Origin of the sequence: Ralstonia mannitolilytica, from assembly GCF_905397375.1 — a bacterium.
GTDB lineage: Bacteria > Pseudomonadota > Gammaproteobacteria > Burkholderiales > Burkholderiaceae > Ralstonia > Ralstonia mannitolilytica.
In genome coordinates this window covers 56,312-112,409 of sequence record NZ_CAJPVG010000010.1, presented here as the reverse complement: position 1 = coordinate 112,409, position 56,098 = coordinate 56,312, and the positions used below count along the sequence as shown (strand labels likewise).

Sequence of the window (56,098 nt, the reverse complement as noted above, 5' to 3'; positions counted from 1 at the left end):
AACATTTGCTCGAGCAAAGCACCAAGAAAAACGCCGACCCCTTTCGGGGTCGGCGTTTAACCGTTTAATTCGATGCGCCCTGACGAGCGCGTCAAATTAGAACTTGTGGCGGATACCAACGGTAGCGCCGAACTGGTTGGCGTTGCCAGCAGCCGGGCTCGAGAACACTTGAGCGCCGCCGCTGTTCAGCGTCGTGTTGGCGTAAGCATCGGTGTTGTTCAGACCCAGCACGCCCAGGCCCGAGCCGCTGCTGTTCTTAGCATAGGCCAGGTTCAGGTAAGCGTCGGTGCGCTTCGACAGAGCGTAGTCGGTGCCGATCACGAACAGCCACGGGTTGCCGGTGTTGCTGTTCTTGAACTGTTGGTAGTAAGCCGTACCCGTCAGCGACAGGGCCGGGGTAGCTTGGTAACCCAGGCCAGCCCAGTACAGGTTCGAACGCAGGTTGCCATTGCCAGCAACGGTTGCGTAGTTAGCCTTGTACCAACGGTAGCCAGCGTACAGCTTGGCCGGGCCGAAGGCGTACGTGCCGCCGATCGTGGCGCGCTGTTCCTTGTTGTCAGCCGTAGCGATGGTCGTGCTGTTCGATTGGTCGTACACCACGCCCACGCCGAACGGGCCACCAGCGTAGTTCACGCCCAGGCTCCACTCGCGGCCCAGCTTGTTCAGGCCGGCTTGCTCGTTGCCGTCACGGTTGAACGAGTACAGAGCCGAGACGCCCAGACCGCCGAACGTACCAACGTACTTGACGGAGTTGTCAGCACGGCCCCAGAAGAAGGCGTCTTGGCCGGCCAGCGAGTAACGCGTGGCGATTGCCATCGGGTCATAGATCAGCGAGAAGTCGTACAGCAGGTTTTGCTGGCGACCCAGGGTCAGTTGACCCCACTGGCCTTGCAGACCGACGTAAGCGTTACGACCGAACAGACGGCCGCCTTGAGCCGACGTGCCGTTGTCGATGTTGAAGCCGCTTTCCAGGTTGAAGATACCCTTCAGGCCACCGCCCAGGTCTTCAACACCACGCAGGCCCCAACGCGAGCCCGACAGGCCACCCGAATCCAGGCCGAAACGCGAGCTACCGCCACCGTTGCCGTTCGGCACCTTGTTTGCGTACGTCAGACCAGCGTCGACCACGCCGTACAGGGTCACGGAGGATTGTGCATAGGCGCCACCGGCGGCCAGAGCTGCAACAGCAGCTGCAAACAGTTTCATCTTCATATCGACACTTTCCTTGTCAACTGATTGGGAAATCTTGACTGTCCTTATGGACGACGCAGAAACCTCACGTCTGACCGCATTATGGGCCAGCGATGACGGATTCTGGAAACCCTTTCTGGCTCTGGGACGCGATTTGCGGCCAAGTTGTTGCTCATGGGCAACACGCGGGCAGCCCATCGAAAAGAGGGGCAACGGGCCGTTTTCTCCCGCCGGGACGGGGGTTGGCGGACGAATCTCGGGCGGGTGGGCGCAACGAATTTGTCCTTCCGTGACAGTTTTGGATTGTCGCCTTCTCGCCACGCACCTTCCGGAAAGTGGCGCTCAAATCTCTTCTATTTGCCTAGGGCGGCGTGCCATCGCTTAAGGAAATCGGCACGGCGGAGCTGATCTTGATGGGCGAGCAAACCGGGCCCGACGGAAATCGGCCGGTGCGTGTTGCCGAGTTCGGCGAGGAGACGCTTGGCGGTCAGCCCCGTCTCCACGTCCTGACGCAGCGAGAAGAGGAACGCACGGTCGGCCATGACGCTCTGGCCGTCGCGGGAGAGCATGAAATCGAGCCACAGCCGCGCGGCATTGGGCCGGGCCGCCCGGCGCGCGATAAAGGCGACGCGCGTGGCGACGAGCGTGTAGTCGGTCGGCATCTTGATGGCGAGCGCCGGGTTGCGGTCGGCATAGCGGGCGGCGTACGACCCGATCACGTTGTAGGCAAGCAGGCTTTCGCCGGAAGCCACGCGCTCGAGCATGGCGGCCGTGGTGATGTACAGGTTCACGTTGACGCCACCCAGCGCCTTAGCCACATCCCAGAACACCGGCGTGGTGCGGGCATCTTCCGCGGCAAAAAGGAAGGCGGAGCCCGAGTGCTCGATGTCGTACGACGCGACGCGGCCGCGCAGCAGATCGTGATGGCTGTTCAAGATGCGTGCGAAGTCAGCATGCGTCGACGGAATCAGGTCGGCCGGCAACTGGCGCGCGTTGTAGACGAAGACCACCGGCTCGTAGCTCGTGCCGTAGGCCTCGTTCTTCCAGATGGCCCATGAGGGCAGATACGGCCGCTCGGGCGACGCATATGGCAGCGCGTGACCGTCGTTGACCAGCTTGAACTGCTCCGGCATGGCCGAGCTCCAGACGACGTCGGCGCCAGGCGATCTGGTGGAAAACTCCGCAAGGAAGCGGCGGTAGATGTCGTCGCTGTTCTGCTCGCGATAATCGACCGTGATACCCGGGTAGCGTGCCTCGAAGGCGCGGATGAGCGGATAGGCCGCGGAGAAATCCGTGGTCGAGTACACCGTGACGCGGCCCTCACGGCGCGCGGCATCGATCATCCTGCCGTAATCGTGCGGGTAGTACGACGGCAACTCGGGGGCAGGACGGGCCAGCCACTGCGCGCCCGCCTCGCGGGGAGCGGCGCTGCCCGCGGTCAGCAGCGCGGCGGCCTGACACAACCAGCGGCGGCGAGAATTCGGGATGGACGACATTCAGATAGACCGCATCGGTTGGACAGGTGATCGGGATGCGGGCGCCACGCATTATCATGAAAAAGCACACAGAACGATATTGAGAGACACCCGATGCGGATCTTGCTGGTGGAGGATGAGGACGAACTGGCTGCGTGGCTTGCCCGCGCGCTGGCGCAAAGCGGCTTCGTGGTCGAGCGTGCCGCCGACGGCGTCGTGGCTGAAGCGTTCCTCGGCTCGGGCGAGTTCGATGCGGTCGTGCTCGACCTGCGGCTGCCGCGCAAGGACGGCTTTGCCGTGCTGGCCGACATGCGCGCGCGCGATGACCGCACGCCGGTGCTGATCCTCACCGCCCAGGGGGCGCTGGATGAGCGCGTGCGCGGCCTGAACGCCGGGGCCGACGATTTCCTCACCAAACCGTTCGCGCTGTCCGAACTCGAAGCGCGGCTGATGGCGCTGATCCGCCGCAGCCGCGGCCGGGCGTTTCCGCGTCTGCGCTGCGGGCCGCTGGAGTTCGACACCGGGCGCAAGGCCTTTCTGCTGTCGGGCGAGCCACTCTCGCTCACGCCACGCGAACATGCGGCGCTGTCGGCCCTGCTGCACAAGACCGGCCAGCCCATCAGCAAGGTGCATCTGTTCGACAAGGTGTTCAATCTGGACAGCGATTCGAGCCCCGACGCGGTGGAAGTCGTTGTCCACCGCCTGCGCAAGAAGCTGGCTGGCACGGGCGTGCAGATCGTCACCGTGCGCGGCCTGGGTTACCTGCTCGAAGCCGGCGCGGATGACCCGGGCGCTGCGGGTAACAGCCCGGCATGATGCGGACGCGCACCTGGCTGCGGCTGCCGCGCAGCCTGAAGCTCACGCTGCTCTGGCTGCTGCTTCCGGGGCTGGTGGGCGTGTTGGCCATCGACATTGTGTCTGCGTACCAGGCGCTGCGCGGCGCCACCGACCGCGCCTATGACCGCGCCCTGCTCGGCTCGGTGCGCGCGATCGAGAACGGCGTGACGATCGAGCGCGGGCAGGTGCAGGTCAACGTGCCCTATGTGGCGTTGTCGATGTTCGAATCGACGGCGCAGAGCAACGTCTATTACCGCGTCGCATTCGAGAGCCCGCCGGGCAAGCCCCCGGAGGCCGCCCTGACCGGCTACGAGGACCTGCCCCTGCCCAAATCCGGGCTGGAGAACGACACCCCGCTCTTCTACGACGCCACGTATCACGGCGAGCCGGTGCGCGTGGCCGCGGTCGCCAAGCCGCTGTACCAACCGGGGCTGCCGGCGCGCATCGTGATCCAGGTGGCCGAAACCATTGAAACGCGACGCGCGCTGCAGCAGGCAGTCTGGCGCGGTACGCTGCTGCGCGATGCCGCGCTCGTGGCCGTGAGCGCGGCACTGCTGTGGCTCGGCGTGACCGTGGCGCTGCGGCCGCTCAATCGGCTTGCACGCAGCATCGCCGTGCGCGCGTCCGACGACCTGCGCCCGCTCGACACCACCGACGTGCCGGCCGAAGTGCGCCCGCTGGTGAATGCCATCAACCACCACATCCACCGCTACGCAGAACTTGCCGAGGCGCAGAGCCAGTTTCTCGCCGATGCGTCGCATCAATTGCGCACGCCGCTGGCGGTGCTGCTCACGCAAGCCGAATACGCGCTGCGCGAAACGGACCCGACGCGCGTGCGCGAAAGCCTGTCCGCCATCATCGCCCGGCTGCAGTCGACGAACCGGCTGACCACGCAGTTGCTGGCGCTCGCACGCGCACGCCATGCGGGGCAGGACGCGCCGGCCGAGACTTTCGATCTCGGCGAGCTGGCACGCGACGTCGTCGTCGATGCACTTCCGCTCGCGCGTGAAAAACAGCAGGACCTCGGCTGGGACGAGGGCGGCGCGGCGGTGCCGCTGCCCGTGATCGGCTATCCGGCTTTCCTGCGCGAGGCGCTCTCGAACCTCGTGCACAACGCGCTGCGCTATACGCCGGCCGGCGGTCGCATCACCGTGCGGGCGATGGCCGATGGCGACCACGCGCTCGTCTGCGTGGACGATACCGGCCCCGGCATGACCCCCGATGAACGTGCGCATGCGTTCCAGCGCTTCCGGCGCGCGCATGAAGGCGGACATCGCGCCGGGCAGCCGAAGGACACCCGCTACGCCGCGGAAGGCTCCGGCCTGGGTCTGGCGATCGCGCGCGCGTATGCCGCTCGCAGCGGGGGTCACATCGAGCTGGCCGATGGCGAGCCGAACCGGCACGGCGGCGTCGGCCTGTCTGCGCGGATTCGCGTGCCGCTGGCGGCGTCGGCCGCACCCTCGGAGCATGCTGCAACGCAGCAGCCGCAATGAAAGCGTGGCGAAAGCGCGCGACTTCTATACTCCGCCGCACCTGGGGCCATCCGTCTGAGCTACGCGCAGCAAGCCATAAGTAGCCGGCCCCACACCATCACAAGCAAACAGGAGACAAACCCATGCTTCGTGGCCCGTTCGTGCCCGCGCACGCCGCTCTCGCTTCGATTGCCGCTGCCGCACTGACTCTCAGCACCGCTGCCTTCGCGCAAGTCCCGGCCGGCTACCCGGCCAGCTACGCTGACACCATCGCCGCCGCCAAGAAGGAAGGCAAGGTCGTGGTCTACGCGACGACGGACACCAAGGCTGCCGACCCGCTGATCAAGGATTTCGAGTCGCTCTACCCCGGCGTGAAGGTCGAGTACAACGACATGAACAGCAGCGAGCTGTACAACCGCTTCATCAGCGAGCAAGCCGCCGGCGGCGCCTCGGCCGACATGATGTGGAACTCGTCGATGGACTCGCAGCTCAAGCTCGCGCAGACGTACGCCCTGAAGTACGACTCGCCCGAAGTCCCGAACCTGCCGAAGTGGTCCGTCTACAAGGGCCTGGCCTACGGCACGACGTATGAGCCGGCCGTGTTCCTGTACAACAAGCGCCTGGTGAAGGACAACGAGGTGCCGCAGACGCACGCCGACTTCGCCAAGCTCATCGCCAGCCAGCCCGAACGCTTCAAGAACAAGGTCACGACGTACGACATCGAGAAGTCCGCCGTGGGCTTCATGATGGCCGCGCAGGACAACGTCGACTCGCCGCAGTACTTTGATTTCGTCAAGGCGGTCGGGCCGAACCTGGTGCTGCAGTCCTCCACGGGCACGATGATGGAGCGCGTGGCCTCGGGCGAAAACCTGGTGGCGTACAACATCCTCGGTTCGTACGCGATTGCGCGCGCCAAGAAGGATCCGTCGATCGGCATCGTCTATCCGAAGGACTACACGCTCGTGGTGTCGCGCGTGGCGATGATCGCCAAGAAGGCCAGGAACCCGAACGCGGCCAAGCTGTGGCTCGATTACATCCTGTCCAAGCGCGGCCAGGAGATCCTCGCCAACAAGTCGGATCTGCACTCGCTGCGCGAAGACGTGACGGGCGAAGCCACCGCCGCCGGCCTGAAGAAGATTCTGGGCAACACGATCAAGCCGATCCCGGTGGACGAATCGATCCTGGCGTTCCTGGAGCCGAAGAAGCGTCTGGAGTTCATCAAGCAATGGCGCACCGCCGCCGGCCGCTGATCTGCTGAACTGCTGATCGCGACACCCTTTCTCTGACCGACCTTCCGGCGCCATCCGTTTCTGGCGCCGGCCCCTCCTGGAGGCACCATGCGTTCTCTAGCGCAAGACCGTGCCGCCGTCGCCGAAGTCTCCCTCAAGCGCTCGCCCTGGACGCGTGTGGGACAGGCTTTGCCGCGCGGCGTGGTCATTCTGCTTACCGCGCTGGCGATTTTCACGCCGCTGGCGCTGATCTTCTACCAGAGCTTTCTGTCCGCGCCGTTCTTCATGCCCGACGCGCTGGCGGGGCTGGATGCGTATCGCTTCATCTTTACCGATTCGGATTTCTGGCACGCCTTCGAGAAATCCGCCGCGCTGGCGTTCGGCCTGGCGGTGATCTCAGTGCCGCTGGGCGGCATCCTGGCATTCCTGATGGTGCGTTCGGACCTGCCCGGCCGCCGCATCCTCGAACCGCTGCTGATGATTCCGGTGTTCGTCTCGCCGATGGTGCTGGCGTTCGGCTACGTGGTGTCGGCCGGCCCCGTGGGCTTCTACACGGTGTGGTTCAAGAGCCTGTTTGGCGGTGCGCCGTGGAACGTGTATTCGTTCACGAGCATCATCATCATTGCCGGCCTGACGCACGTGCCTCACGTGTATCTGTACGTCTCGTCGGCGCTGCGCAGCCTCGGTTCGGACGTGGAAGAAGCCGCCCGTATCGCGGGGGCATCGCCGCTGTCGGTGGCGCTGAACGTGAGCCTGCCGATGGTGCGCCCCGCCCTGCTGTACGCCGCCGTGCTGGTGACGTTCCTGGGCTTCGAGGTGTTCGGCCTGGTGCTCGTGCTGGGCGATCCGGAAGGTCACCTTGTGCTGGCAACGTATCTGTACAAGCTGACCAACAAGCTCGGCACCCCAGCGTATCACCTGATGGCCGCCGTGGCGGTCTGCCTGGTGATGGTGACGTTCCCGCTGGTGCTGCTGCAACGCTACATGCTGAAGTCGGCCAACCGCTTCGTCACCGTCAAGGGCAAGGTCACGCGCAGCCGTCCGCTACCGCTGGGCAGCTGGCGCTGGCCGGCGTGGGCGGTGGTGGTGCTGTGGTTCTTTGTGACGGTGGTGGTGCCGCTGTCGGGCATCGCGCTGCGTGCGTTCGTGTCGAACTGGGGTGAAGGCGTGTCGCTGGTGCAGGCGTTCTCCACCACGGCATTCCAGCAGATCTTCGAGCAGCCGCAGTTCGTGCGCGCGATGGTCAATACGGTGCTCATTGGCGTGATCGGCGGCGCGATTGCCGTGGCGTGCTACACGTGCATCGGCCTGGCCATGCACCGCAAGCCGGATGGCTGGACGCGCTTTCTCGACTACAGCGTGCTGGTGCCGCGCGCCATTCCGGGGCTGCTGGCAGGCCTGGCGTTCCTGTGGGTCTTCCTGTTCGTGCCGAACTGGGTCGAAACCGCCCTCACCGATAGCAGCGTGCCGTTCGCCAACTGGATCATCGAGCACATCGTGCCGAGCCTGCGCGACCTGCGCAGCACGATCTTCAGCGTGTGGATCGCCTATACGGTGGTGTGGCTCGCGTATGGCCTGCGCCTGATCTCGGCTGCGCTGCTGCAAGTCGGACCGGAGCTGGAGGAAGCCGCGCGCTCGGTCGGCGCCAGCCGCGCCCGCACCACGCGCGACGTGACCGTGCCGCTCACGCGCTACGGCCTGCTCGGCGCCTGGCTGCTGATCTTCCTGATTTTCGAGCGCGAGTACTCGACCGGTGTGTATCTGCTGTCGCCGGGCACCGAGACGATCGGCTCGATGCTGGTTTCCCTGTGGGCGGGCGGCGCCATCGATATCGTCGCCGCGCTGTCCTTCGTCAATATCGTGCTGGTGGCCGTGGGCCTCGGCATCGCACTGCGTTTCGGAGTGAAGCTCCATGATTGAACTCACTGTCAACGACCTGCACCTGCAATACGGCAACAACCCGGTTCTCAAGGGTGTCTCGATGCAGCTGCAGAAGGGCGAGGTCGTCTCGCTGCTGGGCCCGTCCGGTTCGGGCAAGACCACGCTGCTGCGCGCTGTGGCTGGCCTCGAACAAGCCAGCCAGGGCACCGTCAAGATCGGCGACCGCGTCATGTTCGACGGCGCCAAGAAGCTCGACGTGCCGGCCGAAGGGCGCAACCTGGGCCTGGTCTTCCAGTCCTACGCGCTGTGGCCGCACAAGACCGTGGCCGAGAACGTCGCCTATCCGCTCAAGCTGCGCAAGACGCCGTCTGCGCAGATCAAGGAACGCGTGCAGGCCGTGCTGCAGCAACTGGGCCTCGGCCATCTCGGCGAGCGTTTCCCGAGCCAGCTGTCCGGCGGCCAGCAGCAGCGTGTGGCCATCGCCCGCGCGCTCGTCTACAACCCGCCTGTGATCCTGCTCGACGAGCCGCTCTCGAACCTCGACGCCAAGCTGCGCGAAGAAGCACGTGCCTTCCTGCGCGAGCTGATCGTGCGTCTGGGCCTGTCGGCGCTGATGGTCACGCACGACCAGAGCGAGGCGATGGCCATGTCCGATCGCATCCTGCTGCTGAACAACGGCGTGATCGAGCAGCAAGGCACGCCCGAAGAAATGTACGGCGCGCCGCAGACGCTGTTCACCGCCGAGTTCATGGGCAGCAACAACCGCATCAACGGCAAGATCGCCGAGGTGCGCGACGGCATGGCCCGGCTGGTAGACGAGACCGGCGGCTGGTCGCTGTGGGGTGTCGCGCGCGGCGACTTGAAGCCCGGTGCGCCCGCCCATGGCGTGATCCGCCTGGAGCAGGTGCGCGTCGGGCAGGACAACGCCGACAACACCATCCGCCTGCCGCTGGCGACGCGCATGTATCTCGGCGATCGGTGGGAGTGTCTGTTCCGCGCCACGGGGGACGCCGGTACCGGTCTGCGCGCCTACGCCAACAGCGCACCCGCCGACGGCCAGTACGCCCTGACCTTCCCGCGCGAGCAGTTCTGGTTGTACGCGGCGTAAGCCCCGCGGCAGAAATGAGAAAGGCAGCCTCGGCTGCCTTTTTCTTTGGAGCGGTTGTTGAATGCGGCCATCAGTCCTTGACTACCGGGAGGTGCTCCGGCTCGGCCTCCGGCGCCACGGTTTTCCGCAAGAAGACCGCCGCCAGGATCAGCCCCAGCTCATAGAGCAGCCACAGCGGCACCGCCAGCAGCAACTGCGACATCACATCCGGCGGCGTGACAACCGCCGCAATGATGAACGCTCCCACCACCACATACGGCCGCGCCTGGCGCAGCTTCTCCAGGCTGACGATGCCGAAGCGCACGAGCACCATCACCACCACCGGCACCTCGAAGGTGATACCGAAGGCGAGGAACGTGGTCATCGCAAAGCTCAGGTACTTGTCGATGTCGGTCGACATCTCGGCCCCGAGCGGCGCGTTGTAGTGCGCCATCACCTTGAACACCGTCGGGAAGACGAGGAAATACGCAAACGCCACACCGCACAGGAACAGCACGTAGCTGCTCACCACCAGCGGCATGATCATGCGCTTCTCGTGCGCATACAGCCCCGGCGCCACGAAGCGCCAGACCTGGTACAGCACCCATGGCAGTGCGATGAGGAAGGCAGCCAGCAGCGTCACCTTCATCGGCACGAAGAACGAGCCGGTGACGTCGGTCACGATCATGTGGCCATTCTTGGGGAGCGCCTGGATGAGCGGCCGGGAAAACAGGTTGAAGATGTCCGGCGCCCAGTAGACGAGCCCGAGAAAGATCAGCAGGACACCGGCACCGGCCTTGACGATGCGCTCGCGCAGTTCGACCAGGTGCGAGATGAAGGTTTCCTGCGCGCCGTCCTCGGGCGACTCTTGCGGATCGAGCGGAGCGGCACTCATGTCGGGTGGGAAGGGGATGCGGTCAGGGCGCACATGCCGGCGCCCGGAGGCTCATTCGAAGAAAGAGCGCGCACGCGATTGCGCGGCGACGATGGGCGGGCGATGACGCTTGACGCGGGCCGCCCCCGATTGCGCCCACATGCGCACGCCCTGCTTCTGGCGGTACCACTTGGGCATCGAGAGCTGCTTGTTGCGCCAGCTGTTGCGGCCGTTGCGCGACTTGGGCGGTGCGGGCCGCCAATCGGGCGCCGAGGTGGCCGTCTGCTGCAATGCCGGATCGCCGAGCGCCTCATTCAGGCGCTCGTTGATCTCGCTCGTGTGTTTGCTGACCTCTTGGTGGATGGTCTGCTCGACATTGCGTGCGGCCTGTTCGAACTCGGTGCGCATCTTGCGCAGTTCCTCGAGTTCGATTTCGCGGCTGACTTCGGCCTTCACGTCGGCGATGTAGCGCTGTGCGCGGCCAAGCAGGGCGCCAGCGGTCCGCGCCACCTTGGGCAAACGCTCCGGGCCGATGACGACGAGCGCCACCGCGCCAATCAACGCCAGCTTGGAGATGCCGAGATCGATCATCGGTCAGCGCAGCCGTGCTCAGCCTTGCTTGGACTTGTCGCGCGCCTCGACGTCGATCGTCGTCGAGTCATGCAACTCGCGCGGCGGCTGGCCGGCGGTCTGCTGCGGGGCGGCGGGCTTGTCGTCCGCGGCGCCTTCGCGCATGCCGTCCTTGAAGCCCTTCACGGCGCTGCCCAGGTCCGAACCGATGTTGCGCAGCTTCTTCGTGCCGAACACCATCATGATGATCACCAGCACGATCAGCCAGTGCCAAATGCTAAAGGAACCCATGTCCTACTCCCACGTGAAATACCGCAAGTGGCGCCGCAGCGGTGGCAGCGCCATTGGTTGATGTTACTGGTTGGCGTACATCGGCTTGCTGTCGTTCAGATACAGCCAGCCCTTCACAATACGATACAGCATCCAGATGCCCAGAACCCAAAGCACCGCAAAGCCGATGAACGCGAGGGGAATGAGCACCACGCCAACCAAACCCCACAATACGCACCACCAGAACGAACGGATCTGCCACCGGAAGTGCGATTCGTACAGCGTACCGCGCACATCATCGCGCTTGACGTAGTCGATGATGATGGCGATCAGCGCGGTGACGCCGCCGGTCAGCCAGAATATGGCGTAGAGGGCATACAGGATATGCGTCAGGCGCTGCAGTCCGGCCAGACGCTCCGCGTCGTCCGTCACCACCATTGCCGCTCCGTACTTGTCCACGCTGCCTCCCTGCGACGATTCGCCACCGTAGTCAGTCACCCGCTACCTTATTCGCCCACCGCGTCCCGCGCCTGCGACTTGCGCAATGCCTTTTCCTCCAGGCCCGAGAGCCCTTCCCGGCGCGCGAGTTCATTGACGACGTCCTCCGGCGTCAGGTCAAAGTGCGACAGCAGCACCATGGTGTGGAACCAGAGGTCGGCCACTTCGTAGACGACCTTGGCGCGCGCGTCATCGGTCATGCCGGCAGCGCGGGCGTCCTTGGCGGCCATGACGGTCTCGGTGGCCTCTTCGCCGATCTTCTTGAGGATGGCGTCGTCGCCCTTGTTGAACAGGCGGGCGATGTAGCTTTTCTCGGGGTTGCCCCCATTGGCGAGCTTGCGCGATTCGAGCACCTCGCCCAGTCGGCGCAGCGTGTCACTCATGGTGGTGGCCGGTCTTGCCGGCGTAGATGTCGTCAGGATGCTTCAGCACGGGTTCGACCGTGTGCCAGTCACCGTCTTCCGCGCTGCCCTCGAACTTCTGGAAGAAGCACGCGTGGCGCCCGGTATGGCAGGCGATGCCGCCAATCTGGGTGACACGCAACAGGACCACGTCTTCATCGCAGTCGAGGCGGATTTCGTGCACCTTCTGGATGTGGCCGGATTCCTCGCCCTTGTGCCACAGGCGCTTGCGCGAGCGCGACCAGAACACCGCCTCGCCCGTTTCGACGGTCTTCTGCAGCGCCTCGCGGTTCATGAAGGCGAACATCAGCACATCGTTGCTGCCCTGCTCCTGCACGATCACCGGTACCAGGCCGTTATCGTCCCAGCGGACCTTGTTGAGCCACTTCTTGGTCATGATCCGATCCGTACAGGAATGCCCTTTTCCGCCATGAACTGCTTGGCCTGGCCAACGGTGTATTCACCATAATGGAAGATGCTGGCCGCCAGCACCGCGTCGGCGTGGCCTTGCTGGATGCCGTCGGCGAGGTGCTGCAGGTTGCCGACGCCGCCGGAGGCGATGACCGGCACCGGCACGGCATCGGACACGGCACGCGTGAGTTCGAGGTCGAAGCCGGCCTTCGTGCCGTCGCGGTCCATGCTGGTCAGCAGGATTTCCCCCGCGCCGCGCTGCGCCATTTCGCGCGCCCATGCCACGGCATCCAGCCCCGTGCTCCTGCGGCCGCCATGCGTGAACACCTCCCAACGCGGCGTTTCGCCTTCGGCAGACACCTTCTTGGCGTCAATCGCCACGACGATGCACTGCGCACCGTGGCGGGCGCTGGCGTCCGACACGAGCTGCGGATTCGCCACCGCCGAGGAATTCATGCTGATCTTGTCCGCACCGGCATTGAGCAGGCGACGCACATCTTCGAGCGCACGCACGCCGCCGCCGACCGTCAGCGGAATGAAGACCTGCGAGGCCACGGCCTCGATGATGCCCAGCATCAGGTCGCGCCCGTCGGACGTGGCCGTGATGTCGAGGAAGGTGATTTCGTCGGCGCCCTGCTCGTCGTAGCGGCGCGCGATTTCAACGGGGTCGCCCGCGTCGCGCAACTCGACGAAGTTGACGCCCTTGACCACCCGGCCGTTGGTCACGTCCAGGCAGGGGATGATTCGTTTGGCTAGCATGATGAGTCGGGCGCCACAGCACCCGTTGCGCGCGGCTTATGCCGCGCCGAGTTTGTCCGCGAGGGCTTGCGCTTCCTTGAAGTTCAGGTCGCCCGAATAGATGGCGCGGCCGCAGATCACGCCCTCCACGCCATGCTCTTCGACCGCGCACAGGTGGTCGATGTCCTTCAGGTTGGACAGACCGCCGCTGGCGATCACGGGAATGGTGACCGACTGCGCCAGCTTGACGGTGGCATCGATATTGATCCCCTGCAGCATGCCGTCGCGGCCGATGTCGGTGTAGATGATCGCTTCGACGCCGTAGTCCTCGTATTTCTTGGCGAGGTCTGCGACTTCGTGGCCGGTCAGCTTGCTCCAGCCGTCCGTTGCCACCTTGCCGTCCTTGGCATCGAGCCCGACGATGATGTGCCCGCCGAATGCGGTGCAGGCATCCTGCAGGAAGCCCGGGTTCTTGACGGCCGCCGTACCGATGATGACGTACGACAGGCCGTCGTCGAGCCAGCGCTCGATGGTATTGAGGTCGCGGATGCCGCCGCCGAGCTGTACCGGAATCTCGTCACCGACCTCGGCGATGATGGCCTTGATGGCGGCCTCGTTGCGCGGCTTGCCCACGAAGGCGCCGTTCAGATCGACAAGGTGCAGCCGGCGGGCGCCCTGCTCGACCCAATGCCGCGCCATGGCGGCCGGGTCTTCCGAGAACACGGTGGCTTGGTCCATATCGCCTTGCTTGAGGCGCACACACTGACCGTCCTTCAGGTCGATGGCCGGGATGAGCAGCATAGTCGTAACGACAAAGTTGAGGGGGTGGAGGTAAACGGGGTTCGGTTGCAGCAACGACGATAGCGAGGCCGACTCACGGGTTCCAGTGCACGAAATTCCGGTAGATCTGCAGGCCGGCCTGCGCACTTTTTTCCGGGTGAAACTGTGTGGCAAAAATATTATCCCGGGCGATGGCGCAGGTAAACCGCACGCCGTATTCGGTCTCTCCAACCGACTCTTCGGCGTTTTCGGGCTGCGCGTAGTAGCTGTGCACGAAATAGAAATAAGCTTGATCGGGCACACTTTCCCAGAGGGCGTGGGCACGACTCTGGTGCACGCGGTTCCAGCCCATCTGCGGCACCTTGTACCGCGAACCATCCGGCTGCAACTGCCCGTCGAGATCGAACCGGATCACGTCGCCCTTGATCAGGCCGAGACCGGGCGTGTATTGCTCGCCGACGCGCGCTTCGGTGCTGCGCTCGAGCAGCATCTGCTCGCCCACGCACACGCCCAGCATCGGCTTGGTGCGGGAAGCCTCCAGCACGGCGTCGCGCAGTCCGGATTGGTCAAACGCAGCCATGCAGTCGGGCATGGCACCCTGCCCCGGCAGCACCACGCGGTCTGCCGCGCGGATTTCGTCGGCTTGCGCACTGATGCGCACATCCGCCTCGGGAGCCACGGCCATGAGGGCCTGCGCCACGGAGCGCAGATTGCCCATGCCGTAATCGACGATTGCGATCTTAGTCATGACTTCACTCAAGCCCGAAGGACGGGCAACAGGGTTTTCAGCCCATCAACGATAAATTCCACCGCCAGCGCCGCCAGGATCAGGCCCATCAGCCGCGTGCCGACATTGATGCCGGTGCGGCCAATCACGCGCGCGATGGGCTCGGCGGCGCGCAACACGATCCAGACCACGGCCGCGATCGCCGCGCCCACGCCCACCAGGAGAAACAGCTCCCACCAGTGCCGGGTCTTGCCCGCATAGACGATCACGGTGCTGATCGAGCCCGGGCCCGTGAGCAGCGGAATCGCCAGCGGCACGACCGCGATGCTGGCCTTGGCGCCGGCCTCATCTTCTTCTTCGGGGGTGGCCTTGGTGCGGCTCGTCTGCGCATTGAGCATGTTCAGCGCGATCATGAGCATGATGATCCCGCCGCCCACTTGCAGTGAACCGACCGAGAACCCGAAAAAGCTGATGATCTGCTCGCCCAGCAAGGCCGACAGGCCGATCACGATGGCCACGGAAATCGCCGCGACCTGGATCGTGCGCTGCTTTTCTTCGTCGGTCTGGCTCTCCGTCAGGCTGATGAAGAACGGGATCGCGCCGATCGGGTTGATCAGCGCGAGCAGCGAGAAAAAACTCTTGGTGAGATCCATCGGATCGGCGGCCGGTTTTGGAGTCGGGTAGGCGCGGCCAGGCCGACGCAGTGATTTACAGGGCGCCCTTGGTCGACGGAATCGTGCCGGCTGCGCGCGGATCGATCTCGACCGCCATGCGCAGCGCGCGGCCAAAGGCCTTGAAGACAGTCTCGATCTGGTGGTGCGCGTTGACGCCGCGCAGGTTGTCGATATGCAGCGTCACGCCGGCATGGTTGACGAACCCGCGGAAGAATTCGATGGACAGGTCCACGTCAAAATTGCCGACGCGCGCGCGCGTGAACGGCACGTGGAACTCCAGGCCCGGACGGCCGGAGAAATCGATGACCACGCGCGACAGGGCTTCGTCCAGCGGCACGTAGCTGTGGCCGTAGCGCACGATGCCCTTTTTGTCGCCGATGGCCTTGGCGACGGCCTGGCCCAGCGTGATGCCGACGTCTTCCACGGTGTGGTGATCGTCGATATGGGTGTCGCCGGTGGCCGAGATGTCCAGGTCGACCATGCCGTGACGGGCGATCTGGTCGAGCATGTGGTCGAGGAAGGGGACGCCGGTGTTCAGCGTCTGCTTGCCCGTGCCGTCCAAATCAAGGGCGACGCGGATCTGCGTTTCGGAGGTGTTGCGAGTGACCTCGGCACGGCGGCTCATGGGGCTTCCTGCAGCGATGCGGCAAACGCATCGAGAAATTGCGCGTTTTCTTCGGGATTGCTGACCGTCACGCGCAGACAGTTGGCCAGCAACGGGTGCATTTTACTGACGTTTTTGATGAGAATCCGCCGATCGAGCAGCCGATTGAACAGCCCTGCGGCATCCGGTACGCGCAGCAGGATGAAATTGGCCGCGCTCGGGAACACCGTCACGCCTGGCTGCGCAGACAACGCTTCCATCAGGCGGCTGCGCTCGGCGCGCAGGGTCGCTGCCTGGGCATCGAGCACATCGACGTGGTCGAGTACGAACTGGGCTGTGGCCTCGGTCAGCACATTCACGTTATAGGGCGGCCGCACCTTGTCCAGTTCGGCAATCCACTTGGCGTGCCCCGCCACATAGCCGAGGCGGATACCGGCCAGGCCGAGCTTGGACACCGTGCGCATGACCAGCACGTGGTCGAAGTCCGTCAGGCGCGGCATCCAGCTGTGCTGCGCGAACGGCTGGTACGCCTCGTCGACGACGACCAGGCTCTGGCATACCGGACCGCGTGCAGCGCGGATGATGGCGTCCATGTCGGCGGCATCGAACAGGTTGCCGGTCGGGTTGTTCGGATAGGCCAGGTAGATGACCGCGGGCTGGTGCTCGGCCATGGCGGCCAGCATCGCTTCGCGGTCCAGCGTGAGGTCGCCCCTGAGCGGTACGCCGACAAAGTTCAGACCCAGCAGCTGCGCCGACATTGCATACATCACGAACCCCGGCACCGGTGCCAGCACGGTCGCGCCCGGCTTGGCCGCGGCAATGGCGATCAGGCTGATGATCTCGTCCGAACCGTTGCCGAGCAGCACTTCGGCGCCGGCCGGCACGTGCATCACGCGCTTGAGCTGCGCCTTGAGCGCATCGGCCGTGGGCACGGGGTACCGGTTGAGCGCCACGTCTGCGAGGCGCTTGCCGAGCGCTTCGCGCAGCATCGCCGGCAGGTGGTACGGGTTCTCCATTGCGTCCAGCTTGACCATGCCGGTCGCGTCGGGCACGTGATACGCGCCCATGGCGCGAACGTCGTCGCGCACGATGCGGGCGAGCAGATCATCAAGGGTGGGCTGGGCTGGAGCGGTGGCGGTCATGGTGAGGCGTCGGATGTTATTCGGATGCGGCGCGTTGCAAGCGGTATTCGGCGCTGCGGGCATGCGCCTGCAGGCCCTCGCCGTAGGCCAGCTCGGCAGCGATCTCCCCCAGCATCTGCGCACCGGCCTCGCTGACCTCGATCAGGCTCGAGCGCTTGATGAAGTCGTACACGCCCAGCGGCGACGAGAAGCGCGCCGTGCGCGAGGTCGGCAGCACGTGGTTCGGCCCCGCGCAGTAATCCCCCAGCGATTCGCTCGTGTACTTGCCGAGGAACATCGCCCCGGCGTGGCGGATGCGCTCGGCCCACTGGCGCGGGTTCTCGGCGGAGATCTCCAGATGCTCGGGCGCGATGTCGTTGGCGATGTCGCACGCCTCTTCCATGTCGCGCACCTTGATGAGCGCACCACGGCCCGACAGCGACTGGGCAATCACGCTCCGGCGCGGCATGTCTTCGAGCTGGCGGGTGATGCTGGCCTCCACCTGCGCGATGAACTCAGCGCTTGGGCACAGCAGGATCGACTGCGCGAGCTCGTCGTGCTCGGCCTGGGAAAACAGGTCCATCGCCACCCAATCCGGTTCGGTCGTGCCATCGCAGATCACGAGGATTTCCGACGGGCCGGCGATCATGTCGATGCCCACGGTGCCGAACACGCGGCGCTTGGCGGCCGCCACGTACGCGTTGCCAGGGCCGACGATCTTGTCGACGGCGGGGACGGTCTCCGTACCGTAAGCGAGCGCCCCCACGGCCTGCGCGCCGCCGATGGTGAAGACGCGGTCCACGCCAGCGATGCAGGCCGCGGCCAGGACGAGGTCATTGCGCACGCCGCCCGGCGTCGGCACCACCATGATGATTTCCTTGACGCCAGCCACGCGTGCCGGGATCGCGTTCATCAGCACCGACGAGGGATACGCAGCCTTGCCGCCCGGCACGTAGATGCCCACGCGATCCAGCGGCGTGACCTTCTGGCCGAGCACCGTGCCATCGGCTTCGGCATATTCCCAGCTGTGCGTGCCGCACTCGAGCTTCTGCTTCTCGTGGTAGGCGCGCACGCGAGCAGCCGCGGCTTCCAGGGCGGCGCGGCGCTTGGGTTCCAGGCCGTCCAGCGCGGCCTGCAGCACGGTGGGCGACAGTTCCAGCGCCGCCAGGCTCTCGGCTTCGATGCGGTCGAAGCGGCGCGTGGCATCCAGCACGGCGGCGTCGCCGCGCGCCTTCACGTCGGCCAGGATCTGCGCCGCGGCGCGGTCGATGGCTTCGTCTTCGCTCGCCTCGAAGGCGAGTACCTGGCGCAGTTGCGCCGCGAATCCGGCGTCGGCCGAATCCAGCTTACGGATGGTCAGGCTCATGCGGGTTCCCCAACGCGCTCGCCCTGGGCGGAGGCGCGGTCAAAAGCGTCGAGGATCGGCGCCAGCCGCTCGCGCTTCAACTTCAGCGCAGCCTGGTTGACGACGAGCCGGGACGAGATCTGCACGATCTCCTCCACCTCGACGAGGTTGTTCGCGCGCAGCGTGCCGCCCGTGCTGACCAGGTCGACGATGGCGTCGGCCAGGCCCACCAGCGGGCCCAGCTCCATCGAGCCATACAGCTTGATCAGGTCGACGTGCACGCCCTTCTTGGCGAAGTGCTCGCGCGCGGTATTCAGATACTTCGTCGCCACGGCCAGGCGCGCCCCCTGGCGCACCGCATTGGCGTAATCGAAGCCCTTGGGCACCGCCACCGACATGCGGCAGCGGGCGATGTTCAGATCGATGGGCGCATACAGGCCCGCCATCCCGTGCTCCATCAGCACGTCGCGGCCGGCCACGCCGAAATCTGCGGCACCGTACTGGACATACGTCGGCACGTCGGAGGCCCGCACGATGATCACGCGCAGCGCCGGGTCCGACGTCGGCAGGATCAGCTTGCGCGAGGTTTCCGGGTCTTCGGTCACCTCGATGCCGGCCGCCTTCAGCAGCGGCAGCGTCTCTTCAAAGATGCGCCCCTTGGAGAGCGCCAGCGTGAGCTGGTTGGAAGCGGACTGGAATGCGTTCATGGCGGGCTTAACCCTGGATACGGCGGATCTTGGCGCCAACGGCGGAGAGCTTGTCTTCGATGCGGTCGTAGCCACGATCGAGGTGATAGATGCGATCGACCAGCGTCTCGCCCTGCGCCACCAGGCCGGCAATCACCAGGCTCGCGGAGGCACGCAGGTCGGTCGCCATGACGGTCGCGCCCGACAGTTGCTCGACGCCGGTCACCACCGCCGTCTTGCCCTCGATGACGATGTTGGCGCCCAGGCGGTTGAGCTCCTGCACGTGCATGAAGCGGTTCTCGAAGATGGTCTCCGTCACCGTCGCCGAACCTTCGGCAATGGCGTTGAGCATCATGAACTGCGCCTGCATGTCGGTCGGAAACGCCGGGTACTCGGACGTGCGGAAGCTCACGGCCTTCGGGCGGCCGGTCATCTGCACGCGGATCCAGTCCTCCCCGGTGGTGAGCGTCACGCCCGCCTCGCGCAGCTTGTCGAGCACCGCATCGAGGATGCCTGGCGGCACGTCGCGCAGCGTCACGTCACCGCCGGCGGCGGCCACGGCGCACAGGAAGGTGCCGGCCTCGATGCGGTCGGCGATCACGGTGTGCTGCGCACCGCGCAGCGCTTCGACACCTTGAATCACCAGGCGATCGGTGCCGATGCCCTCGATGCGCGCACCCATCTTCACCAGCAGGTTGGCAAGGTCGGTCACCTCGGGCTCGCGTGCGGCATTTTCCAGCACGGTTTCGCCATCGGCCAGTGCGGCGGCCATCAGTAGGTTTTCAGTGCCCGTGACCGTCACCATGTCGGTGACGATGCGCGCGCCGCGCAGGCGCTTGGCGCCGTTGGCCAGCTTGGCTTCGATGTAGCCGTGCTCGATGACGATCTCGGCCCCCATCTGCTGCAGGCCCTTGATGTGCTGATCGACCGGACGCGCCCCGATGCCGCAGCCGCCCGGCAGCGACACACGTGCGTGGCCGAAGCGGGCCAGGAGCGGCCCCAGCACCAGGATCGAGGCGCGCATGGTCTTCACGAGATCGTACGGGGCTTCCGGCGTGTGGATGGTGCCCGCGTCGAGCGTCACGTCGTGGCCGTTCTGCGTGCCTTCGACGCCCATCTGCCGGAGCAGCTTGAGCATCGTGCGCACGTCCTGCAGGTTGGGCACGTTGTGCAGCACCAGCGGCTCGGGCGTCAGCAGCGCAGCACACATGATGGGCAGCGCAGCGTTCTTGGCGCCGGAGACACGGATTTCGCCCGACAGCGGGCCATTGCCTTCGATCAGCAGTTTGTCCATGAGCGAGACGTCTCGTCGTGCGGGGCGCTCTGCGAGCGCGGAATCGGGAACAGCAGCGGAAACAGCAGCGGAATCGGGATCAGCGACAACAGCCGTGGGATCGAGCTCGGCCATCAGGATTTCCACTCCGCCGGCGTCAGCGTCTTCATGGACAACGCATGGATTTCCGCACGCATGCGGTCGCCCAGCGCCGCGTACACGAGCTGATGGCGCTGGATCAGACGCTTGCCTTCAAACTGCGCGCTGACAATGGTGGCAAAGAAATGCTGCCCGTCGCCCTCGACTTCGAGGTGGTCGCACGGCAGGCCGGTTTGGATGTACTGCTTGACTTGTTCGGGTGTGGGCAACATGGCCGTCCCTTCTCCTGCAAAACGTTAGGGTGAGCGTCGTTCGTTTTGTTATCGACGCGTCAATGGCGCAGCTTGTAGCCCGTGCGCAGCATGTGCAGGGCAATCCCCCCCACCACGACCAGCGCGATCAGCATCACGCCGAGGCTCGTCGCCACCGGCACGTCGGACACGCCGAAGAAGCCGTAGCGGAAGCCGTCGATCATGTAGAAGAACGGGTTGGCGTGGGACACCGCCTGCCAGAACGGCGGCAGCGAATGAATCGAGTAGAACACGCCCGCCAGGAAGGTGGCCGGCACGATCAGAAAGTTCTGGAATGCCGCGAGCTGGTCGAACTTCTCGGCCCAGATGCCGGCAATCAGTCCGAGCGTGCCGAGCACCGCCGCGCCCAGCACGGCAAACACGATGATCCACAGCGGTTGCGCGAAGTGCAGGTGCGCAAACCACGTCGTCACCAGCAACACGCCCGCGCCCACGGCCAGGCCACGGATGACGGACGCACACACGTACGCGCCGAACATCTCCCAGTGCGAGAGCGGCGGCAGCATGATGAACACGAGATTGCCGGTGATCTTCGACTGGATGAGCGACGACGAGCTGTTCGCAAACGCGTTCTGCAGCACGCTCATCATCACCAGGCCCGGCACCAGGAAGGCGGTGTAGCTCAGCTGGTCGAACACCTTGACCCGGTCTTCCAGCACGTGGCCGAAGATCAGCAGATACAGCAGCGCGGTCAGCACCGGCGCGGCCACGGTCTGGAAGCTCACCTTCCAGAAGCGCAGCACCTCCTTGTACAGCAGCGTGCGGAAGCCGACCCAGCGGCCCGGCAGGCTTTCGGGGATGGCGTTCATGCGGCGGGCTCCAGCGCGGTTTCGGGTGTTTGCGGCACGGCAGGGATACCACCCTCGCGGCGCATGATCTGTACAAACACGTCTTCGAGGTCGGCCTTGGCGATTTCCATGTCGTCGATCTCGCAGCCTGCCTGACGGCAGGTGGAGAGGATCTGCTCGACCTCGCCGTAGCCCGACAGGCGCAAGCGCACGCCGCGCTCGCCATGGTTGCCGGGCAGGCGCAGGCCTTCGAGCGAAGCCGGCAGCGCACCGCGCGAGAAGCTGAGCACCAGTTGCAGACCGGCAAATTGCGACAGCAGATTGGCCGTGCGATCGAGCGCCACCACCTCGCCAAACTTGAGCATGGCAATGCGGTCGCACAGGGACTCGGCCTCTTCGAGATAGTGCGTAGTCAGCACGACCGTGTGGCCTTCCCGGTTCAGGCGCGAGATGAACTTCCACAGCGTCTGGCGCAGTTCGACGTCCACGCCGGCGGTGGGCTCGTCCAGCACGATGACAGGCGGACGGTGCACCAATGCCTGCGCCACCAGCACACGGCGCTTCATGCCGCCCGAAAGCGCACGCATGTTGGCGTCGGCCTTGCTGGTGAGGTCCAGGTTGGCCATGACCTCGTCGATCCAGTCGTCGTTCTTGGTCAGGCCGAAATAGCCCGACTGCAGGCGCAGCGTCTCGCGCACCGTGAAGAACGGGTCGAACACCAGTTCCTGCGGTACCACACCGAGCTTGCGGCGCGCCGTGCGGTAGTCGGAGACGACGTCGTGACCGAGCACCCGCACGCTTCCGGAGTCCGCGCGATTCAGCCCGGCGAGGATGGAGATCAGCGTGGTCTTGCCCGCGCCGTTGGGGCCAAGCAGGCCGAAAAACTCGCCCTGCTCGACAGACAGGCTCACGCCCTTGAGCGCTTGCAACGATTTGTAGCGCTTGCGGACGTCAGCGATTTCGATGGCTTTCATGGCCGACAAAGTGAACTACCCTGCGCATATCCGGCTCGCAGGTCGACGTGGCGACCGCGGCCCGGGTGCCACACGCGGCGGCGGCAGAGCGACAAACCCAGAATTATAGGGGAACTGCACCAAGAGACTGCGGCGCGGCAAACGGCGCCGGCCGGATGCCCGGAACGCACGCGGCGCCCGGCGCGGAGCGCGGCATCGCGATGTCGGGTGGCGGGAATGACCCCGCGCCTCGCACCGGACGCCGCCTCAATGTCGTACGTGGGGGTGGGTTGCGGCTGCCGGCGCCATCGCCAGCAGGGATTCGACGCCGTAGAGCGTCGCAAGATTGGAAAGCGCTTCCGGCGCGCCTGCGATATCGAGCGCGATGCCGTGCGCCCGGGCCGTCCGCTGCCAGGACAGCAGGACCGCCACGGCGGAGGAGTCGACCTGCGACAGCCCCGCGCAGTCGATACGCAGGGCTGCCATGCCGGCCTCGCGCGCCCGGCCGAGCTGCGCCTCGCCCTCGCGCAGAACGCGCGGCGCTTCGCGATGGGTCAGCGGGCCGGACAAGGTCAACATGGTCGAAGTCAGAAAAAGAAACAGCGGCCAGACTTGACCGCTGCGTCGATTCTACCGGAAGGCCGCTTACTTCGCCGGGCGCTTTTCGAGCTGCGCGTTGCGCTCGTTCAGGAAGCTGACCAGCCCGGCAACGCCGCCGCGCTTGCTGATGACGTCGGCAAACTGGTTCTTGTACGTCTCCGACAGCCACAGGCCGCTGATGTTGATGTCGTAGACCTTCCAGCCATTGGCGGTCTTCTCGAGGCGATAGTCCAGGGCGACCGGCTCGCCGTTGTTGTTCACGGTCGAACGGACCACCACGTCGGTGTCGTCGGCCGCGGCGCGGAACGGCTTGTACGTGACCGTCTGGTTCTTCACGTTCGACAGCGCGCCCGCGTAGGTGCGGATCAGCAGGGTCTTGAAGCCCTCCTGAATCTGCTGCTGCTGCTCCGGCGTCGCCTGGTTCCAGAAGCGGCCCATGGCGATCTGCGTCGTGCGCTTGAAGTCGGCACGCGGCACGATCTTGTCGTCCACGAGTTGGAAGACTTTGGCCATGTTGCCGCTGCGCAGCTCCGGGTCATTCTTGATGGTGGTCAGCACGTCGTCCACGGCGGCTTTGACGGTGGCCTGGGCGTCCGCTTCCTGGGCATGGACAGGTGCGGCAGCCACGGCTGCCGTCAGCGTGAGGCCGGCAAACACGGAGCGGAGAACTTTCTTCAACATAGTCGCGTCCTTCTGATGTGATCTTGGTTTCGCCTGCAGCGTCGTCGCTGCGCTTGTGCTGGCCGTTAGAACAGGCGGCCTCCAGCCGGGTTCGCGCTGCACCGGCGGGTTTTACGGCTTGTCACCATTGAGGCGACATTGTTACGAAGGCCGCCGTCAGCGGCGGAAAATCGGCCAATTGGGGGTGAGGCGCCGCGACGGCGATACCGTCCCGCTGCCGCCCCCCTGCGCGTCGCCATCGGCCTTCGCGCCCTCGCCGTCTTCAGGCAGATTGCCGTCGTAGATCAGGTAACGCCGGCGCTGCAGATACGCATCGCGCATGAAGGTGTACTTATCCACGGCGGCGTCCTCGAGCACGTTGCTGGCGCCCAGCAGGCTGGCGCGCACGTCGACCACCCGCAGCGCGGCCAGCGAATACGTCACCGTGCCGTCGAAGTAAGTGAGGGGATCCAGTTGCCAGTCGACCAGGAACCCCGCCGTATCGCGCACGGTGCTCGGCCCCAGCAGTGGCCACACGATGTACGGACCGGCCGGCACGCCCCACACGCCAAGCGTCTGGCCGAAGTCTTCCTTGTGTTTGGGCAGGCCGGCGTCCGAGGCGATGTCGATCAGGCCGCCCAGGCCGAACACGGTGTTGATGGCCACGCGCATGGTGTCTTCCAGCGCAGCCGTGCCCTTGAACTGCAGCAGGTTGTTGACGGCCGAGTAGACGTCGCCCGCGTTCGAGAAGAAATTCGACACGGCCGTACGCGCCGGGGACGGCACCACGTCAACGTACGTTTGCGCGACCGGCTTCAGTACGCCCTTGTCGAAGTCTTCGTTGATGCGGAAGACCTCGCGGTTGAACGGCTCGATCGGGTCGGCCGGATTGGCGTTCGGGCCGGTGGCACAGCCCGCCAGCAAGGCGGTGCCGGCCGCCACGGCCAGCGCAAGACTGCGCAGCGTGCGGATGGATGTTGTTGTTTTCATGGTTTATTGACTCCCAGTGCCCACGGCGGGCTTGGTGCCGCCTGCCCCTGCATCGGCCGCCTTGCTGTAGAGGAACTGGCTGATGAGGTTCTCGAGCACCACGGCCGACTGCGTCATGGTGATCTTGTTGCCATTGGCGAGCATCGCCGAGTCGCCACCGGGCTCGATCCCGATGTACTGCTCGCCGAGCAGCCCCGAGGTCAGAATCTTGGCCGAGCTGTCCTTCGGAAACTGGTAGCGCTGGTCCATGTCGAGCACGGCGACAGCCTGGTAGCTCTTGTCGTCGAACAGGATCTGCGACACGCGGCCGACCACCACACCCGCGCTCTTGACCGGGGCCCGCACCTTCAGGCCGCCGATGTTGTCGAACGATGCTTTCACCTGATAAGTCTTGGCAAACGAGAACGCGCTCATGTTGCCGGCCTTGAGCGCCAGGAACAGCAGCGCCACGATGCCTACCAGCACAAACAGTCCGACCCAGAAATCGAGGAGGCTCTTACGCATGATCTTTTTCTCTTTGAACGGCCGCCATGTGGCGGCGGCTTAGCTGAACATCAGCGCCGTCAGCACGAAGTCCAGCGCCAGCACGGCCAGCGACGCGATCACCACCGTCCGCGTGGTCGCACGCGACACGCCCTCGGGCGTCGCCTTGGCCTCGTAGCCCTGGAACAGCGCGATGAAGGTCACGGCCACGCCGAACACCACACTCTTGATGACGCCGTTGAGCACGTCGTCCACCACATCCACGCCGGCCTGCATCTGCGACCAGAACGCGCCGGCATCCACGCCGATCAGGCCCACGCCGACAAAGTATCCACCCAGAATGCCGACCGCGCTGAAGATCGCAGCCAGCAGCGGCATGGCAATGAACCCGGCCCAGAAACGCGGCGCCAGCACACGGGCCAGCGGGTCCACGGCCATCATTTCCATGGCGATCAGCTGCTCGCCGGCTTTCATGAGGCCGATTTCGGCCGTGAGCGACGTACCGGCCCGGCCGGCAAACAGCAGCGCCGTCACCACGGGGCCCAGTTCGCGCACCAGCGACAGCGCCACCAGTAAGCCCAGGGCCTGCTCGGAGCCATAGCGATTCAGCGTGTAATAGCCCTGCAATCCCAGCACGAAGCCGACGAAGAGGCCCGATACCGCAATGATGATGAACGAATCGTTGCCGATGAAGCGCAGTTGCTCGATCACCAGGCGCGGGCGGCGCAGCACGTCGCCGGATGCGGCGAACATGGCCAGCAGCATGCGGGCGCCGTAGCCGAGACGACTGATCAGCGTGCGGACGAGAAAGCCGATGGTCGAGATCATCGCCCACCTCCGTTCGCCGCATCCTGGCCGAGGCCGAAATCGTCAGCCAGCGGCACCCCCGGGTAGTGGAACGGCACCGGGCCGTCGGCCTGGCCGTGCACGAACTGGCGCACGAACGGGTCCGTCGAGGCGGTCAGCTCGGCCGGCGTGCCCTCGGCGGCAATGCCGCCGTTGGCGATGAAGTAGACGTAGTCCGCAATATGGAACGTTTCCTGCACATCGTGCGAGACGATGATGCTCGTTGCGCCCAGGGCGTCGTTCAGCTTGCGGATGAGCGAGGCGGTCAGGCCCAGCGAGATCGGATCAAGCCCGGCGAACGGCTCGTCGTAGAGGATGATCGACGGGTCCAGCGCGATCGCGCGGGCCAGCGCCACGCGCCGGGCCATGCCGCCGGAAATCTGGGCGGGCATGAGGTCGCGCGCGCCGCGCAGGCCGACGGCGTTGAGCTTCATCAGCACGAGATCGCGGATGAGGGGCTCGGGCAGCTTGGTGTGTTCGCGCAGCGGAAATGCCACATTGTCGAACACGGACATATCGGTAAACAGCGCCCCGAACTGGAACAGCATGCCCATCTGGCGGCGCACGGCGTACAGCGCAGGCTTGTCCAATGCGCCGATGTCCTGGCCGAGCACGCGCACGGTGCCCGCCGCTGCGCCGACCTGCCCGCCGATCAATCGCAGGATCGTGGTCTTGCCGCAACCTGAGCCGCCCATGACAGCCACCACGCTGCCCTTGGGCACGCGCATGCACAGGCCGGACAGGATGCGCCGCTCGCCTGGCTGGTAGGCGAAATCGACCTGATCGAGTTCGACAACGGCGTTGGGAGTCTGGCTGGACACGGATATTGTCGGCTGAGGGCTCGGCGGATTGGCGGCTTTGGCTCGCCGCATCTTGTTCTCTTGGTGCCGCGCTGGCTTGCGACGCGGCCCGCCATTATAGGTGGAAACCCGCGTAGCCCGTCAGTCACGCCATGCTTACCGACAGTTTGTGTGGCTTGCGTGCCGCGCTCGCTGCGCTGGCCTTGCAGGTGGCTGAGGGCGCACTGTCGGCGCAGGCCGATTCCTTTGCGTTCATTCGCCGCTGTCGAGTCGCAGATCGGCGTGCCGGATCACCGCCTGCCAGTGGGCGGCGTCGCTGCGCACGGTCTGGGTAAAAGTGTCCGGCCCGTCCCATTCCGGCTCGAAGCCGCCAGCGCGCAGTGTCGCGCCCACGTCTACCGAACGGACCGCGCGGCGCAGTTCGGCCGCAGCCCGCACGGCAAGCAGCCGCGGCGTGCGCGCCGGCATGAAGGCGCCGATCCATGCACTGCGGTCGAACCCCGCCAAGCCGCCCTCGCGCAACGTCGGGACGGCGGGCGCAAACCGCGACCGCACGCCGCCCGTTACGCCCACCAGCCGCAGTTGCCCACTGGCGGCGGCCGCCGCCACGCTCGGATAGCACGCAAAGCAGGCCGCCATCCGCCCTGCGAGGACTTGCTGGACGAGCCCCGCCTCGCCGCGGACGGCCACATGCGGCGCGTGAAAGGCGTAGTCCCGGACAAACTGCTCGGCAACGAGGTGGGACCACGTGCCAAGCACGTCCGACCCGCAATTGACGGTGACGGTTTCAGCACGCGCCCGTGCCAGGAGATCGGTGATGGTGTGGATCGGCAACCGCGCGTCGACCGCCAGGAACAACGGCAGCGCCGCCACCATCGCCACGGGCTGGAAGTCGCGCAGCGGATCATAGGACGCCGCTTCAAGCGCAGGCTGGGCGACAAACGTCGTCTGCTGAAGCAGCAGGGTGTGGCCGTCCGACGGGGCACGGGCCACCGCCTCGCCGGCCGCCATGCCATTGGCGGCGGGCCGGTCTTCCACACCGACGGGGCGGCCGACCTGCTGCTGCAACTGCGCGGCCAACGCCCGCGCCAGCGCATCAAACGCGCTGCCCTCGGCTGACGGCACCACGAAACGCAGCGACTGAGACGGATAGCCCTGCAGCAACGCATGGGCGGGCAACGCCAGCGACGCCGACAGCGCAGCGAGCGACGCCACGACGCACCGCCGCCGCGCATCGGGCGCTTCGGAAACAGTGACGGACGCATGGCGGGCGCGCATTCGCATCGAAGAAGACGGGGCCGGGGAAATTGCATTCTAGAAATCGGCGCGTCCGCCCTGCACCCATGTAAACCATGTCGATGTAAACCATGAAGCCGCCGACCGCCAAAGAAAAAGGCCCGCCAAGGCGAGCCTTGGGGGCCTGGGGTCAGCCGGTCGAACGGCGTGGTCAGCGCGGCAGTTCCGAGTGCCCCATGAGGAACGCGTCCACCGAGCGCGCAGCCTGCCGGCCTTCGCGGATGGCCCACACGACCAGCGACTGGCCACGGCGCACGTCACCGGCGGCAAACACCTTCGGCACGTTGGTCGCGTAGGCGTTGTCGCCTTCGGTGGAGGCGCGTGCGTTGTTGCGCGCATCCTTGGTCACGCCGAAGGCGTCCAGCACGCCGCCGACCGGGTTGGTAAAGCCCATCGCCAGCAGCACGAGGTCGGCCTTGAGCGTAAACTCGCTGCCTTCGATCTCGCTCATCTTGCCGTCCTTCCATTCGAGGCGGACTGCCTTGAGGGCCGTCACGCGGCCGTTCTCGCCGATGAGCTCCTTGGTGGCGACCGACCAGTCGCGCTCGCAACCCTCGTCGTGCGACGACGACGTGCGCAGCTTGATCGGCCAGTACGGCCACACCAGCGGCTTGTTCTCTTCTTCGGGCGGGCGCGGCAGCAGCTCGAACTGCGTGACCGACGCGGCGCCATGGCGGTTGGACGTGCCCACGCAGTCCGAACCCGTATCGCCGCCGCCGATCACGATGACGTGCTTGCCATCCGCGCGGATCGGGTTCGGCGCGTCGCCGGCCACCTCCTTGTTCTGCGGGATCAGGAATTCCAGGGCGTAGTGCACGCCATCCAGATCACGGCCCGGCACCGGCAGATCGCGCGGCACTTCCGAACCGCCCGTCAGCACGACGGCGTCGAACTGCTTGAGGATGTCGTCGGCGGAGATCATCTCGCGCGCGTCGTTGCAGATGCCTGCCGGAACCGTCTTGTCGCCGACGATGACGCCGGTGCGGAACGTCACGCCCTCGGCTTCCATCTGCTGCATGCGGCGGTCGATGTGCGCCTTCTCCAGCTTGAAGTCGGGGATGCCGTAGCGCAGCAGGCCGCCGATGCGGTCGTTCTTTTCGAACACCGTCACGTCATGGCCGGCGCGCGCCAGTTGCTGCGCAGCGGCCAGGCCGGCGGGGCCCGAGCCGACCACGGCGACGGTCTTGCCGGTCTTGTGCTTCGGCACCTGCGGCGCCACCCAGCCCTCTTCCCAGGCCTTGTCGATGATGGCGTGCTCGATCGACTTGATGCCGACCGGCAGCTCGTTGATGCCCAGCGTGCAGGCCGCCTCGCACGGTGCAGGGCAGATGCGGCCCGTGAACTCGGGGAAGTTGTTGGTCGAGTGCAGCACCTCGATCGCCGTCTTCCAGTCCTGGCGGTACACCAGGTCGTTGAAGTCCGGGATGATGTTGTTGACCGGGCAGCCGTTGTTGCAGAACGGGATGCCGCAGTCCATGCAGCGCGCGCCCTGGATCTTGGCTTCGTTGTCCGCCAGTGCGAACACGAACTCCTTGTAATGCTTCACGCGCGCTTCGGGCGCTTCGTATGCCTCGTTCTGGCGGGGAAATTCGAGAAAACCGGTCGCCTTGCCCATGGTGTCCTTCCTGACCCGATGCACGCGTGCATCGGATCGTCGTATCAGTTGCGTTGTATTCGGTGGCGGCGGACGGCGGATCACCGAAGATCCGTCATCCGCCTGGTCGCTGGATCAGGCTCAAGCCGCGATTTGCTCGCGACCGGCTTCCTGTTCGCGTTCGTACATCTCGGCCAGCGCGCGCTTGTACTCGGTCGGGAAGACCTTGACGAAGCGGCGGCGTGCGTTGGTCCAGTCGGCCAGCAGTTCCTTGGCGCGCTCGGAGCCGGTGTAGCGGAAGTGCTTTTCCACCAGCGCCTTGAGGAGCTGCTCGTCGAGCACGCGCTCGCCACCGACCTTGTGCCAGGTCGCAGGCGTGTGCGCCTTCTCCTGGTCTGCCGCCGACAGTACGGATTCCAGCGCGACCTGCGCCGTGTTGCAGCGCTTGTCGAACAGGCCGTCCTCGTCATAGACGTAGGCCACGCCACCGGACATGCCCGCCGCAAAGTTGCGGCCGGTCGCGCCCAGCACGACGACAGTGCCGCCGGTCATGTACTCGCAGCCGTGATCGCCCGTGCCCTCCACCACCGTGGTGGCGCCGGAGTTGCGCACGGCGAAGCGTTCGCCGGCCACGCCGTTGAAGAAGGCTTCGCCGGCCAGCGCGCCGTACAGCACCGTGTTCCCGACGATGATGTTCGACGTCGGCTCACCGCGGAATTCGTGCGGCGGGCGCACGATCACACGACCGCCCGACAGGCCCTTGCCGACGTAGTCGTTGGCGTCGCCCACAAGGTCCAGCGTGATGCCGTGGGCCAGGAAGGCGCCAAACGACTGGCCCGCCGTCCCCTGCATCTGGATGTGGATCGAATCGTCCGGCAGGCCTTCATGGCCGTAGCGCTTGGCCACCTCGCCCGACAGCATCGCGCCCACGGTGCGGTTGACGTTGCGCACCGGCTGGATGAACGACACACGTTCGCCCTTCTCCAGCGCAGCCTTGGCCTTCTCGATGAGCTGGTGATCCAGCGCACGATCGAGACCGTGGTCCTGCACGTCAACCTGGTAGCACGGCTCGCCTTCCTTCTTCGCCGGCTGATAGAAGATGCGCGTGAAGTCCAGGCCGCGCGCTTTCCAATGTTCGATGCCGGCCTTCGTGTCGAGCAGGTCGGCGCGGCCGATCAGCTCGTTGAAGGTGCGGATGCCCAGCTGCGCCATGATCTCGCGCACTTCTTCAGCAACGAAGAAGAAGTAGTTCACCACGTGCTCGGGCTTGCCCGAGAACTTCTTGCGCAGCACCGGATCCTGCGTCGCCACGCCCACCGGGCACGTGTTCAGGTGGCACTTGCGCATCATGATGCAGCCCTCGACCACCAGCGGCGCGGTCGCGAAGCCGAATTCATCCGCGCCCAGCAGCGCGCCGATCACGACGTCGCGGCCAGTCTTCATCTGGCCGTCCGCCTGCACGCGGATGCGGTTGCGCAGGCCGTTGAGCATCAGCGTCTGCTGCGTCTCGGCCAGGCCCAGCTCCCACGGCGTGCCGGCGTGCTTGATCGACGACCACGGCGAAGCGCCCGTGCCGCCGTCATGGCCGGCGATCACCACGTGGTCGGCCTTGGCCTTGGCGACACCTGCGGCCACCGTGCCCACGCCGACTTCCGAAACGAGCTTGACCGACACGTCCGCGCGCGGGTTCACGTTCTTCAGGTCGTGGATCAACTGCGCCAGGTCTTCGATGGAGTAGATGTCGTGGTGCGGCGGGGGCGAGATCAGGCCCACGCCCGGCACCGAGTAACGCAGCTTGCCGATGTAGTCCGTCACCTTGTGGCCGGGCAACTGACCACCCTCGCCGGGCTTGGCACCTTGGGCCATCTTGATCTGGATCTGATCGGCAGACGCCAGGTACTCGGCCGTCACGCCAAAGCGGCCCGAGGCCACCTGCTTGATCTTCGAGCGCAGCGAATCGCCTTCCTGCAGTTCGAGATCGCGCTCGACCACTTCGCGGCCGATCACGTCCGACAGCTTGGTGCCCTGCTTGATCGGGATGCCGCGCAGCTCGTTGCGGTAACGGCGCTCGTCTTCACCGCCCTCGCCCGTGTTCGACTTGCCGCCGATGCGGTTCATCGCCACGGCCAGCGTGGTATGCGCCTCGGTCGAGATCGAGCCGAGCGACATCGCGCCGGTGGCAAAGCGCTTGACGATCTCCTTGGCCGGCTCGACTTCTTCCAGCGGAATCGCGCGCGCCGGGTCCACCTTGAACTCGAACAGGCCGCGCAGCGTCATGTGGCGCTTGCTCTGGTCGTTGATGAGGTTCGCGTATTCCTTGTACGTCTGGTACGAATTCGCGCGGGTGGCGTGCTGCAGCTTGGCGATCGAATCCGGCGTCCACATGTGCTCTTCGCCGCGGATGCGGAAGGCGTATTCGCCGCCGGCGTCGAGCATGTTGGCCAGGACCGGCGCATCGCCAAAGGCGTCATGGTGCAGGCGCAGCGCTTCTTCGGCCACTTCGAAGATGCCGATGCCGCCCACGTTGGATGCCGTGCCGTGGAAGTACTTGTCCACCAGCTCGCGCGACAGGCCGATCGCCTCGAAGATCTGTGCACCGGTGTACGACATGTACGTCGAGATGCCCATCTTGGACATCACCTTCTGCAGGCCCTTGCCGATCGCCTTGATGAAGTTGTAGATCGCTTTGTCGGCGGTCAGGCCCAGGCCCGGGGCGAGCTCGGCCAGCGTTTCCATCGCGAGGTACGGATGCACGGCTTCGGCGCCGTAGCCGGCCAACAGCGCAAAGTGATGCACTTCGCGGGCCGAACCCGTCTCGACCACCAGACCGGTGCTCGTGCGCAGGCCCTTCTCCACCAGGTGATGGTGGATGGCCGACGTGGCGAGCAACGCCGGAATCGCGACCTGCTTTTCGTCCACGCCGCGGTCCGACACGATCAGGATGTTGTAGCCCGACTTGACCGCATCGACGGCTTCGGCGCACAGCGAGGCCAGGCGTGCTTCGATGCCTTCCTTGCCCCACGCGACCGGGTAGCAGATGTCCAGCTCGTAAGCCATGAACTTGCCGCCGGTGTAGTGCTCGATGTTGCGGATCTTCGCCATGTCCTTGAAGTCCAGCACGGGCTGGCTCACTTCAAGACGCATCGGCGGGTTGATGTTGTTCAGCTCGAGCAGGTTCGGCTTCGGCCCGATGAACGAGACGAGCGACATCACCACGTTTTCGCGGATGGGGTCGATCGGCGGGTTCGTGACCTGCGCGAACAGTTGCTTGAAGTAGTTGTAGAGCGTCTTGTTCTTGGAGGACAGCACGGCCAGCGGGCTGTCGTTGCCCATGGAGCCGGCGGCTTCTTCACCGTTGGCGGCCATCGGGGCCATCAGGAACTTGACGTCTTCCTGCGTGTAGGCGAAGGCCTGCTGGCGATCCAGCAGCTTGGCGGCCGGCTTGGTTTCGGCCGCCACGTCTTCCGGCTTGGCTTCCAGCTCGTCGAGCTTGATGCGCACGGCATCGATCCAGCTCTTGTACGGCTTGGCATTGGCCAGGTTGTCCTTGAGCTCTTTGTCGTCGATGATGCGGCCCTGCTCCATGTCGATCAGGAACATCTTGCCCGGCTGCAGGCGCCACTTCTTGACGATGCGGGACTCGGGAATCGGCAGCACGCCGGCTTCGGACGCCATCACGACCATGTCGTCGTCGGTGACGTAATAGCGCGCCGGACGCAAGCCGTTACGGTCGAGCGTTGCACCGATCTGGCGGCCGTCGGTAAAGCAGATGGCGGCGGGGCCGTCCCACGGCTCCATCATTGCAGCGTGGTATTCGTAGAAGGCGCGACGGTTGTCGTCCATCAGCGTGTGCTGTTCCCACGCTTCCGGAATCATCATCATCATCGCCTGGGCCAGCGGATAGCCGGCCATCGTCAGCAGTTCGAGACAGTTGTCGAACGATGCCGTGTCGGATTGGCCCGGATAGATCAGCGGCCACAGCTTCGGCAGATCATCGCCCAGCACCGGCGACGAGATGCCGCCCGTACGCGCGTTGATCCAGTTGACGTTGCCCTTGACGGTGTTGATTTCGCCGTTGTGCGCGACCATGCGGTACGGGTGCGCCAGTTCCCATGCAGGGAACGTGTTGGTCGAGAAACGCTGGTGCACCAGCGCCAGCGCCGACACCGTGCGCGGGTCTGCCAGGTCCTGGTAGTAGCGGCCGACCTGTTCGCACAGAAGCAGGCCCTTGTAGACGATCGTGCGCGCCGACATCGACGGCACGAAGTATTCCTTGCCGTGCTTGAGCTTGAGCGCCTGGATGGCGTGGCTGGCGGTCTTGCGAATCACGTACAGCTTCCGCTCCAGCGCATCGGTGGTCATGATGTCGCGGCCGCGCCCGATGAAGATCTGGCGGATCACCGGCTCGGTCTTCTGCACCGTGGGCGACATCGGCATGGTCTTGTCGACCGGCACGTCGCGCCAACCCAGCACGACCTGGCCTTCCAGACGCACGGTGCGCTCAAGTTCCTGTTCGCAGGCGAGGCGCGAGGCATGTTCCTTCGGCAGAAAGATCATGCCGACGCCGTATTCGCCGGCCGGCGGCAGGTTGATGCCCTGCTTGGCCATCTCTTCGCGGAAGAACTGATCGGGAATCTGCAGCAGGATGCCTGCCCCGTCGCCCATCAGGGGGTCGGCACCGACAGCGCCCCGGTGGTCGAGGTTGTGCAGGATGCGCAGCCCTTGCTGGACGATCTCGTGGCTTTTCTTGCCCTTGATGTGCGCGACGAAGCCGACGCCGCAAGCGTCGTGTTCATTGGTCGGGTCGTACAGACCCTGGGCCGACGGCGCCGAAGGCGCGATGGGGAAGGAGTGTTGTTCCACGGCGTTCTTCCGATGTTGTCGGTGCAGCTCGCCGTAGGCGGCCCTCTCGATGGTGCGGATGCGGGCAGAACAGCCAATGGCGCGCCGCACCATGAATGCGGGGTGAAACGAATATAAAAGAGCGGTCCGTAACACGCAAAAGGTTTTAAATGGGGTCGGATTAAATTAATAAATGCACACATGCGGTGCAGTCAAAAAAATGGGGACAGATCAAATTCGTGCACACGACTGTGCGCCCCATGCCCCGCGCCTATCGCGCCGACGTCGTGTCTTCCGCCTCCGGCTCGGCGGCCTGTCGGGGCGGTCTCCCCTTGGGCAGCGGCGCGACACGGCGCCCTCCGGTGCGCGCCAACGTAGCGAGAAAAGCATCGTTGCCGAGCGGCCAGCCGCTGTGCACGTGTTGACGGATCTTCGCGATCTGATCCGAACCCAGCCCCTCGTGCCACAGGGTCCGATAGCGCGACTGGCGCTCGAACGGTGTATTCCCAAGCCGCCAGTAGCAGTAGTGATCGCTCACCCACGGAATCGATTGAATGCCGACATGGTGTCGATACGTGCTCCACCGGTCTTCTTCCGGTGTGGCAACGAACCCGCCGCGTACGGCGTTCGATTCCACATACAACAGCATGGGCAGCACCCATTCGGCCGGATCCAGCACGGTGGAGCGGAAACGCCCCTCCCATAAAGTGCCGCTGCGCTGGGCCGCTGCATTGAAGTAGCGGGTATAGCGCCGCCCCACCGCCTGCAGCGTGCGCGACAGACTCTCTGCCACCTTGGGCGTTCCGACCAGGTGCACGTGATTCGGCATCAGCGCGAAGGCGTGGATTGCGAAATCGTGCTCGCGGGCGGCCATGCGAAGCGTGTCGAGGTAGAAGGCGTAGTCGTCGTCGCCGCGAAAGACGAGCTGGCGGTTGTTGCCGCGTTGCAACACGTGTACGGGCACATCGACCGGACTGAGACGAGGCAGGCGGGCCATGGGAAGAGCCGGAGGAGAAAACGCGTATCGTAGCGCCGCCCGCATGAACCTGTCCCCACTTTTTTGCTCGCAAACGCTTGCTACTGGACCGCTCACGAATTTGCGCACCGTCAAACCGGCTCGCGGTCCACAGGCGTGCGGCTGCGTCGACTTGATCGCGCGCAAATCGCGTAGGCAACCTCCCCGCGAGACTGGCACCCATCACATCACGAAACGATTGGAGGGAGCGATTCATGGCCTGCGTCCGCCTAGCCGCTGTTGTTGCCACCGCCGGGTTGCTGGCCGGCAGCCTGAGCTCAACCGCGCTTGCACAAAGCACCGACTTGCCGCCAGCCGCCGGCAACTGGATGGTGCGCCTGCGCGCTGTCAACCTGACCGCGGCCAACAAGTCCGACCCCGTGCCGGCGCTCGCCATTCCGGCAGATGCGATCCAGATCAACAACAAGGTGCTGCCGGAACTGGACGTCTCGTACTTCTTCACGCCGAATGTGGCAGCCGAGCTGATCCTGACGTATCCGCAACAGCATGACGTGACGGTCATGCAAAGCGCGCTCGGCGGCCCGACCAAGATCGGCAGCTTCCGCCATCTGCCGCCAATCCTGACGCTGCAGTATCACTTCACGCCCGCGTCGCGCTTCAAGCCGTATGTGGGCGCGGGCATCAACTACACGCGCATCTCAAACGTCGACCTTCACGTTCCGGGCGTCGGCAACTTGGACATGAGCAGGAACAGCATCGGCCCTGCGCTGCAGGTGGGTTTCGACTATCGCCTGACCGAGCGCCTGTACTTCAACGTCGACCTGAAGAAGACATGGATCAGCGCCGACGTGAAGCTGGCCGGGCAGACGATCAGCAAGGTGAAGGTCGACCCCTGGCTGCTGGGCATCGGGCTGGGGTATCGGTTCTGAGGGAGGCGGTCAGCGAACAGACACTGTCCTGATCGACTTTTCCGGCGTGCCGCAGGGGCCGTCGACGGCGGGGGCGCTCGTCGGCGGTGGTTGGCGCGTTGGGCCCGGCATGCGTTGGGGCGGCCGGGCTTTTTTTTCGCTTGCTTTTTCAGCGCGACGGGCGCTCAACGCCCGCCCGATGCCGGCCTCACACCGCATCCACCGCAAAGATGCGGCGATGCTCCTTGATGGCGTAACGGTCCGTCATCCCGGCGATGTAGTGCGCGATCCAGCGCGGCTGCTCTTCGGGCTGGTCCTTGGCTTGGTACTGCGGTGGCAGCAGGCGCGGGTCATCCAGGAAGGCGCCAAACAGCTCTTCGATGATGCGGCGGGCCTTCGCGGCCATGCGCATCACGAGATAGTGGCGGTACAGATTGTCGAACAGGAAGCGCTTGAGCACGCGCGCCTGTTCACGCATCGGTTCGGAAAACGCCACCAGTGCGGGGGCTGCGCGGACGTCGTCGATGCTCTGCGGTCCGGCCGCCGCGATGGCCGCGCGCGTGGTGGCAATGAGATCGACGATCAGCGCGTTGATGATGCGGCGGATCGTCTCGTTGATGAGGCGCCGGCCGCCGACGTCGGGAAACGCCGCCTCCGCTTCGCGCCGATGGACGGTCCACAGCGGCACATCCTCGAGTTGCTCCAGCGTGATCAGCCCCGAGCGCAGGCCGTCGTCGATATCGTGGTTGTTGTAGGCCACCTCATCGGCGAGGTTGGCAAGCTGTGCCTCGAGCGAGGGCTGCTGCCCTTGGAGGAACCGCCGCCCCAGATCGCCGAGCGTGGCCGCATTGTTGCGCGAGCAATGCTTGAGGATGCCCTCGCGCGTCTCGAACGTCAGGTTCAGGCCGTCAAAGCCGCCGTAGCGCTCTTCCAGCCGGTCCACCACCAGCAGGCTCTGCAGGTTGTGCTCGAAACCGCCGTACGGCTTCATGCAATCGTTGAGCGCATCCTGGCCTGCGTGGCCGAACGGCGTGTGGCCCAGGTCGTGCGCGAGCGAGATGGCCTCCACCAGGTCTTCGTTCAGCCGCAGGCTGCGCGCGATCGACCGGGCGATCTGCGCCACCTCAAGGCTGTGCGTCAGGCGCGTGCGAAACAGGTCGCCCTCGTGGTTGACGAAGACCTGTGTCTTGTATTCGAGCCGCCGGAAGGCCGTGCTGTGGATGATGCGGTCGCGATCGCGCTGGAACTCGGTGCGCGAGGTGGACGGCGGTTCGGCGTGCACGCGGCCGCGCGACTGCGCCGCATGCGCGGCGTAGGGAGCGAGATGGCCTTCCAGGTCGAACGGCGCGGGCGGCATATCGAGGCGATCGTTCATCGGGCCATCGCTTGCGGCATCAGGCGACCGGCGCCTCGGTCGGCGGCCGCAGCACCGCATGCTGCAGCGTGGCGCGCAGATCGGCATCGGGTACCGTGGTGACGAACGCCTGGCCGAGCTTGCGCAGCAGTACGAACTTGATCTCGCCGGCTTCGGCCTTCTTGTCGACGCGCATCAGGTCGATGAAGCGTTCGAGGCCCAGGTCCGGCGCCACGGTGGGCAGGTTGGCCGCACGCGTCAGCGCGGTGATGCGGTTGCGCGTGTCGACGTCGATGAAGCCAAGGCGATGCGACAGGTCGGCCGCCATCACCATGCCGCAGCCGACGGCCTCGCCGTGCAGCCATTCGCCGTAACCCAGGCCGGCCTCGATGGCGTGGCCGAAGGTGTGGCCGAAGTTGAGGATGGCGCGCAGGCCCGATTCACGCTCGTCCTGTGCCACGACCGCAGCCTTGATGCGCACCGAGCCGCGCACGGCTTCGGCCATCAACGCCGCATCGCAGGCGTTGAGGCCGGCGATGTTCCGTTCGATCCAGGCGAAGTAGTCGGCATCGGCAATCGCACCGTGCTTAATGACCTCGGCCATGCCGGCGGCCAGCTCGCGCGGCGGCAACGTGCGCAGCGTGTCGATGTCGGCAAGCACCGCCTGCGGCTGGTGGAATGCGCCGATCATGTTCTTGCCCAGCGGATGGTTGATGCCAGTCTTGCCGCCCACCGACGAATCGACTTGCGAGAGCAGCGTCGTCGGCACCTGGATGAACGGCACGCCGCGCATGTAGCAGGCGGCGGCAAAGCCGGTCATGTCGCCGATCACGCCGCCACCCAGCGCGACCAGCGTGGTCTTGCGGTCGGCGCCCGAGGCGAGCAGCGCATCAAAGATGCGATTCAGCGTTTCCCACTTCTTGAACGACTCGCCATCGGGCAGCACAACGGTGTCGACGGCCTTGCCGAGGGAGCGGACGGCCGCCTCGACCTTGGCCGCGTACAGTGGCGCCACCGTTTCGTTGGTGACGATCACGGCACGCGCGCCGCGAATGTGGGGGGCAAACAACTCGGCCTGGGCCAGCAGCCCCGACCCGATATGGATCGGATAGGCGCGATCACCAAGGTCGACATCAACGGTAATCATGACGAGCGGGAGACTTGCGACGGAATGGGGGAACCCGCAGGCGGCGCGACGATGCCGGCCATCTCGAGTTGCATCAGGACCATATTAACAAGCTGGGCGACAGTGGGCTTGCCGGTCTCGATGACGAAGTGCGCCACCTCGCGGTAGAGCGGATCGCGAACCGCATGCAGCTCTTCCAGCCTGGCACGCGGGTTTTCGGTCTGCAGCAGCGGGCGGTTCTTGTCATGGCGCGTACGCAGATACAGATCGTGCGGATTCGCCCGCAGGTAGATGACCGTGCCGCGCTCGCGCAGGAACGCCCGGTTTTCCGGCCGCAACACTGCGCCGCCGCCGGTGGCCACCACCACCCCCTGGCGCGATGTGAGCTCGTCGATCATGTGCGTCTCGCGGTTGCGGAAGCCGACTTCGCCTTCGTGCTCGAAAATCACCGGCACGCGCACCCCGCAGCGCGCCTCGATCTCATGATCCGAATCGAAGAACGGCAGATCCAGCCGGCGAGCCACGGCGCGCCCGACCGTAGTCTTGCCCGCGCCCATCAGGCCGACGAAAAAAACGTTGGAAACAGACAAAATCGCGCGAAATCAGGAAGTTGTGCCTGATTGTAGTGGCATTTGCCCGCCCTCCCGCACAAACCCGGCTGCAGAACACAAAAAAGCCCGGCGCTCCACGAGGGACGCCGGGCTCCGAGGTCGCACACCCCGCCGCTGTGCTACTTCAGCGACAGCTGGTCGGACAGCACCCGCGGCGTCAGGAAGACGAGCAGCTCGGTGCGGTTATTGATCTTGTTGGTGCTCTTGAACAGGTTGCCCACCACCGGGATGTCGCCCAGCAGCGGCACCTTGTTCACGTCGGTCCGCTCGTTCTGCGTGTAGATGCCGCCGATCACCACCGTACCGCCGTTCTCGACCAGCACCTGCGTCTGCACGTGCTTGGTGTCGATGGCGAAGCCGTTGGTGGTCTGGATGCCGACGCTGTCCTTGTTGACGTCCACATCCAGAAAGACGTTGCCGTCCGGCGTGATCTTGGGCGTGACCTCCAGCTTCAGGTTGGCCTTCTTGAACGACACCGACGTGGCACCCGAAGACGTCGCCTGCTGGTACGGGATCTCGGTACCCTGCTCGATCAGCGCCTTGATGTTGTCGGCGGTCACTACGCGCGGGCTCGAGATGATCTTGCCTCGGCCATCGGCTTCCAGCGCGGACAGCTCGAGCGCCAGGAAGCGATTCGCGCCGGCATTGAACAGACTCACCGCCAAACTTGCGGCATTCACGCCGTTAATGCCGTTGGCCGGGAAGCTGATCGCCGGACTGTTGTCCCATTTGGCGTTTTCCGTAATCGGCGACAGCACGTTGGTGTACGAGTTGCCCACGCCGGAACCATTCGTCCGGTTCATGAAGCCCAGCTTGGCGCCCAGGTTGCGGCTGAACGTGTCGTCGGCCTCGACGATGCGCGCCTCGATCATCACCTGGCGCACCGGGATGTCAATCTTCTGGATGAAGGCCTGCACCTCTTCCAGCTTGCTCGGGATGTCGGAAACAAAGAGCTGGTTCGTGCGCAGATCGGCGGTCAGCGAGCCGCGCTTGGACAGGACGCGAGACGTTGCGGCCCCGCCGGCCGCGCCGCCGGCGCCACCAGCAGCGCCGGCGCCCAGCAGCATGTTGCGCACGTCGCCCGCGCTCTGGTAGTTCAGGCGGAACACCTGGCTGCGCAGCGGCTCCAGTTCGGTCACCTGCTGCTGCGACTCGAGTTCGGCCTTCTCTTTCGTGGCCAGCTCACCGCGCGGCGCGACCCACAGCACGTTGCCGTTGCGGCGCGAAGCCAGGCCCTTGGAGTCGAGCACGATCTGCAGGGCCTGATCCCATGGCACGTCCTTCAGCCGCAGGGACAAGGTGCCCGTGACGCTGTCGCTCGTGACGATGTTCAGGTTGGTGAAGTCGGCAAAGACCTGCAGCAGCGAGCGCACGTCGATGTTCTGGAAGTTCAGCGACAGGCGCTCACCGCGGTAGCCCGGGCCAGCGATCAGCTTGTTGGGGTCTTCCTTGGTCGGGCGCACTTCGACCACGAACTGCGTGTCGGTCTGGTACGAGCTGTACTGCCAGTTGCCGCGCGGCTCGATGATCAGACGTGCGCCGGTGCCGTTGTCGGTCGCGCGCATGGCCTGCACGGGCGTACCGAAGTCGCTCACGTCGTAACGGCGGCGCAGCGATTGCGGCAGCGTGGCGCCCACGAAGTCGACCACGAGATTCTGGCCCTGCTGAGCAATGTTGATCGCCGAGTTGGCCGTCGACAGGTCAACGACCACGCGGCCCGCCTGGTCTTCGCCGCGACGGAAATCGACGTTGCGTACGGCCGGACGCTCGGCGCCCGCCGTGGGCGGCGGTGCAGAGAACGTCGGCGCCGGCGCGGCCGAGGCCACGGGCGCGGCCTCCAGCGTCAGCACATACTGGTTGCCGCGCACTTCCGACTTGTACTGAGTCTGGCGCACCAGATCGAGCACCACGCGCGTGCGATCGCCGATCTGCACCACGTTGGCCGAGCGCAGCAGCTTGCCGCCATATTGGTAGTTGGCACGGCCCTGTGCGAAACCGGCGCCGAAGAAATCGATGGCGATGCGCGCAGGCTGCTGCGTGCTGAACTCGACCGGCTTCTGCGCCGGCGCGCTCTTGAGCGTGATCGTCACGACGGTGGATTCACCGGCCGTGGCCTGCTCCACCTTCTCGATCGCATTGGCGGCGGCCGCAGCCGGCGCAGCCTGCTGAGCAGCGGCCTGGCCCGCCATGAAAACCCAGCACAGCGCAAGCCATGCCACCGCGCCCCCCCGGGCCACTCGGGCAGCCTGGGACAGGCCGCCCTTCACGAGACGCATCGTCATTGCGCGCCCTCCTGAACTTTCAGGGTCGTCATTTTTTCTTTCCATTCGGTCGTGCCTTCGCGCACCAGCTCACGCAGGGTGAGTTCCTGGTCTCCGATGCGGACGATGCGACCATAGTTTTGTCCGATGTACTGCCCCACATGCACGTGCTGCGTCTTGTCCCCGACAGACAGGACACCTTCCGTCTCGCCATTGCGCTTCATCGTGCCGAGCAGCTTGAAGGCCTCCAGCGGATAGTCTTCCAGCGGCTCGCGACGTCGATTCGGTTCCGGCGATTCGTTCTGGGCTCGCGACAGTTCCGCCACCTTCTGCACGCTGAACGGGTCAGTCTGCCTGGTGGTGGTGTATTCGCGCGGCGCGTAAGGCTTGGGCTGCGGCAGGGGCGGCACCGTGGTGCTGACCTGCTGGCGGGCCTGCTGCATCCATTGCTGCAGCTCCTCGTCTTCACTCGCGCCGCACGCCGTCAGCACGACGGCCAGGCACAGCGGCGACAGGCGCACGAGGTGTGACATGCGGCGACGGGTCATGGCGTGGCCCTTCATTTGGCGCCCCCCTTGGCGGCAGCAGCAGCCTTGCGTTGCGCGGCCTGCTCGTCGGCGTCGAGCGCACGGTAGGCCTGGGCACGGGCATCCATCACCATGCCACCGTCCTTGGTACCCGTCAGGGAGATGTTCTGCAGCGTGACGATCCGCGACAGCGCGGCCACATCGGCGGCAAACAGCGCCATGTCGTGATAGCGCCCGTTGACCTTCACGGAGATGGGAATCTCTGCGTAGTACGGCTTCACCACCGCGGCGGCCGGACGGAACAGGTCGAACGTCAGCCCGCGGGCGATGCCGGCATGGTTGACGTCGGCCAGCAGCGCGTCCATCTCGGTCTTGTTCGGCAATTGCAGCTCGAGCTTGGCAACGCGCTGCTCCACCTCGGCCTTCTGCTTGCGCAGCGCCTCGAGGTTCACCACCTGCGCGAGCTTGCTCTGGTAAGCGCTCTTGAGCGCCTCCTGCTCGGTGCGCTTCGCATCGCGCTCGTCAAACTTGCCGTTCCAGTACAGTTGCCAGCCCAGCCCGATCACGAGTACGGCGGCCAGAATCATGAACAGGATGCGCGGCGCGGTCGGCCAGGTTTCCGGCTCGTTCAGGTTCAGGCCGCGGAACTGGCTGACCAGTTCTTCCAGGGAAACATCGGTCGTGAGCGCCATGGTCATTTCCTCGCCGCTGCACCGGCCGCACCCGGCTTGGCCGACGCTGCGGGCTCGGCCTTCCACTGGAAGCGGATCGTGAAGTTGAACAGGCGGCGCTGCTCCTTCAGGTTGTTCGTCATCGTGGTGGCGACCGACTCGCCCAGCTCCGCATGATCGAGCCAGGGCACGCCGCCCAGGTTGCGCAGCAGGTCCGAGACGCGCTCGTTCGATTGCGCAATGCCGGAAACGGTGTAGAGATCGCCCTCCTGCTTGAGCGAGGTCAGGTAGATGCCGTCCGGCACCTGACGCACCAGTTCCTCGAGCAACTGCACGGGGCGGTTGCGTTCGTTCTGCAGGCTTTCCACGGCCTGCTGGCGCTGCAGCAGATCGTCGATGTCCTTCTTCAGCGTGTTGACCTCGGCGATCTGCTTGTCCATCTCGGCATTCTTCTGCGTGAGAATGTCGTTGATGCGCTGGGCCTCTTCAGTCTGGTGATCGATCACCATGCCGCCCGCCAACACCACCACGGCGCCTGCAGCGGCCGCTGCGGCCAGGCTAATGAAGACTTTCTTGCGCTTGCCGGCACGCCGCTCGGCGTGATACGGCAGCAGGTTGACGCTCGGGAGCGCGCTCGCCACATTGGCGCTTTCGTTGGCCATCGCGCCTCCTTATTGCAGCCCGCGCAGGGCCAGGCCCGCGCTGACGATGTACGCCGGAAGATCACGCTGCAGATAGCGCGCGTTGACGTTCTTGGCCGCGCCCATGTTGGCGAACGGATTGGCCAGCGTCGTATTGATCTGCGTCTGTTGCTGAATGGCCGTCTGCACGCCGAGCAGCGATGCATGGCCGCCCGAGAGCACGATCTCGTCCACGCGGCCGACGCTGGAGGTCGACAGGAAGTTCTGGATCGTCTGGCTGACTTCCATCGCCAGCGTCTCCAGCGATGGCTTGAGCAGCTGGCTGCGGTATTCGTCGGGCAGCGTGTTCTTGCGCTTCTTGACCTCGGCCTTGAGCAGGTCGAGCGAGAACAGGCGCGAGATGCTCTGCGTGAGCTGGTCGCCCGAGCCCGACAGCGGCTGCTCGTACAGCTCCTTCCAGCCCTGGTAGAACAACGCATGCGAGCGAGCGCCGCCCAGATGGAACATCGCCACCACGGGCATGTCGCGCATCTCGGTCTCGGTAGCGTCCGGCTTGACGGCAAGCATGTGCGTCATGGCGCGCTGGATGGCGTTCTCTTCCACATCCATGACGATGGGCTTGAGGCCGGCCATCTCGGCGGCCGTCACGCGCTCCGTCACGCGTTCCGACACCGTGGCCGTCACGCGCACGCCGATGCCGCCCTCGGTTTCGGACGGGCCGATCACCACATAGTCGAAATTGACGTTCTGCGAGGGCGGAAACAGCCGGTTGGCTTCGCTCTCGACCTGCACGAAGAGTTCGTCTTCGGTCAGGTTGTCAGGCAGGCTGACGGTCTGCGATTCCGTCAGGCTCGACGGAATGGCCAGCACGGCATCCTTGCTGCGGATGCCCGCCTTGGCGATGGCACGCTTGAGCGCATTGCCAACCGCATCGATGTTGACCAGATTGCCGTCGGCGACGGCGCTGCGTTCAACCAGCTCGCTGGCGCACTTTTCGAGACGGAAATCTCCCTGTTTGCCGTTGGCGGACAACTCCACCACCTTGACGCTGGAAGACCCGATATCAATCCCGACGATATTGCGGCGCAGCAGGCCGGACAACAAACCCCGTCGCACAGAGACACCCCACCGTTTATAGTTTTTTGAACCCTGGCGCCCGCTGCAAATCCAACGTGCGCCAAAGCCTGCTTAGATTTGCTGCTGGATTCTCACAAAATCCTTTAGATCAGGCAAACGCTCCGGCGGCCCGCCGCGCATTTCGCAGGCACCGGTTCGCAAAGCGTTGTCAAAACCCCACGGTCGGGGGGATACCCCTTTCGCCTGACTTGATTTCCGCTTCGCCTACTTCTAACGGCGGATTCTTCACGGCCTTGAATCCGGGTACGCCGGGCGCACAAACGGCGCGTTACCGGTGCCTGCCGCGCCGCACAAGTGCTGTCCGGGGCGCCGGCGTGACAGGCGTTACGTGCTGTTACGCCCAGGCGTCCGGGGCCCGCGGGGCGCGACGATATAATCGCCGCCACGCTGACAGACACCCCTCGTAATGGCTACTGCCCAAACCAACCCTGCTTCGCCCAAGCCGCCCAAGGCCCGCCGCCCGCTGTGGGCACGCCTGCTGCTCTGGATGTTCGGCCTGTTCGTTGCCATGGGCATCGTCGGGGCGCTGCTGTTGGGCTATGCCCTGCTCGTTGCTGCGCCTAACCTCCCGTCGCTTGACGCCATCACCGATTACCGCCCGAAGATTCCGCTGCGGGTCTACACCGCCGACAACGTCCTCATCGGCGAGTTCGGTGAAGAGCGCCGAAGCTTCGTGCCGATCTCGCAGATGCCCGACGTGATGAAGCGCGCGGTGCTCGCCATCGAAGACGACCGCTTCTATGAACACGGGGGCGTAGACTTCATCGGCGTGCTGCGCGCGGGCCTGGCCAACCTGCACGGCGGGCTCTCGCAGGGCGCGTCGACGATCACCATGCAGGTGGCGCGCAACTTCTTCCTCTCGAGCGAGAAGACGTATACGCGCAAGATCTACGAGATGCTGCTGGCGTACAAGATCGAGGCGAGCCTCTCGAAGGATCAGATCCTCGAGCTGTACATGAACCAGATCTACCTGGGCCAGCGCGCATACGGTTTTGCCAGCGCAGAGCAGATCTACTTCGGCAAGAACATCAAGGACATCACCCTGGCCGAAGCGGCCATGCTGGCCGGCCTGCCGAAGGCGCCGTCGGCGTACAACCCGGTGGTGAACCCCAAGCGCGCCAAGATCCGCCAGGAGTACATCCTGCAGCGCATGCGCGACCTGCACTACATCACTCCGGAGCAGTACGACCAGGCCATCCACGAACAGCTGCCGGTGCGCAGCGAAGGCCATGAGTTCGACGTGCACGCCGAATACGTGGCCGAGATGGTGCGCCAGCTCATGTACGCGCAGTACCGCGAAGAGACCTACACGCGCGGCCTGAACGTCTACACCACGATCCGCAAGGGCGATCAGGAAGTGGCCTACCAATCGGTGCGGCGCGGCATTCTCGATTACGAACGCCGCCACGGCTACCGCGGCCCCGAGGCGTTCATCGACCTGCCCACCGATCCTGAAGAGCGCGAGCAGGCGATCGACGATGCGCTGCTCGACCACCCGAACAGCGACGATCTGCAGTCGGCCGTGGTGGTGAGCGTGTCACCCAAGCTCGTGCGTGCCACCATGCTGACCGGTGAGACGATCGACGTGTCTGGCGACGGCCTGCGGTTTGCGCAGGCGGCGTTGTCGAACAACGCGCAACCGAAGATCAAGCTGCGCCCGGGCGCGGTGATCCGCGTGATCCAGGATGCCAAGACGCAGAAGTGGTCGATCACGCAGCTGCCGGAAGTGGCGTCGGGCTTCATTTCGCTGGACCCGCAAACCGGCGCGATCTATTCGATGGTCGGCGGCTTCGATTTCAACCGCAGCAAGTTCAACCACGTCACGCAGGCCTGGCGCCAGCCGGGTTCGAGCTTCAAGCCGTTCATCTACTCGGCAGCGGTGGACAAGGGCTTCTCGCCGTCCACGGTGATCAACGACGCACCGCTGTCGATCCCGACCGGCGACACCGGTGGCCAGGTCTGGGAGCCGAAGAACTACGGCGGCGGCTACGATGGCCCGATGACCATGCGCCGCGCGCTGCAGAAGTCGAAGAACCTGGTGTCGGTGCGGATCCTGCGTGCGATCGGCACGCAGTATGCGCAGCAGTACATCACCCGCTTCGGCTTCGAGGCCGACAAGCACCCGGCCTACCTGCCGATGGCCCTCGGTGCCGGCTCGGTGACGATGCTGCAGATGGCCGGCGCGTATTCGGTGTTCGCCAACGGCGGCTACCGCGTGAACCCGTACATCATCGACCGCGTGGAGGACGCACGCGGCACGGTCATCCAGCAGGCGCACCCGATGACGGCCGGCAAGGACGCCGTGCGCGTGATCGACCCGCGCAATGACTTCATCATGGATTCGTTGCTGCGCAGCGTCGTGTCGAGCGGCACGGGCTATCAGGCCAAGCTCAAGCTCGGCCGCAACGACATGGCGGGCAAGACCGGGACGACGAACGACTCGTTCGACGCCTGGTTCTGCGGCTACACACCCAAGCTGGTCGGCGTGTCGTGGATGGGCTACGACAACCCGCGCAGCCTGGGCGACCGTGAAACGGGCGGCGGCCTGGCCCTGCCGATCTGGATCAACTACATGAGCTACGCGCTCAAGGGCCAGCCCGAGATGGACCGCCAGCCGCCCGAAGGCGTCGTGCAGATGGCCGGCGACTGGGCCTACGAGGAATACGCCAACGGCCAGGGCATCGCCTCGGTCGGCCTGGGCGACGCATTGCCGGGGACGCAGGCACCGGGCGGCGACCAGCCGCAATCCCAACAGCCGGGCATCAACCTGGCGCCGACGCCGGAGCAGGAGAAGCAACGCATCCTCGATATGTTCCGCGGCAACTGAATCCGTCCGCCACGAAAAAGCCGCCCTTCTGGGCGGCTTTTCTTTTGCGAGGATCGAAGATGCGCAGTGCTTACCTGGCGGCCAGCGTCACATCGACCTCGCATTGCTGGCTCACGTAGCGCGACAGTGCGACGTACAGGTCTTCACCACTGCGCGTGTCGACCCAGCGGCCATCGTTGCGACGGAAGTGAAAGCCGCCCGCACGCGCCGCCACCCACAACTCCTGCATCGGTGCCTGGCTGTTGATGATGATCTTCGAGCCGTCGTCGAACGCGAGCGTCAGCACGTTGCCTTCGCGGGTGACGTCGATGTCGGCATCCGCCTCCTCGGCGGCGCTCTCGACAAGGCTTTCGATGTGGTCCAGCTCGGCCTTGGCCAGCGCCAGGAACTCCGATTCGCTCAGGGGGGGCATGCTACACTCCAAAATCTTGCGCGGCGGCTGTTCCGGCGCCGCTGGGCGCCCCGCCTCTTGTGATTCCGACCGCCGCAAGGCCGCAGCCTTGGGGCTCTTTCCGCACCATCTCCGATGATACGAACCGCCGCCATTGTAGCCACTGTCGGCCTGACCCTGACGGCCGCAGGCCTATCCGGCTGTGGGATCCGTGGTCCGCTGTACATGCCGAAGGTGCCACCCGCGCAGACGGCCCCGCAAACCCCCGACCCGGGCATCGCCGGCCCCAACGCGGTACCGCAGCCGCCCGTGCCGGGGGCCAAACCCGCCGACGCGGCCAGCGCCGTGCCTGCAAACCGCTGACCCCGCATCCTCGCTCAACCGGCGCTGCTGCCCGCAACGGCGCCACCCTCGTTGCCCATCCATGTCCGAGTCCCTGATCCGCCAGGCTGGCGTCCTGATGATCGAAGGCGTCGCGCTCGACGCGATTGCCGCCCAGTTTGGCACGCCTACCTACGTGTATTCGCGCGCCGCGCTCACCGCCAACTACCGCGCGTACGCCGCGGCCTGCGAGGGCCGCAATGCCCACGTGCAGTACGCGATGAAGGCGAACTCGAACCTGGCCGTGCTGCAGGTGTTCGCTCAGCTCGGCGCCGGTTTCGACATCGTCTCGTCGGGCGAACTCAAGCGCGTGCTGGCCGCCGGTGCACCGGCATCGAAGGTCGTGTTCTCGGGCGTGGGCAAGAGCGCGGACGAAATGCGCTTCGCGCTGGAAGCCGGCGTGGCCTGCTTCAACGTCGAATCCATTCCAGAGCTGCACCGCCTGAACGACGTAGCCGGCTCGATGGGCAAGGCCGCGCCCGTGTCGCTGCGCATCAACCCGGACGTGGACGCCAAGACGCACCCGTACATCTCGACGGGCCTGAAGGGGAACAAGTTTGGCGTGGCCTTCGACGAGGTGCTGCCGACGTACCGCGCCGCCGCGGCCATGCCGAACCTGCGCGTCGTCGGCATCGACTGCCACATCGGCTCGCAGATCACCGAGGTCTCGCCGTACCTCGATGCGCTGGACAAGGTGCTCGACGTGGTGGCCAAACTCGACGCCGACGGCATCCGCCTGTCGCACATCGACGTGGGCGGCGGTCTGGGCATCACCTACACCGATGAGACGCCGCCGGACATCACCGCGTTTGCCCGCACGCTGCTCGACCGCATCGAGCAGCGCGGCTTTGGCGACCGCACCGTGCTGTTCGAGCCCGGCCGCTCTCTGGTGGGCAATGCCGGCCTGCTGCTCACGCGCGTCGAATACCTCAAGCCCGGCGCGAGCAAGAACTTCTGCATCGTCGATGCGGCCATGAACGACCTTGCCCGCCCGGCGATGTACGAGGCGTATCACCACATCGTGCCGGTGCGCGAAGGCGAAAGCGCGCCCGTCATGTACGACGTGGTTGGCCCGGTCTGCGAATCGGGCGACTGGCTGGGCCGCGACCGGTCGCTGGCCGTGCAGTCGGGCGACCTGCTGGCCGTCCTGTCGGCCGGCGCGTACGGCTTCACGATGAGCTCAAACTACAACACGCGCAATCGCGCCGCAGAGGTGATCGTCGATGGCGACAAGGTGCACCTGGTGCGCGAGCGCGAGCGCTTTGAAGACCTGATCCGCGGCGAGCATCTGCTGCCGGCATAAGCCAGCGTCATCGCACAAAAAAGCCGCGAACATCCGCGGCTTTTTTCACGTGCGTTGCATGCGGCTCAATCGCGCGCCGGCATCGTGCGCGGCATGGCGCTCTGCCGCGACCCACGCCACGCCCACCACAGGCGCAACCCCAAGACCACGGCCATCACCGCGGCGTAGATCGACACCTCGGCAAAGTCGTTCTTGCCCGCCTTGTGCCACCAGTAATGCAGGATGCCGAGCACGCCCGTCGCATACACCAGCCGGTGCAGCCACTGCCAGCGCTTGCCGCCGAGCCGGCGGACCATGGCGTTGGTCGACGTGGCCGCGAGCGGGATCATCAGCACGAAGGCGGTAAAGCCGACGGTGATGAACGGCCGCTTGCCGATGTCCTTGAGCATCGATGCCGGATCGAGCCCGCGGTCGACCACCAGCCAGATCAGGAAGTGCAGCGTGCCGTAGAAGAACGTGTAAAGCCCCAGCATGCGGCGCAGGCGGATCAGCCAGTTCATGCCTGTCAGCCGGCGCAGCGGTGTGACGGCCAGCGTGCAGCACAGCAGCACCAGCGTCCATGTGCCGGTCGACCGCGTGACGAACTCCAGCGGGTTCGGCCCGAACTGGTCGGTCGCGCCCAGGAAGACGATGCGCAGAAACGGCACAAGCGCGGCCAGCCACACGGCGATCTTCACCACGCGCAGCGACCTGGGCGACAGCATGGACGGCAAATGCATCATCGCTGCCTCAGAAGTTCTTGCGAAGATCCATGCCGGCATACAGCGGCGCGACCTGATCGTAGCCGTTGAACATCAGCGTCTTGCGCTTGGGCGCGAACAGGCCGCCGAAGCCGCCCTTGTCTTCGCCGATGCGGCGCTCGGTGGCCTGGCTCCATCGCGGATGGTCCACGGTCGGGTTCACGTTGGAATAAAAGCCATACTCGTTGGCCGCAGCGATGTTCCAGCTGGTGGGCGGCTGCTTGTCGACAAAGCGGATCTTGACGATGGACTTGGCGCTCTTGAAGCCGTACTTCCACGGCACGATCACGCGCACCGGCGCGCCGTTCTGGTTCGGCAGCACCTGGCCGTAGAGACCGAAGGTCAGCAACGTCAGCGGGTGCATGGCCTCGTCCAGGCGCAGGCCCTCGCTGTACGGCCATTCCAGCACCGGGCTGCCGATGCCGGGCATCTGCCGCTTGTCGGCCAGCGAGATGAACTGGATGTACTTGGCGCTGCCCTGCGGCTCCACGCGCTTGATGAGTTCGGCCAGCGGAAAGCCGACCCAAGGAATCACCATCGACCACCCTTCGACACAGCGCAGGCGGTAGACGCGCTCCTCCATCGGGGCGAATTTCGTCAGGTCGTCCAGATCGTACGTCTTGGGCGTCTTCACCAGGCCCTCCACGCTGACCTGCCACGGGCGCGGGCGCAGCGTGCCGGCATAGCGCGCCGGGTCGGATTTGTCCGTTCCGAATTCGTAGAAGTTGTTGTACGTCGTAACCTCGTCGTAGGGCGTGGGCTTTTCGACGGTGGTGTAGGCGGGGTTCGGCTTGGCCGGCAGTTTGGCCAGCGGAGGATTGGCCGCGAAGGCCTCGCGCGATGTCCAGGGCGCCAGCGCTGCGCCCGCGGCGCCCATGGCTGCGGCGGCCAGGATGCGCCGCCGCTGCTCGAAGATAGGCTGCGGCGTGATTTCGCTGGCGGGAATGTCATCGCCGCGCAGCCAGCGATCGGTCTTGATCAGCATGATGGGTCCTCGTTATGCGGGGAGGCTCGCCCTCCCTGTCCGTTGGTCGTGCGCCTGCCGCCGACCTGACAGCGCATCGCAAAAAAAACTGCACTATTTCCTGCCGCCCGTCGGCCCGGTGAACTCGCTGTACTGCCGGTAGACCGCCTGTGCCACCTCCAGCAGTTGCGTGCGCGCGAGCGGGCCCGAGACCGCAAACCCCAGGCCGTGATCCGCCCAGTAGAACGCCATGGGGGGCGGATGATCCACGGCCGGCTGAAGCGCCCGCAGCACACGGTTGTCCGGGGGGAGGGTTTCGAGCCGGAAGCCGGTGTCGCGATTGTTCGGCATGCGCCGCAACTGCACGGAAATGCGCACCCCGCCCGGCCCTTCGTACATCAGCATGGCGGTGGGCGCATCCGCCACCACCGTCTGGCGGCCGCCGATGAGGCGGTAGCCCAACGAGGTGAGGTCGGGAATGTGCAGCTGCGCATCGAGCCGCCGTGAGAGCCACGTGACGAGATGCGCTTCTTCGTCGGCGGGCACCTCCACCACGTGTTTCGACTCGGGGGAAAAGACAACGTGCGACACCAGCGCGTCGTTGGCGAAACGCTGCATCGGCACGGTGACTTCCGCAACACCCCGACTGAACCAGCCCGCTGCGGCCCCGATGGTCATGCATGCCACGCCGAGGGCCAACGTGCTCCATCCACGCAGTGCGCCAAAGCCCGCAGTGGGCTGCCGCCGTGCCGCAGCCTGGATCGCGGCCGGAATCCGCCGCGGCGGCACGGGTTCGTTGAGCAGCGGGTCAAGCGCGCGATGGAGGTCGGCGTTCATCGCCCGCCACCGCGCCACCTCTGCGGCGGCGTCCGCATGGGCGGCCAGATACGCCTCCACCGCGGCGCGGCGTGTGGCCGGCAAGCGCCCGTCTGCGTAGGCGTGGAGTTCGTCGATGTGAATGTCGGCAGACATGGCTCGCCTCACTTCACACGGTGCAGCGCAGCGCCGCCACCCGCCGGCTGGGATGCCGCAGGGGTGCCGTCGAGTGCCACGCGCATGCGCTCGCGCGCCCGCGACAGGCGCGACATCACCGTACCCACTGGTACACCGAGCACGTCGGCGGCTTCCTTGTAGGCGAACTGCTCCAACCCGACGAGCAGCAGTACAGCACGCTGCTCTTCCGGCAAGGTGGCCAGCGCGCGCAGCAGATCGCGGCGCAGGCCCGGGTTGTCGTCGACGGCAATATCGGGCGGCGCGTCGGTCAGCTCGATCCGATCCGGCCGGCGCACGGCGTTCAGGTGCAAGCGATGCATGATGGTCAGCAACCACGCGAATAGCCCGTCGCTCTCGTCCGTGGCACCCAGCCGGGGACGCAACTGGAAGCGCCACCGATAGCGCCAGGCGCGCTCCAGCGTGTCCTGGACGAGGTCATCGGCGCGGCTTGCCTCGCCGGCCAGGCCGCGCGCATGACGGCGCAGGCGCGGCGTCAGCGCGATCAGGCGGCCGGCGAGGTCGGTCATGGGCGCGCAGCCGGCAGACGATTACGGCTTGGCGACGTGCCAGACGTTCAGGACGCCGTCCCCGGTCTGGTCGCCGGGCATCTTGTCCTTGGCAAACAGATAGAGCGGCTTGCCGCGGTAGGCCCACTGCTGCTTGCCGTCGTCGCGGGTGACGATGGTGTAGTCGCCGGAGGGCTTGTCCGCGCTGTTGGCGGCCAGCGGCGGCCAGTTGTTGGCGCAGTTGCCGTTGCAGGCGCTCTTGCCGGCCGTGGTGTCGCGGTCGAACGTGTAGAGCGTCATGCCATGCTCGTCGGTGAGCGTGCCGTTGGTCACCTTGACGGCGGTCGGCGTGGAGGACGCTCCCATGCCCATGCTGGCGCAACCCGCCAGACCAAGCGCGGAAAGCGACACGAGCATCACTGCACCGGCCAAGGCCATGCGCGGACGGAACAATGCGGGGAAAGTTGCGGACTGGCTCATCTTGTTCTCCTTGGTGGAGGGGCGCCGGAAAGGGGACAACCGAGGCGCCCTCACAGAGCAGTAAACACGCCAGGCGCGTCCTTATTCCAGTCCGCTGAGGATTTTTCGTGGCTTACAGCTCGCCGTAGCTGTGCAGGCCCGACAGGAACATGTTGACCCCCAGGAAGGCGAACGTCGTGACGAGCAGGCCAATCAGCGCCCACCACGCCGCCATGCGGCCGCGCAGGCCCTTCATCAGCCGCATGTGCAGCCACGCGGCGTAGTTCAGCCACACGATCAGCGCCCACGTCTCCTTCGGATCCCAGCTCCAGTATCCGCCCCACGCATCGGCAGCCCACAGCGCGCCCAGGATCGTGGCAATGGTGAAGAACGCGAAGCCCACGGTGATGGCCTTGTACATCACGTCGTCCAGCACCTCCAGCGAGGGCAGGCGATCGAGCAGGATGCCGTGCTCCTTGAGCAGGTACGCGGAACCGACCATGGCCGCCAAGGCAAACGTGCCATAGCCGATGAAATTGGCGGGCACGTGGATCTTCATCCACCAGCTCTGCAGCGCCGGCACCAGCGGTTGGATCTCCTGCGCGCCGCGCGACACGGTGTACCAGAGCAGGAAGCCCACCGCGGCCGACACCACGAGCATCACGAACGGCCCGAGCGCGCGCGTCTTGTAGCGCTGCTCGTAATACAGATAGAACAGCGAGGTGATCAGCGTGAAGAGGATGAACACCTCATACAGGTTCGAGATCGGGATGTGGCCGATATCCGCACCCACCAGATACGACTCATACCAGCGCACCAGCATGCCCGTCAGGCCAAGCACCACCGCCGCCCAGCACAGCTTGCTGCCGATGGCGCCGCCGGCTTCCCAACGCAGCACGAGCCCGGCCCAGAAGAACAGCGTCGAGAGGAAGATCAGCGCGCTCATCCATAAGATGGCCGACTGGCTGGCGAGGAAATACTTGAGGAAGAAGGCGTGGTCGGCGCGCGCAAGCTCAGGGCCATTGGCGCCGCTGTACTGTGAGATGCCGAATAGCGCCAGCACCGCGATGCCGATCATCAAGGCACGCACCGGCTTCCACGTCCAGCCCAGCCATGCGAATGCGGGGACGGCAGCGGCGAGGATTCCACGCTCGTAGCCATCCATATAGTTGCCGTAGCGCGAGAAGGCGTAGCCGGCGCCGGCAGCCAGCAGCACCGCGAACAGCCAGTCGAACCAGCCCAGGCGGCGAAAATACGACGGCCGCTGCAACGCACCAAGATCGGCGCTCGCCACGGAGGTTTGGGGAGGAGTGGTCGCTTCCATCGCCTGCTCACTTCGTTGGTTTGGACTCGGCATCCGCTGCACTGGCGGCGCCGCTTGGGTCCGCCATGCCGGCAGCGGCGCGGACATCGTGCTTGAGGCGCTCGAACTCGCGGTCGAAGTCGAGTGTGCGGCGCGTGGTCGACATGGCCGTCAACACATGTGCGCCAGAGGTGGTATCGCCGGGTTGCGGCCGAATCCACAGCCACCAGCGGCGCTCTCGTACGTAGAACATCGAGAACACGCCCAGCACCAGCAGCAACGACCCAAGATACACGATGTTCTTGCCCGGCGCACGCGTGAGCTGGAACACGCTGGCCTGCACCTGCTGGAAGTCGGCGAGCTGCAGATAGACAGGCGCACCATAGAACACGCTGTCCGACAGCGCGTTGATGGCGCTCTGCAGCCACTGGCTGCTCGCCGCGTCGACCGCCGGTGCGGCCTGGCCGGCCTGGGCCCGCGCGAGGTGCCACAGTTCCCACATCGAGCTGTTGATGATCTTCATCAGGACGTCGGCGGCCTTCTCGCGCTCCGCTTCCGGGACGGACTTCTGCAGAAAGGTGGCGACCGCAGCGAAACCGCCCTGCGCCTGCGGGGCATCGCCCTTCGCATCGGGGGCGCCCGCGAACAGGTCGATGGCGCGCCGGGCGCTTTCCGTCAGCTGCCTGCGCAGCTCTGCACGGTCCTCGCCGGGCATGGACAGCAGTGCGAACCGGCGCGCCGCCTCTGCGCGCATCGCCGGAGTCTGCAGCGCGGCGCGCAGGCGCATCCAGTCGTTCACGGTGCCCTGGGCGTCGGCGGGAATGCGCAGGTAGCGGAACGGCTCGTCGGGCTGCGTGCGCACGCCGGCGAGAAACACGGATTGCCCGTCCAGCGTAACGGGCAGCATGTAATTGCTGAACTCGCGCGCCTGGCCGTTCGCGTCGCGCAGCTTGTACTGCACCGACGGACCGACATTGCGCAGGCCACGCTCGCGCGTGGTCCGGGTGGCGTTGCCGAGTTCGGCCCGCAAGCCTCCGGCATCGCCGCCGCGCTTGCCTACGCCGCGTGCGTCGGGCTTGCCGGAGGCGTCGGTCACGGTCTCGATGTTCATCAGCCGGAAATCGGTGAACTCCACCGTGTAGTCCGTGCCGTGGCCGCTGAGCCGCGCGTTCTCGCCCACGGTGCCCGACATGGCGAAGGTCTTGTCTTCCGCCCCGCGCATCGGAAAGCCTGTGAGCTTGAGCTTGGAGCCGCCGTCCTCGAAGCTCGACTGATAGATCGCCACGCCGTCATACACGAACGGCTTGTTCACCTCGACGCGTGCGTCCGTCTGCTTGCCGGTGCGGCGGTCCGTCACGACGATGTCGCTGGCGAACAGCTTCGGCATGCCGGTCGAGTAATGCTCGACGGTGAACTTCTTGAGCGTGATGGTGAACGGCAGGTCCTGGATGAGCGCCCCGTCGCCAATGTTCAGGATCGCCGTGCCGACCGTTGCTCCTTCCGGCACAAAGGCGTTGCCCCGGAAGCCCGGGTTGGCGGTGCTCAGGCGATGCTCCGGGCCGATCTCGCTGATGACCGCATTGCCCTTGATCGGCGATTTGCCGCCAAACCAC

The 56,098-nt window shown here is 65.6% G+C and carries 55 protein-coding genes (1 of these 55 only partly in view); 9 read left to right on the top strand and 46 right to left on the bottom strand.

What is annotated here, in order from left to right; translation table 11 throughout:
- Positions 1-96: 96 nt before the first annotated feature.
- On the bottom strand, positions 97-1,212 hold the full coding sequence (locus KHN96_RS17855; RefSeq protein WP_115044102.1) for a porin: 1,116 nt from the start codon (positions 1,210-1,212) through the stop codon (positions 97-99).
- Positions 1,213-1,544: 332 nt separating this feature from the next.
- Positions 1,545-2,687 carry an ABC transporter substrate-binding protein gene (locus tag KHN96_RS17850; RefSeq protein WP_045784982.1) on the bottom strand — a complete coding sequence of 381 codons (1,143 nt, stop codon included), beginning with the start codon at positions 2,685-2,687 and terminating at the stop codon, positions 1,545-1,547.
- A 93-nt stretch (positions 2,688-2,780) separates the two neighbouring features.
- On the opposite strand from KHN96_RS17850, the gene KHN96_RS17845 reads away from it, so the two are divergent.
- The 5 genes from KHN96_RS17845 to KHN96_RS17825 all read left to right on the top strand — a co-directional run bounded on the left by KHN96_RS17845 (position 2,781) and on the right by KHN96_RS17825 (position 9,193).
- On the top strand, positions 2,781-3,482 hold the full coding sequence (locus KHN96_RS17845) for a response regulator (protein ID WP_045784983.1): 702 nt from the start codon (positions 2,781-2,783) through the stop codon (positions 3,480-3,482).
- The gene (locus tag KHN96_RS17840) at positions 3,479-4,996 is read left to right on the top strand and encodes a sensor histidine kinase (protein ID WP_062739469.1); all 1,518 of its coding nucleotides are present in this window, start codon (positions 3,479-3,481) and stop codon (positions 4,994-4,996) included. The genes KHN96_RS17845 and KHN96_RS17840 overlap by 4 nt, the downstream gene beginning before the upstream one ends.
- A gap of 122 nt (positions 4,997-5,118) precedes the next feature.
- On the top strand, positions 5,119-6,225 hold the full coding sequence (locus KHN96_RS17835; RefSeq protein WP_062739468.1) for an ABC transporter substrate-binding protein: 1,107 nt from the start codon (positions 5,119-5,121) through the stop codon (positions 6,223-6,225).
- 87 nt (positions 6,226-6,312) lie between these two features.
- Positions 6,313-8,124: an ABC transporter permease gene (locus tag KHN96_RS17830; protein WP_082063011.1), complete on the top strand. Its 1,812-nt coding sequence runs from the start codon at positions 6,313-6,315 to the stop codon at positions 8,122-8,124.
- Positions 8,117-9,193 (top strand): ABC transporter ATP-binding protein, encoded by a 1,077-nt coding sequence (locus tag KHN96_RS17825; RefSeq protein ID WP_045784986.1) that lies wholly within the window; start codon positions 8,117-8,119, stop codon positions 9,191-9,193. Before KHN96_RS17830 ends, KHN96_RS17825 begins: the two co-directional genes overlap by 8 nt.
- 70 nt (positions 9,194-9,263) lie before the next feature.
- Here the strand turns inward: KHN96_RS17825 and tatC are convergent, their stop codons facing one another.
- The 28 genes from tatC to KHN96_RS17685 all read right to left on the bottom strand — a co-directional run bounded on the left by tatC (position 9,264) and on the right by KHN96_RS17685 (position 35,403).
- Complete coding sequence (tatC, locus tag KHN96_RS17820; protein WP_045784987.1) at positions 9,264-10,067, bottom strand: twin-arginine translocase subunit TatC; 804 nt, start codon at positions 10,065-10,067, stop codon at positions 9,264-9,266.
- Positions 10,068-10,118: 51 nt separating this feature from the next.
- Positions 10,119-10,637: a Sec-independent protein translocase protein TatB gene (tatB, locus tag KHN96_RS17815; RefSeq protein ID WP_062739467.1), complete on the bottom strand. Its 519-nt coding sequence runs from the start codon at positions 10,635-10,637 to the stop codon at positions 10,119-10,121.
- Between the two features lie 18 nt (positions 10,638-10,655).
- Positions 10,656-10,907, bottom strand: coding sequence for a Sec-independent protein translocase subunit TatA (tatA, locus tag KHN96_RS17810; protein ID WP_045784989.1), 252 nt, complete (start codon positions 10,905-10,907; stop codon positions 10,656-10,658).
- 63 nt (positions 10,908-10,970) lie between these two features.
- Positions 10,971-11,345: a DUF4870 family protein gene (locus KHN96_RS17805; RefSeq protein WP_045787677.1), complete on the bottom strand. Its 375-nt coding sequence runs from the start codon at positions 11,343-11,345 to the stop codon at positions 10,971-10,973.
- 47 nt (positions 11,346-11,392) lie between these two features.
- A complete protein-coding gene (locus tag KHN96_RS17800; protein ID WP_045784990.1) occupies positions 11,393-11,767 on the bottom strand; it encodes a phosphoribosyl-ATP diphosphatase in 375 nt (124 codons plus the stop codon).
- Positions 11,760-12,182 carry a phosphoribosyl-AMP cyclohydrolase gene (hisI, locus tag KHN96_RS17795; RefSeq protein WP_045784991.1) on the bottom strand — a complete coding sequence of 141 codons (423 nt, stop codon included), beginning with the start codon at positions 12,180-12,182 and terminating at the stop codon, positions 11,760-11,762. The genes KHN96_RS17800 and hisI overlap by 8 nt, the downstream gene beginning before the upstream one ends.
- On the bottom strand, positions 12,179-12,955 hold the full coding sequence (hisF, locus tag KHN96_RS17790; protein ID WP_045784992.1) for an imidazole glycerol phosphate synthase subunit HisF: 777 nt from the start codon (positions 12,953-12,955) through the stop codon (positions 12,179-12,181). Before hisF ends, hisI begins: the two co-directional genes overlap by 4 nt.
- A 36-nt stretch (positions 12,956-12,991) precedes the next feature.
- Complete coding sequence (gene hisA, locus KHN96_RS17785) at positions 12,992-13,735, bottom strand: 1-(5-phosphoribosyl)-5-[(5-phosphoribosylamino)methylideneamino]imidazole-4-carboxamide isomerase (RefSeq protein WP_045784993.1); 744 nt, start codon at positions 13,733-13,735, stop codon at positions 12,992-12,994.
- Positions 13,736-13,808: 73 nt separating this feature from the next.
- On the bottom strand, positions 13,809-14,462 hold the full coding sequence (gene hisH / locus KHN96_RS17780; RefSeq protein ID WP_045784994.1) for an imidazole glycerol phosphate synthase subunit HisH: 654 nt from the start codon (positions 14,460-14,462) through the stop codon (positions 13,809-13,811).
- A gap of 8 nt (positions 14,463-14,470) precedes the next feature.
- The gene (locus tag KHN96_RS17775) at positions 14,471-15,094 is read right to left on the bottom strand and encodes a MarC family protein (protein ID WP_045784995.1); all 624 of its coding nucleotides are present in this window, start codon (positions 15,092-15,094) and stop codon (positions 14,471-14,473) included.
- Positions 15,095-15,149: 55 nt separating this feature from the next.
- The gene (gene hisB / locus KHN96_RS17770; RefSeq protein ID WP_045784996.1) at positions 15,150-15,740 is read right to left on the bottom strand and encodes an imidazoleglycerol-phosphate dehydratase HisB; all 591 of its coding nucleotides are present in this window, start codon (positions 15,738-15,740) and stop codon (positions 15,150-15,152) included.
- Complete coding sequence (gene hisC / locus KHN96_RS17765) at positions 15,737-16,861, bottom strand: histidinol-phosphate transaminase (protein WP_045784997.1); 1,125 nt, start codon at positions 16,859-16,861, stop codon at positions 15,737-15,739. Before hisC ends, hisB begins: the two co-directional genes overlap by 4 nt.
- A gap of 16 nt (positions 16,862-16,877) precedes the next feature.
- A complete protein-coding gene (hisD, locus tag KHN96_RS17760) occupies positions 16,878-18,206 on the bottom strand; it encodes a histidinol dehydrogenase (protein ID WP_045784998.1) in 1,329 nt (442 codons plus the stop codon).
- Positions 18,203-18,892, bottom strand: coding sequence for an ATP phosphoribosyltransferase (hisG, locus tag KHN96_RS17755; protein WP_045784999.1), 690 nt, complete (start codon positions 18,890-18,892; stop codon positions 18,203-18,205). The genes hisD and hisG overlap by 4 nt, the downstream gene beginning before the upstream one ends.
- A gap of 7 nt (positions 18,893-18,899) precedes the next feature.
- A complete protein-coding gene (gene murA, locus KHN96_RS17750; RefSeq protein ID WP_062739466.1) occupies positions 18,900-20,165 on the bottom strand; it encodes a UDP-N-acetylglucosamine 1-carboxyvinyltransferase in 1,266 nt (421 codons plus the stop codon).
- A 113-nt stretch (positions 20,166-20,278) separates the two neighbouring features.
- A complete protein-coding gene (locus tag KHN96_RS17745; protein ID WP_062739465.1) occupies positions 20,279-20,515 on the bottom strand; it encodes a BolA family protein in 237 nt (78 codons plus the stop codon).
- A gap of 59 nt (positions 20,516-20,574) precedes the next feature.
- Positions 20,575-21,363: an ABC transporter permease gene (locus KHN96_RS17740; RefSeq protein WP_045785002.1), complete on the bottom strand. Its 789-nt coding sequence runs from the start codon at positions 21,361-21,363 to the stop codon at positions 20,575-20,577.
- Positions 21,360-22,316: an ABC transporter ATP-binding protein gene (locus tag KHN96_RS17735; protein ID WP_045785003.1), complete on the bottom strand. Its 957-nt coding sequence runs from the start codon at positions 22,314-22,316 to the stop codon at positions 21,360-21,362. Before KHN96_RS17735 ends, KHN96_RS17740 begins: the two co-directional genes overlap by 4 nt.
- 246 nt (positions 22,317-22,562) lie before the next feature.
- On the bottom strand, positions 22,563-22,874 hold the full coding sequence (locus tag KHN96_RS17730) for an STAS domain-containing protein (protein WP_045785004.1): 312 nt from the start codon (positions 22,872-22,874) through the stop codon (positions 22,563-22,565).
- A 66-nt stretch (positions 22,875-22,940) separates the two neighbouring features.
- Positions 22,941-23,576 carry an MlaC/ttg2D family ABC transporter substrate-binding protein gene (locus tag KHN96_RS17725; protein WP_062739464.1) on the bottom strand — a complete coding sequence of 212 codons (636 nt, stop codon included), beginning with the start codon at positions 23,574-23,576 and terminating at the stop codon, positions 22,941-22,943.
- 156 nt (positions 23,577-23,732) lie between these two features.
- On the bottom strand, positions 23,733-24,545 hold the full coding sequence (locus tag KHN96_RS17720) for an MlaA family lipoprotein (RefSeq protein ID WP_045785006.1): 813 nt from the start codon (positions 24,543-24,545) through the stop codon (positions 23,733-23,735).
- 3 nt (positions 24,546-24,548) lie between these two features.
- Positions 24,549-25,049, bottom strand: a complete 501-nt coding sequence (gene mlaD, locus KHN96_RS17715) for an outer membrane lipid asymmetry maintenance protein MlaD (protein WP_062739463.1) — start codon at positions 25,047-25,049, stop codon at positions 24,549-24,551.
- Positions 25,050-25,088: 39 nt separating this feature from the next.
- On the bottom strand, positions 25,089-25,856 hold the full coding sequence (gene mlaE / locus KHN96_RS17710) for a lipid asymmetry maintenance ABC transporter permease subunit MlaE (RefSeq protein ID WP_045785008.1): 768 nt from the start codon (positions 25,854-25,856) through the stop codon (positions 25,089-25,091).
- Entirely contained in the window at positions 25,853-26,695 is an 843-nt protein-coding gene (locus KHN96_RS17705) for an ABC transporter ATP-binding protein (protein WP_045785009.1), read from the bottom strand. Before KHN96_RS17705 ends, mlaE begins: the two co-directional genes overlap by 4 nt.
- Before the next feature lie 231 nt (positions 26,696-26,926).
- Complete coding sequence (locus KHN96_RS17700; RefSeq protein ID WP_045785010.1) at positions 26,927-27,958, bottom strand: tripartite tricarboxylate transporter substrate binding protein; 1,032 nt, start codon at positions 27,956-27,958, stop codon at positions 26,927-26,929.
- A gap of 163 nt (positions 27,959-28,121) precedes the next feature.
- Positions 28,122-29,585 carry a glutamate synthase subunit beta gene (locus KHN96_RS17695; protein ID WP_045785011.1) on the bottom strand — a complete coding sequence of 488 codons (1,464 nt, stop codon included), beginning with the start codon at positions 29,583-29,585 and terminating at the stop codon, positions 28,122-28,124.
- A gap of 120 nt (positions 29,586-29,705) precedes the next feature.
- The gene (locus tag KHN96_RS17690; RefSeq protein WP_045785012.1) at positions 29,706-34,427 is read right to left on the bottom strand and encodes a glutamate synthase-related protein; all 4,722 of its coding nucleotides are present in this window, start codon (positions 34,425-34,427) and stop codon (positions 29,706-29,708) included.
- A 250-nt stretch (positions 34,428-34,677) separates the two neighbouring features.
- On the bottom strand, positions 34,678-35,403 hold the full coding sequence (locus tag KHN96_RS17685) for a transposase (protein WP_062739462.1): 726 nt from the start codon (positions 35,401-35,403) through the stop codon (positions 34,678-34,680).
- Between the two features lie 233 nt (positions 35,404-35,636).
- Here KHN96_RS17685 and KHN96_RS17680 point away from each other — a divergent pair, with 233 nt between their 5' ends.
- Positions 35,637-36,311 (top strand): OmpW/AlkL family protein, encoded by a 675-nt coding sequence (locus tag KHN96_RS17680; RefSeq protein ID WP_045785014.1) that lies wholly within the window; start codon positions 35,637-35,639, stop codon positions 36,309-36,311.
- 187 nt (positions 36,312-36,498) lie between these two features.
- Here the strand turns inward: KHN96_RS17680 and KHN96_RS17675 are convergent, their stop codons facing one another.
- The 8 genes from KHN96_RS17675 to pilM form a co-directional block, all read right to left on the bottom strand.
- Entirely contained in the window at positions 36,499-37,665 is a 1,167-nt protein-coding gene (locus KHN96_RS17675) for a deoxyguanosinetriphosphate triphosphohydrolase (protein ID WP_062739461.1), read from the bottom strand.
- Between the two features lie 19 nt (positions 37,666-37,684).
- Entirely contained in the window at positions 37,685-38,791 is a 1,107-nt protein-coding gene (gene aroB / locus KHN96_RS17670) for a 3-dehydroquinate synthase (RefSeq protein WP_045785016.1), read from the bottom strand.
- Positions 38,788-39,360, bottom strand: coding sequence for a shikimate kinase (locus KHN96_RS17665; RefSeq protein WP_180964246.1), 573 nt, complete (start codon positions 39,358-39,360; stop codon positions 38,788-38,790). Before KHN96_RS17665 ends, aroB begins: the two co-directional genes overlap by 4 nt.
- Before the next feature lie 140 nt (positions 39,361-39,500).
- Positions 39,501-41,657, bottom strand: coding sequence for a temperature dependent type IV pilus secretin PilQ (pilQ, locus tag KHN96_RS17660; protein ID WP_280519180.1), 2,157 nt, complete (start codon positions 41,655-41,657; stop codon positions 39,501-39,503).
- 2 nt (positions 41,658-41,659) lie between these two features.
- On the bottom strand, positions 41,660-42,205 hold the full coding sequence (locus tag KHN96_RS17655; protein WP_045785019.1) for a pilus assembly protein PilP: 546 nt from the start codon (positions 42,203-42,205) through the stop codon (positions 41,660-41,662).
- Entirely contained in the window at positions 42,202-42,861 is a 660-nt protein-coding gene (locus tag KHN96_RS17650; RefSeq protein WP_045785020.1) for a type IV pilus inner membrane component PilO, read from the bottom strand. The genes KHN96_RS17655 and KHN96_RS17650 overlap by 4 nt, the downstream gene beginning before the upstream one ends.
- 2 nt (positions 42,862-42,863) lie before the next feature.
- Complete coding sequence (locus tag KHN96_RS17645) at positions 42,864-43,502, bottom strand: PilN domain-containing protein (protein ID WP_045785021.1); 639 nt, start codon at positions 43,500-43,502, stop codon at positions 42,864-42,866.
- A gap of 9 nt (positions 43,503-43,511) precedes the next feature.
- A complete protein-coding gene (gene pilM / locus KHN96_RS17640; protein ID WP_180964262.1) occupies positions 43,512-44,582 on the bottom strand; it encodes a type IV pilus biogenesis protein PilM in 1,071 nt (356 codons plus the stop codon).
- A gap of 442 nt (positions 44,583-45,024) precedes the next feature.
- Between pilM and KHN96_RS17635 the strand changes: the two genes are divergently transcribed.
- Positions 45,025-47,445, top strand: a complete 2,421-nt coding sequence (locus KHN96_RS17635; RefSeq protein ID WP_045785023.1) for a penicillin-binding protein 1A — start codon at positions 45,025-45,027, stop codon at positions 47,443-47,445.
- Between the two features lie 70 nt (positions 47,446-47,515).
- Here the strand turns inward: KHN96_RS17635 and cyaY are convergent, their stop codons facing one another.
- Positions 47,516-47,857: an iron donor protein CyaY gene (gene cyaY, locus KHN96_RS17630; RefSeq protein ID WP_062739459.1), complete on the bottom strand. Its 342-nt coding sequence runs from the start codon at positions 47,855-47,857 to the stop codon at positions 47,516-47,518.
- A 114-nt stretch (positions 47,858-47,971) separates the two neighbouring features.
- On the opposite strand from cyaY, the gene lptM reads away from it, so the two are divergent.
- Positions 47,972-48,199 carry an LPS translocon maturation chaperone LptM gene (gene lptM, locus KHN96_RS17625; RefSeq protein ID WP_045785025.1) on the top strand — a complete coding sequence of 76 codons (228 nt, stop codon included), beginning with the start codon at positions 47,972-47,974 and terminating at the stop codon, positions 48,197-48,199.
- A 61-nt stretch (positions 48,200-48,260) separates the two neighbouring features.
- Positions 48,261-49,520 carry a diaminopimelate decarboxylase gene (lysA, locus tag KHN96_RS17620; RefSeq protein WP_045785026.1) on the top strand — a complete coding sequence of 420 codons (1,260 nt, stop codon included), beginning with the start codon at positions 48,261-48,263 and terminating at the stop codon, positions 49,518-49,520.
- Between the two features lie 65 nt (positions 49,521-49,585).
- On the opposite strand, the gene msrQ is transcribed toward lysA, so the two are convergent.
- The 7 genes from msrQ to KHN96_RS17585 form a co-directional block, all read right to left on the bottom strand.
- Positions 49,586-50,242, bottom strand: a complete 657-nt coding sequence (gene msrQ / locus KHN96_RS17615; protein WP_062739458.1) for a protein-methionine-sulfoxide reductase heme-binding subunit MsrQ — start codon at positions 50,240-50,242, stop codon at positions 49,586-49,588.
- 7 nt (positions 50,243-50,249) lie between these two features.
- A complete protein-coding gene (gene msrP / locus KHN96_RS17610; protein WP_045785028.1) occupies positions 50,250-51,245 on the bottom strand; it encodes a protein-methionine-sulfoxide reductase catalytic subunit MsrP in 996 nt (331 codons plus the stop codon).
- A 93-nt stretch (positions 51,246-51,338) separates the two neighbouring features.
- Positions 51,339-52,196, bottom strand: a complete 858-nt coding sequence (locus KHN96_RS17605) for an anti-sigma factor family protein (protein WP_045785029.1) — start codon at positions 52,194-52,196, stop codon at positions 51,339-51,341.
- An 8-nt stretch (positions 52,197-52,204) separates the two neighbouring features.
- Positions 52,205-52,744, bottom strand: coding sequence for an RNA polymerase sigma factor (locus KHN96_RS17600; protein WP_045785030.1), 540 nt, complete (start codon positions 52,742-52,744; stop codon positions 52,205-52,207).
- Between the two features lie 21 nt (positions 52,745-52,765).
- A complete protein-coding gene (locus KHN96_RS17595; RefSeq protein ID WP_062739457.1) occupies positions 52,766-53,203 on the bottom strand; it encodes a COG4315 family predicted lipoprotein in 438 nt (145 codons plus the stop codon).
- A gap of 112 nt (positions 53,204-53,315) precedes the next feature.
- Positions 53,316-54,506 (bottom strand): c-type cytochrome biogenesis protein CcsB, encoded by a 1,191-nt coding sequence (gene ccsB / locus KHN96_RS17590; RefSeq protein WP_062739456.1) that lies wholly within the window; start codon positions 54,504-54,506, stop codon positions 53,316-53,318.
- 7 nt (positions 54,507-54,513) lie between these two features.
- On the bottom strand, positions 54,514-56,098 hold the 3' portion of the coding sequence (locus KHN96_RS17585; RefSeq protein WP_062739455.1) for a cytochrome c biogenesis protein ResB. The gene runs 611 nt beyond the window's last position; the window shows 1,585 of its 2,196 coding nt (coding positions 612-2,196); its start codon lies beyond the right edge, outside the window — the gene reads right to left on this strand; the stop codon is at positions 54,514-54,516.

What these genes read in the sequence shown, in the direction of transcription:
- KHN96_RS17695 (WP_045785011.1), bottom strand. Translation starts at nt 29,585, where the DNA reads ATGGGCAAGGCGACCGGTTTTCTCGAATTTCCCCGCCAGAACGAGGCA.
- hisI (WP_045784991.1), bottom strand. Translation starts at nt 12,182, where the DNA reads ATGACCAAGAAGTGGCTCAACAAGGTCCGCTGGGACGATAACGGCCTG.
- KHN96_RS17685 (WP_062739462.1), bottom strand. Translation starts at nt 35,403, where the DNA reads ATGGCCCGCCTGCCTCGTCTCAGTCCGGTCGATGTGCCCGTACACGTG.
- lysA (WP_045785026.1), top strand. Translation starts at nt 48,261, where the DNA reads ATGTCCGAGTCCCTGATCCGCCAGGCTGGCGTCCTGATGATCGAAGGC.
- KHN96_RS17775 (WP_045784995.1), bottom strand. Translation starts at nt 15,094, where the DNA reads ATGGATCTCACCAAGAGTTTTTTCTCGCTGCTCGCGCTGATCAACCCG.
- KHN96_RS17680 (WP_045785014.1), top strand. Translation starts at nt 35,637, where the DNA reads ATGGCCTGCGTCCGCCTAGCCGCTGTTGTTGCCACCGCCGGGTTGCTG.
- KHN96_RS17735 (WP_045785003.1), bottom strand. Translation starts at nt 22,316, where the DNA reads ATGAAAGCCATCGAAATCGCTGACGTCCGCAAGCGCTACAAATCGTTG.
- KHN96_RS17675 (WP_062739461.1), bottom strand. Translation starts at nt 37,665, where the DNA reads ATGAACGATCGCCTCGATATGCCGCCCGCGCCGTTCGACCTGGAAGGC.
- mlaE (WP_045785008.1), bottom strand. Translation starts at nt 25,856, where the DNA reads ATGATCTCGACCATCGGCTTTCTCGTCCGCACGCTGATCAGTCGTCTC.
- hisC (WP_045784997.1), bottom strand. Translation starts at nt 16,861, where the DNA reads ATGACCGCCACCGCTCCAGCCCAGCCCACCCTTGATGATCTGCTCGCC.
- tatB (WP_062739467.1), bottom strand. Translation starts at nt 10,637, where the DNA reads ATGATCGATCTCGGCATCTCCAAGCTGGCGTTGATTGGCGCGGTGGCG.
- tatC (WP_045784987.1), bottom strand. Translation starts at nt 10,067, where the DNA reads ATGAGTGCCGCTCCGCTCGATCCGCAAGAGTCGCCCGAGGACGGCGCG.
- KHN96_RS17850 (WP_045784982.1), bottom strand. Translation starts at nt 2,687, where the DNA reads ATGTCGTCCATCCCGAATTCTCGCCGCCGCTGGTTGTGTCAGGCCGCC.
- KHN96_RS17700 (WP_045785010.1), bottom strand. Translation starts at nt 27,958, where the DNA reads ATGCGAATGCGCGCCCGCCATGCGTCCGTCACTGTTTCCGAAGCGCCC.
- KHN96_RS17635 (WP_045785023.1), top strand. Translation starts at nt 45,025, where the DNA reads ATGGCTACTGCCCAAACCAACCCTGCTTCGCCCAAGCCGCCCAAGGCC.
- mlaD (WP_062739463.1), bottom strand. Translation starts at nt 25,049, where the DNA reads ATGCGTAAGAGCCTCCTCGATTTCTGGGTCGGACTGTTTGTGCTGGTA.
- KHN96_RS17745 (WP_062739465.1), bottom strand. Translation starts at nt 20,515, where the DNA reads ATGTTGCCCACACCCGAACAAGTCAAGCAGTACATCCAAACCGGCCTG.
- KHN96_RS17655 (WP_045785019.1), bottom strand. Translation starts at nt 42,205, where the DNA reads ATGAAGGGCCACGCCATGACCCGTCGCCGCATGTCACACCTCGTGCGC.
- pilQ (WP_280519180.1), bottom strand. Translation starts at nt 41,657, where the DNA reads ATGCGTCTCGTGAAGGGCGGCCTGTCCCAGGCTGCCCGAGTGGCCCGG.
- hisF (WP_045784992.1), bottom strand. Translation starts at nt 12,955, where the DNA reads ATGCTAGCCAAACGAATCATCCCCTGCCTGGACGTGACCAACGGCCGG.
- KHN96_RS17740 (WP_045785002.1), bottom strand. Translation starts at nt 21,363, where the DNA reads ATGAACGCCATCCCCGAAAGCCTGCCGGGCCGCTGGGTCGGCTTCCGC.
- KHN96_RS17800 (WP_045784990.1), bottom strand. Translation starts at nt 11,767, where the DNA reads ATGAGTGACACGCTGCGCCGACTGGGCGAGGTGCTCGAATCGCGCAAG.
- KHN96_RS17605 (WP_045785029.1), bottom strand. Translation starts at nt 52,196, where the DNA reads ATGTCTGCCGACATTCACATCGACGAACTCCACGCCTACGCAGACGGG.
- hisA (WP_045784993.1), bottom strand. Translation starts at nt 13,735, where the DNA reads ATGCTGCTCATCCCGGCCATCGACCTGAAGGACGGTCAGTGTGTGCGC.
- hisD (WP_045784998.1), bottom strand. Translation starts at nt 18,206, where the DNA reads ATGAGCCTGACCATCCGTAAGCTGGATTCGGCCGACGCCGGATTCGCG.
- tatA (WP_045784989.1), bottom strand. Translation starts at nt 10,907, where the DNA reads ATGGGTTCCTTTAGCATTTGGCACTGGCTGATCGTGCTGGTGATCATC.
- ccsB (WP_062739456.1), bottom strand. Translation starts at nt 54,506, where the DNA reads ATGGAAGCGACCACTCCTCCCCAAACCTCCGTGGCGAGCGCCGATCTT.
- KHN96_RS17830 (WP_082063011.1), top strand. Translation starts at nt 6,313, where the DNA reads ATGCGTTCTCTAGCGCAAGACCGTGCCGCCGTCGCCGAAGTCTCCCTC.
- KHN96_RS17650 (WP_045785020.1), bottom strand. Translation starts at nt 42,861, where the DNA reads ATGGCGCTCACGACCGATGTTTCCCTGGAAGAACTGGTCAGCCAGTTC.
- KHN96_RS17845 (WP_045784983.1), top strand. Translation starts at nt 2,781, where the DNA reads ATGCGGATCTTGCTGGTGGAGGATGAGGACGAACTGGCTGCGTGGCTT.
- murA (WP_062739466.1), bottom strand. Translation starts at nt 20,165, where the DNA reads ATGGACAAACTGCTGATCGAAGGCAATGGCCCGCTGTCGGGCGAAATC.
- cyaY (WP_062739459.1), bottom strand. Translation starts at nt 47,857, where the DNA reads ATGCCCCCCCTGAGCGAATCGGAGTTCCTGGCGCTGGCCAAGGCCGAG.
- KHN96_RS17600 (WP_045785030.1), bottom strand. Translation starts at nt 52,744, where the DNA reads ATGACCGACCTCGCCGGCCGCCTGATCGCGCTGACGCCGCGCCTGCGC.
- aroB (WP_045785016.1), bottom strand. Translation starts at nt 38,791, where the DNA reads ATGATTACCGTTGATGTCGACCTTGGTGATCGCGCCTATCCGATCCAT.
- KHN96_RS17730 (WP_045785004.1), bottom strand. Translation starts at nt 22,874, where the DNA reads ATGTTGACCTTGTCCGGCCCGCTGACCCATCGCGAAGCGCCGCGCGTT.
- msrP (WP_045785028.1), bottom strand. Translation starts at nt 51,245, where the DNA reads ATGCTGATCAAGACCGATCGCTGGCTGCGCGGCGATGACATTCCCGCC.
- KHN96_RS17835 (WP_062739468.1), top strand. Translation starts at nt 5,119, where the DNA reads ATGCTTCGTGGCCCGTTCGTGCCCGCGCACGCCGCTCTCGCTTCGATT.
- KHN96_RS17855 (WP_115044102.1), bottom strand. Translation starts at nt 1,212, where the DNA reads ATGAAGATGAAACTGTTTGCAGCTGCTGTTGCAGCTCTGGCCGCCGGT.
- hisH (WP_045784994.1), bottom strand. Translation starts at nt 14,462, where the DNA reads ATGACTAAGATCGCAATCGTCGATTACGGCATGGGCAATCTGCGCTCC.
- hisG (WP_045784999.1), bottom strand. Translation starts at nt 18,892, where the DNA reads ATGAACGCATTCCAGTCCGCTTCCAACCAGCTCACGCTGGCGCTCTCC.
- lptM (WP_045785025.1), top strand. Translation starts at nt 47,972, where the DNA reads ATGATACGAACCGCCGCCATTGTAGCCACTGTCGGCCTGACCCTGACG.
- KHN96_RS17645 (WP_045785021.1), bottom strand. Translation starts at nt 43,502, where the DNA reads ATGGCCAACGAAAGCGCCAATGTGGCGAGCGCGCTCCCGAGCGTCAAC.
- KHN96_RS17825 (WP_045784986.1), top strand. Translation starts at nt 8,117, where the DNA reads ATGATTGAACTCACTGTCAACGACCTGCACCTGCAATACGGCAACAAC.
- KHN96_RS17725 (WP_062739464.1), bottom strand. Translation starts at nt 23,576, where the DNA reads ATGTTGAAGAAAGTTCTCCGCTCCGTGTTTGCCGGCCTCACGCTGACG.
- hisB (WP_045784996.1), bottom strand. Translation starts at nt 15,740, where the DNA reads ATGAGCCGCCGTGCCGAGGTCACTCGCAACACCTCCGAAACGCAGATC.
- KHN96_RS17595 (WP_062739457.1), bottom strand. Translation starts at nt 53,203, where the DNA reads ATGAGCCAGTCCGCAACTTTCCCCGCATTGTTCCGTCCGCGCATGGCC.
- msrQ (WP_062739458.1), bottom strand. Translation starts at nt 50,242, where the DNA reads ATGATGCATTTGCCGTCCATGCTGTCGCCCAGGTCGCTGCGCGTGGTG.
- KHN96_RS17720 (WP_045785006.1), bottom strand. Translation starts at nt 24,545, where the DNA reads ATGAAAACAACAACATCCATCCGCACGCTGCGCAGTCTTGCGCTGGCC.
- KHN96_RS17840 (WP_062739469.1), top strand. Translation starts at nt 3,479, where the DNA reads ATGATGCGGACGCGCACCTGGCTGCGGCTGCCGCGCAGCCTGAAGCTC.